This is a genomic window from Arthrobacter sp. NPDC058130 (assembly GCF_042884475.1).
GTDB lineage: Bacteria > Actinomycetota > Actinomycetes > Actinomycetales > Micrococcaceae > Arthrobacter.
Map to the genome: position 1 here is coordinate 115,343 of NZ_JBHVTV010000010.1, position 57,671 is coordinate 173,013.

At 66.6% G+C, this 57,671-nt stretch carries 45 protein-coding genes and 1 riboswitch (2 of these 46 running past the window's edge); of the genes, 30 read left to right on the forward strand and 15 right to left on the reverse strand.

What is annotated here, in order from left to right:
* The 4 genes from ACFVTM_RS16625 to ACFVTM_RS16640 form a co-directional block, all read left to right on the forward strand.
* A protein-coding gene (locus tag ACFVTM_RS16625; protein WP_390204751.1) for a glycosyltransferase crosses the window boundary here: on the forward strand, nt 1-737 show its final stretch. The gene continues 1,186 nt to the left of window position 1, outside the view; only the last 737 of its 1,923 coding nucleotides appear in the window; the start codon falls outside the window, past its left edge; it ends in the stop codon at nt 735-737.
* Between the two features lie 12 nt (nt 738-749).
* On the forward strand, nt 750-3,044 hold the full coding sequence (locus tag ACFVTM_RS16630; protein ID WP_390204752.1) for a glycosyltransferase family 2 protein: 2,295 nt from the start codon (nt 750-752) through the stop codon (nt 3,042-3,044).
* The gene (locus tag ACFVTM_RS16635) at nt 3,041-3,952 is read left to right on the forward strand and encodes a hypothetical protein (protein WP_390204754.1); all 912 of its coding nucleotides are present in this window, start codon (nt 3,041-3,043) and stop codon (nt 3,950-3,952) included. Before ACFVTM_RS16630 ends, ACFVTM_RS16635 begins: the two co-directional genes overlap by 4 nt.
* Nucleotides 3,953-4,118: 166 nt before the next feature.
* Nucleotides 4,119-7,166: a glycosyltransferase gene (locus tag ACFVTM_RS16640; protein WP_390204756.1), complete on the forward strand. Its 3,048-nt coding sequence runs from the start codon at nt 4,119-4,121 to the stop codon at nt 7,164-7,166.
* Between the two features lie 165 nt (nt 7,167-7,331).
* Here the strand turns inward: ACFVTM_RS16640 and ACFVTM_RS16645 are convergent, their stop codons facing one another.
* Nucleotides 7,332-8,768, reverse strand: a complete 1,437-nt coding sequence (locus ACFVTM_RS16645) for a hypothetical protein (protein WP_390204758.1) — start codon at nt 8,766-8,768, stop codon at nt 7,332-7,334.
* Nucleotides 8,769-9,169: 401 nt separating this feature from the next.
* Here ACFVTM_RS16645 and ACFVTM_RS16650 point away from each other — a divergent pair, with 401 nt between their 5' ends.
* Nucleotides 9,170-10,075 carry a hypothetical protein gene (locus ACFVTM_RS16650; RefSeq protein ID WP_390204760.1) on the forward strand — a complete coding sequence of 302 codons (906 nt, stop codon included), beginning with the start codon at nt 9,170-9,172 and terminating at the stop codon, nt 10,073-10,075.
* A gap of 349 nt (nt 10,076-10,424) precedes the next feature.
* Nucleotides 10,425-11,801 (forward strand): UDP-glucose dehydrogenase family protein, encoded by a 1,377-nt coding sequence (locus tag ACFVTM_RS16655; protein ID WP_390204762.1) that lies wholly within the window; start codon nt 10,425-10,427, stop codon nt 11,799-11,801.
* 187 nt (nt 11,802-11,988) lie between these two features.
* On the opposite strand, the gene ACFVTM_RS16660 is transcribed toward ACFVTM_RS16655, so the two are convergent.
* Complete coding sequence (locus ACFVTM_RS16660; RefSeq protein ID WP_390204763.1) at nt 11,989-12,861, reverse strand: glycosyl hydrolase; 873 nt, start codon at nt 12,859-12,861, stop codon at nt 11,989-11,991.
* Nucleotides 12,862-13,119: 258 nt separating this feature from the next.
* Nucleotides 13,120-14,040 (reverse strand): glycoside hydrolase family protein, encoded by a 921-nt coding sequence (locus tag ACFVTM_RS16665; protein WP_390204764.1) that lies wholly within the window; start codon nt 14,038-14,040, stop codon nt 13,120-13,122.
* Between the two features lie 347 nt (nt 14,041-14,387).
* Here ACFVTM_RS16665 and ACFVTM_RS16670 point away from each other — a divergent pair, with 347 nt between their 5' ends.
* Entirely contained in the window at nt 14,388-15,476 is a 1,089-nt protein-coding gene (locus ACFVTM_RS16670; protein ID WP_390204766.1) for an ATP-grasp fold amidoligase family protein, read from the forward strand.
* 39 nt (nt 15,477-15,515) lie between these two features.
* Here ACFVTM_RS16670 and wecB read toward each other — a convergent pair whose 3' ends face one another.
* From wecB to ACFVTM_RS16685, 3 genes are all read right to left on the reverse strand, one after another.
* A complete protein-coding gene (wecB, locus tag ACFVTM_RS16675; protein ID WP_390204768.1) occupies nt 15,516-16,661 on the reverse strand; it encodes a non-hydrolyzing UDP-N-acetylglucosamine 2-epimerase in 1,146 nt (381 codons plus the stop codon).
* A 50-nt stretch (nt 16,662-16,711) separates the two neighbouring features.
* Nucleotides 16,712-17,023: a hypothetical protein gene (locus ACFVTM_RS16680; protein WP_390204769.1), complete on the reverse strand. Its 312-nt coding sequence runs from the start codon at nt 17,021-17,023 to the stop codon at nt 16,712-16,714.
* Nucleotides 17,024-17,099: 76 nt separating this feature from the next.
* Entirely contained in the window at nt 17,100-17,675 is a 576-nt protein-coding gene (locus ACFVTM_RS16685; protein WP_390204771.1) for a YdcF family protein, read from the reverse strand.
* Between the two features lie 221 nt (nt 17,676-17,896).
* Here ACFVTM_RS16685 and ACFVTM_RS16690 point away from each other — a divergent pair, with 221 nt between their 5' ends.
* From ACFVTM_RS16690 to rsmD, 5 genes are all read left to right on the forward strand, one after another.
* Complete coding sequence (locus ACFVTM_RS16690; RefSeq protein ID WP_390204773.1) at nt 17,897-20,569, forward strand: hypothetical protein; 2,673 nt, start codon at nt 17,897-17,899, stop codon at nt 20,567-20,569.
* 148 nt (nt 20,570-20,717) lie between these two features.
* The gene (locus ACFVTM_RS16695; protein ID WP_390204774.1) at nt 20,718-21,743 is read left to right on the forward strand and encodes a thiamine-phosphate kinase; all 1,026 of its coding nucleotides are present in this window, start codon (nt 20,718-20,720) and stop codon (nt 21,741-21,743) included.
* Nucleotides 21,744-21,765: 22 nt separating this feature from the next.
* On the forward strand, nt 21,766-22,890 hold the full coding sequence (locus tag ACFVTM_RS16700; RefSeq protein WP_390204841.1) for a DAK2 domain-containing protein: 1,125 nt from the start codon (nt 21,766-21,768) through the stop codon (nt 22,888-22,890).
* Complete coding sequence (locus tag ACFVTM_RS16705; RefSeq protein ID WP_390204776.1) at nt 22,880-25,153, forward strand: ATP-dependent DNA helicase RecG; 2,274 nt, start codon at nt 22,880-22,882, stop codon at nt 25,151-25,153. The genes ACFVTM_RS16700 and ACFVTM_RS16705 overlap by 11 nt, the downstream gene beginning before the upstream one ends.
* A gap of 24 nt (nt 25,154-25,177) precedes the next feature.
* Nucleotides 25,178-25,804 carry a 16S rRNA (guanine(966)-N(2))-methyltransferase RsmD gene (gene rsmD / locus ACFVTM_RS16710; RefSeq protein WP_390204778.1) on the forward strand — a complete coding sequence of 209 codons (627 nt, stop codon included), beginning with the start codon at nt 25,178-25,180 and terminating at the stop codon, nt 25,802-25,804.
* Here rsmD and ACFVTM_RS16715 read toward each other — a convergent pair.
* Nucleotides 25,801-26,586 (reverse strand): spermidine synthase, encoded by a 786-nt coding sequence (locus ACFVTM_RS16715; protein WP_390204780.1) that lies wholly within the window; start codon nt 26,584-26,586, stop codon nt 25,801-25,803. The genes rsmD and ACFVTM_RS16715 overlap by 4 nt on opposite strands.
* A gap of 2 nt (nt 26,587-26,588) precedes the next feature.
* On the reverse strand, nt 26,589-27,800 hold the full coding sequence (locus ACFVTM_RS16720; protein WP_390204781.1) for an aminotransferase class I/II-fold pyridoxal phosphate-dependent enzyme: 1,212 nt from the start codon (nt 27,798-27,800) through the stop codon (nt 26,589-26,591).
* 48 nt (nt 27,801-27,848) lie between these two features.
* Between ACFVTM_RS16720 and coaD the strand changes: the two genes are divergently transcribed.
* The 5 genes from coaD (at nt 27,849) to mutM (ending at nt 31,029) form a co-directional block, all read left to right on the forward strand.
* Entirely contained in the window at nt 27,849-28,349 is a 501-nt protein-coding gene (gene coaD, locus ACFVTM_RS16725; protein ID WP_390204783.1) for a pantetheine-phosphate adenylyltransferase, read from the forward strand.
* Between the two features lie 173 nt (nt 28,350-28,522).
* Complete coding sequence (locus tag ACFVTM_RS16730; protein WP_390204784.1) at nt 28,523-29,047, forward strand: YceD family protein; 525 nt, start codon at nt 28,523-28,525, stop codon at nt 29,045-29,047.
* Nucleotides 29,048-29,083: 36 nt separating this feature from the next.
* Nucleotides 29,084-29,287, forward strand: a complete 204-nt coding sequence (gene rpmF / locus ACFVTM_RS16735) for a 50S ribosomal protein L32 (protein WP_056738282.1) — start codon at nt 29,084-29,086, stop codon at nt 29,285-29,287.
* Nucleotides 29,288-29,308: 21 nt separating this feature from the next.
* Nucleotides 29,309-30,031: a ribonuclease III gene (gene rnc / locus ACFVTM_RS16740; protein WP_390204785.1), complete on the forward strand. Its 723-nt coding sequence runs from the start codon at nt 29,309-29,311 to the stop codon at nt 30,029-30,031.
* Nucleotides 30,032-30,039: 8 nt separating this feature from the next.
* Entirely contained in the window at nt 30,040-31,029 is a 990-nt protein-coding gene (gene mutM, locus ACFVTM_RS16745) for a bifunctional DNA-formamidopyrimidine glycosylase/DNA-(apurinic or apyrimidinic site) lyase (protein WP_390204787.1), read from the forward strand.
* Here the strand turns inward: mutM and ACFVTM_RS16750 are convergent.
* The 3 genes from ACFVTM_RS16750 to ACFVTM_RS16760 are packed head-to-tail and all read right to left on the reverse strand — an operon-like array spanning nt 30,965 to nt 35,711.
* Nucleotides 30,965-32,017 carry an NAD-dependent epimerase/dehydratase family protein gene (locus ACFVTM_RS16750; protein WP_390204788.1) on the reverse strand — a complete coding sequence of 351 codons (1,053 nt, stop codon included), beginning with the start codon at nt 32,015-32,017 and terminating at the stop codon, nt 30,965-30,967. The genes mutM and ACFVTM_RS16750 overlap by 65 nt on opposite strands.
* Entirely contained in the window at nt 32,014-34,695 is a 2,682-nt protein-coding gene (locus ACFVTM_RS16755) for an alpha/beta fold hydrolase (protein ID WP_390204789.1), read from the reverse strand. The genes ACFVTM_RS16750 and ACFVTM_RS16755 overlap by 4 nt, the downstream gene beginning before the upstream one ends.
* Nucleotides 34,689-35,711, reverse strand: a complete 1,023-nt coding sequence (locus ACFVTM_RS16760; RefSeq protein WP_390204790.1) for a 3-oxoacyl-ACP synthase III — start codon at nt 35,709-35,711, stop codon at nt 34,689-34,691. Before ACFVTM_RS16760 ends, ACFVTM_RS16755 begins: the two co-directional genes overlap by 7 nt.
* A gap of 270 nt (nt 35,712-35,981) precedes the next feature.
* Between ACFVTM_RS16760 and smc the strand changes: the two genes are divergently transcribed.
* On the forward strand, nt 35,982-39,596 hold the full coding sequence (smc, locus tag ACFVTM_RS16765) for a chromosome segregation protein SMC (RefSeq protein ID WP_390204842.1): 3,615 nt from the start codon (nt 35,982-35,984) through the stop codon (nt 39,594-39,596).
* A 92-nt stretch (nt 39,597-39,688) separates the two neighbouring features.
* Nucleotides 39,689-40,903, forward strand: a complete 1,215-nt coding sequence (ftsY, locus tag ACFVTM_RS16770) for a signal recognition particle-docking protein FtsY (RefSeq protein WP_390204792.1) — start codon at nt 39,689-39,691, stop codon at nt 40,901-40,903.
* Between the two features lie 63 nt (nt 40,904-40,966).
* Here ftsY and ACFVTM_RS16775 read toward each other — a convergent pair whose 3' ends face one another.
* Together ACFVTM_RS16775 and ACFVTM_RS16780 are read right to left on the reverse strand one after the other, a co-directional pair.
* On the reverse strand, nt 40,967-42,631 hold the full coding sequence (locus ACFVTM_RS16775) for a hypothetical protein (RefSeq protein ID WP_390204794.1): 1,665 nt from the start codon (nt 42,629-42,631) through the stop codon (nt 40,967-40,969).
* Between the two features lie 230 nt (nt 42,632-42,861).
* The gene (locus ACFVTM_RS16780; protein WP_390204796.1) at nt 42,862-44,112 is read right to left on the reverse strand and encodes an MFS transporter; all 1,251 of its coding nucleotides are present in this window, start codon (nt 44,110-44,112) and stop codon (nt 42,862-42,864) included.
* 250 nt (nt 44,113-44,362) lie between these two features.
* Here ACFVTM_RS16780 and ACFVTM_RS16785 point away from each other — a divergent pair, with 250 nt between their 5' ends.
* Nucleotides 44,363-45,724, forward strand: coding sequence for an ammonium transporter (locus tag ACFVTM_RS16785; RefSeq protein WP_390204798.1), 1,362 nt, complete (start codon nt 44,363-44,365; stop codon nt 45,722-45,724).
* The gene (locus tag ACFVTM_RS16790; RefSeq protein WP_028276847.1) at nt 45,721-46,059 is read left to right on the forward strand and encodes a P-II family nitrogen regulator; all 339 of its coding nucleotides are present in this window, start codon (nt 45,721-45,723) and stop codon (nt 46,057-46,059) included. Before ACFVTM_RS16785 ends, ACFVTM_RS16790 begins: the two co-directional genes overlap by 4 nt.
* A 178-nt stretch (nt 46,060-46,237) precedes the next feature.
* On the opposite strand, the gene ACFVTM_RS16795 is transcribed toward ACFVTM_RS16790, so the two are convergent.
* The gene (locus tag ACFVTM_RS16795; protein WP_390204799.1) at nt 46,238-47,626 is read right to left on the reverse strand and encodes a glucose-6-phosphate dehydrogenase; all 1,389 of its coding nucleotides are present in this window, start codon (nt 47,624-47,626) and stop codon (nt 46,238-46,240) included.
* Between the two features lie 152 nt (nt 47,627-47,778).
* Between ACFVTM_RS16795 and ffh the strand changes: the two genes are divergently transcribed.
* Both ffh and ACFVTM_RS16805 read left to right on the forward strand, forming a co-directional pair.
* Nucleotides 47,779-49,365, forward strand: coding sequence for a signal recognition particle protein (gene ffh, locus ACFVTM_RS16800; protein WP_390204800.1), 1,587 nt, complete (start codon nt 47,779-47,781; stop codon nt 49,363-49,365).
* A 70-nt stretch (nt 49,366-49,435) separates the two neighbouring features.
* Nucleotides 49,436-50,170, forward strand: a complete 735-nt coding sequence (locus ACFVTM_RS16805; RefSeq protein ID WP_390204802.1) for an alpha/beta fold hydrolase — start codon at nt 49,436-49,438, stop codon at nt 50,168-50,170.
* A gap of 13 nt (nt 50,171-50,183) precedes the next feature.
* Here ACFVTM_RS16805 and thiC read toward each other — a convergent pair whose 3' ends face one another.
* Nucleotides 50,184-51,986 (reverse strand): phosphomethylpyrimidine synthase ThiC, encoded by a 1,803-nt coding sequence (gene thiC / locus ACFVTM_RS16810; protein ID WP_390204804.1) that lies wholly within the window; start codon nt 51,984-51,986, stop codon nt 50,184-50,186.
* A riboswitch (TPP riboswitch) is annotated at nt 51,982-52,089 on the reverse strand. (Overlaps the previous gene by 5 nt.)
* Before the next feature lie 80 nt (nt 52,090-52,169).
* Here thiC and ACFVTM_RS16815 point away from each other — a divergent pair.
* The 7 genes from ACFVTM_RS16815 to trmD form a co-directional block, all read left to right on the forward strand.
* Nucleotides 52,170-53,306, forward strand: a complete 1,137-nt coding sequence (locus ACFVTM_RS16815) for an amidohydrolase family protein (protein WP_390204806.1) — start codon at nt 52,170-52,172, stop codon at nt 53,304-53,306.
* A gap of 81 nt (nt 53,307-53,387) precedes the next feature.
* Nucleotides 53,388-54,263: a VOC family protein gene (locus ACFVTM_RS16820; RefSeq protein ID WP_390204807.1), complete on the forward strand. Its 876-nt coding sequence runs from the start codon at nt 53,388-53,390 to the stop codon at nt 54,261-54,263.
* 593 nt (nt 54,264-54,856) lie between these two features.
* Nucleotides 54,857-55,294, forward strand: coding sequence for a hypothetical protein (locus ACFVTM_RS16825; RefSeq protein ID WP_390204808.1), 438 nt, complete (start codon nt 54,857-54,859; stop codon nt 55,292-55,294).
* Nucleotides 55,295-55,513: 219 nt separating this feature from the next.
* On the forward strand, nt 55,514-55,939 hold the full coding sequence (gene rpsP / locus ACFVTM_RS16830; RefSeq protein ID WP_026266438.1) for a 30S ribosomal protein S16: 426 nt from the start codon (nt 55,514-55,516) through the stop codon (nt 55,937-55,939).
* Between the two features lies 1 nt (nt 55,940).
* Nucleotides 55,941-56,183, forward strand: coding sequence for an RNA-binding protein (locus ACFVTM_RS16835; protein WP_018773450.1), 243 nt, complete (start codon nt 55,941-55,943; stop codon nt 56,181-56,183).
* A 123-nt stretch (nt 56,184-56,306) separates the two neighbouring features.
* A complete protein-coding gene (gene rimM, locus ACFVTM_RS16840; protein WP_390204809.1) occupies nt 56,307-56,894 on the forward strand; it encodes a ribosome maturation factor RimM in 588 nt (195 codons plus the stop codon).
* Nucleotides 56,895-57,671 carry the 5' portion of a tRNA (guanosine(37)-N1)-methyltransferase TrmD gene (gene trmD / locus ACFVTM_RS16845; RefSeq protein ID WP_390204811.1) on the forward strand. 63 nt of this gene lie beyond the right edge of the window, so only the first 777 of its 840 coding nucleotides appear in the window; the start codon lies at nt 56,895-56,897; the stop codon falls past the right edge of the window.

Sequence of the window (57,671 nt, forward strand, 5' to 3'; positions counted from 1 at the left end):
GCCAGAGCTGGGAAGCACTGGAAGTGGTAGTGGTGCTGCACGGCTTTGACGCCGACCTGCCAGAGGTCCGGCGCGCCGTCGAGGGGTATTCCGGCGAGCTGCAGCTCCGCTCCGTTCCGGCCGACATGATTTTCGGCGATGTCCTGAACGTGGGTGTGGGCGCCGCCAGCGGCGATCTCGTTTGCAAGATGGACGACGACGACTGGTACGGCCCGCACCACCTCCGCGACCTCGTCCACGCCAAAGACTTCAGCGGTGCCACCCTGGTGGGCGCGCAGGTTGAATTCGTGTATCTGGAAAGCCTCGACATCACCACGCGCCGGCCTCCCCTCGGGGAGCAGTACTCGGACCACGTTGCGGGCGGCACTATGCTGCTCGGCCGGGACGAACTGCGCCAGCTGGGAGGATGGCGGCCCGTCCACCGCGCCGTGGACCGCTGCCTCCTGCAGGCAGTCCAGGCCGCCGGGGGACTCATCTACCGCTCCCACGGCCAGAACTACATGATGCAACGCCACTCCGGAACCGACTCGCACGGTGGCCACACCTGGAACCCGGACGACAGCATCTTCCTGCAGAGCGTGGCCGAACAGTGGGACGGGTTCCAGCCGCCGCCGCAGATCGGCGCCGTCCCGAGTTCTCCGACGGGGGAGCGGATGGATGCCATGCGCAGCCACTTCGCCCGGACGCCGATTCCAGTCCTCTCTCAGTCCGCCCCAACTCCTCACTCGCACACTTAGAAGGCTCAGGGAATGAAATTTCAACAAGCTCTCCGCAGAATTGCGCGCCTGTCCCCGAAGAAAAAGGTGGCCGCCGCCGCCTTCGCCGTCCTCCTTGCCCTGGTAGTGGTGGCCGCCTACGCACGCAACCCCTGGCTTCTGGGCCTGCTCGTGCTGGCCTTCGCGGCCGCACTGGCCGTCGGCGCGCTGTACATTGACCGGCTGCTGAAGGCATCCCGTCGGGCCACCAAGCGCGCCACCGCGGCCCATGCCAAGCTTGCCGCCGCTCCGCCTGCCCCGCGCCCGGGAGCGCTGGTCGAGTGGGGTGCCCGGTCCCGCATTCCGGACGCGCGGCTAACCCAGCGTCTGATCAAGGTGCGTTCGGTTGACGGCCGTGACGTCCTGGTCAGCTCTGCGACCATGGGCCGGTGGGGCTGGCGGGACATGTCCGTTGCCCTGGAGATGTACCGGATCGGGGGGAAGAGCCGGAACAGCGTTCAGCCCGTCCTGGACGAGACGCCCCGGACCGTGCTGCTGCATCTGGCCGATCTGTGCTTCCGGCAGAATATCCTCCAGGACGATGTCCTCAACGCGGCAACGTTGTACAAGTACGTCTTCCAGCGGCTGGGGGCCAAGCCGTTCCGCGAAAAGCGGCGCGGCGAGTTCTTCCTCGACGCCCTGGCCCGCACCGGGCAGGGCGACGAGGTCATCCGGCTCCAGCACCTCTACAAGGCCGACGAAAAGAACTCCAACGACGTCCACCTTTACCGGGCCAACGCAGCCAACCCGTTCAAGGACACTACAGCCGACGCCAGCCAATGGCTCGCGGAGATCAACGAAATCTATGAGCGGGCAGGGCTGTCCAGGCTCTCGCTGGCCGAGGGCACCGACCCCGCCTTCCTCCGTTTGCAGGCAGAAGCGCCGGCGCCGGTGAAGAGCGGGCCCCTCGTGAGCATCATCATGCCCGTCTACAAGCCGGACGCATACACAGATCTCGCGATCCAGTCAGCCTTGGACCAGAGCTACCGGAACATCGAAATCATCATCGTTGACGACGGCTCCGGCGGCGACGCCGGCGAGCGGCTCAATAAATGGCTGGCAGTGGACGGGCGCATCAAGGTTGTGCTCAACGAGCCCAACGCCGGGGCGTACACTTCACGCAACATCGGCTACTCCATGGCGCAGGGCGAGTTCATCACGATTTTCGACGGCGACGACTGGCAGCACCCGCAGAAGATCGCGCTCCTGGTCAAGGGGGCACAGAAGCAGACCAGCGGGAGGCTTGTTTCCGCTCCCTGGACCCGGGCGGACGAGGACCTCTTCTTCCACTACCGGGGATGGCGTGGAGCTTTCATCACGCCAGCGCACGTCTCCACCATGTTCCATACCTCCACCATCCGGGAGCACCTGGGCCACTGGGATACCGTCCGTAAGGCCGCCGACACGGAGTTCATTCTCCGCTACCAGGCGCTCGTGAATGCAAAGGAGCCCTTCGAAGTCTCCGAGGCGCCCCTGACGCTGTCCCTGGTTGGCACCACCAACCTGTCCATGGAAGATTTCCGCCTCGGTTACCGGTCTCCGGACCGGGTGTCCTACCGCGACTCGTACGAGCACTGGCACAAGAAGATTCAGGCCGGCGAACAGTCCGGCTACCTGGACTTCCCGCTCGCAGAACGGGCGTTCCCGGCACCGTCACGGTTCCTCCCGGCCGGCGCCAAACAGCAGGACCTCGAACTTGATATCCTGCTTGTCGGCGATTTCGGCGCTGATTCCCTGGCGGGCATGCTGATGCTGGAACATCTGGCGTCTGCAATCGAGAAAGGGCAGCGGGTTGGACTCATGCACTATCCGAGCCTCCTTCACACGGCCGCCATCGACCGGTCCTACCCGGACGAGCTCATGGAGGCCTTCCATGACGGGCGTCTCTTCCGGGTCGAGGTGACAGACCGGGTGCTGTCTGAACTGGTCAATGTCTACGATCCCACGGCATTCCAGTACAGCAGGGAACTGCGCAGCGGACATGCGGCGGACCGCGTGTCCGTGTGGACAGACGAACCGCCCTACAACTGGGAAACCGATGAACACAAGTACGAAGTCAGCACTGTGGAACGCAACCTGTTGTCCGTGTTTGGCGGCCCCGTGCAGTGGATTCCGCTCAATGAGCGGACCCTGCGAATCATCACCGAGTCCGGGCATGGACAAAAGTCCATCGGCGACCACGTGGCACAACCCGAAACGCTAACAATTCCCGATTCCCCGGCGGAAGAAGCTCCGCTGGCACTGACAGGCTCCAACGTGGGAGCTATTGACGCAGGAGAAAACCCGTGAATTTACAGAACACCACCACCGGCCTGGCCTGGGACGAACGGAACGATGTGGAGATCCGCCGCGTCGCCTCGGCCGGCGAGATCGATCACAAAGCCGCCGAGCCGGTCGAATACGTAGTGTCGGGACGTCCCGGAGGTCCGCTCGACGTCGTGGCACTGTACGCCCCCAGAGTTTCCAAGACGCTGATTGTGAGCTTCCATGGCTCGCTGGTCCGCTCCAAGTTCACGCTCCCGCGTTTCGAATGGCGCCGGACGCTCGGCAACCTGGATGCCGGCGTACTTATGATTGCTGACACCACCCTTGAACTGGGCGAGAAAGTGCAACTCGGCTGGTACATCGGCACTACCGAGCAGGACCTTGCCGAGGAGATCGCCACCGTTGTCAAACAGGTGGCGGCCGATGGCGGCTACGAACACATTGTTCTCGCCGGGTCCAGCGGTGGCGGGTATGCGGCGATGGCCATTTCACGCCGCATCCCTGGTTCGGTAGCGGTTAGTTTCTCTCCGCAGACGCGCGTGGGCGACTACACTCGCTGGGTGCACCAGGCGTTCGTGAATGCCGCGTTCCCGTCCTACGCCACTATTGATGAGGTAGAAACCGACTTTGCGGGGCGAGTCAATCTTCGTCGCCTCTATGCCGAGCCTGAAATCCCCAATTACGTGCGCTACGTCCAAAATTCGAATGACCTGGGTCATATCGAGGAGCACTACGCGCCGTTCGCCCAAGTGCGCTCCATTGATCCGGAAACGGGCGGGATTGACCCGACAGGACGGTTCCGATTCGTGCTGGAGGCGATGTCGAAAGGCCACGAGCCCCCCGCGCGGCACCGCTTCCTTCGGAATATCCAAGAGGCACACCGCGAGTTCCTCGGTGTAGAGCTCAGTGCCGTAGCCGACGGCGGAAAATGAGTTACACATAGAAGCCCCGCGATAACCGTGGTCAGCGTCAACGAGGCCGACTGACGACGGCTCCCTGACCCCGTGGGGCAGCAAGTTACAGCCAGATTGATTCTGAGAGTGCCCCATGGTCGGGGCGCGTCAGCTAAGTGCACAAAAGACTAAGGAAACTTGACTAATGACCGCCTCGGCCCAAGCCCTCGACCCAATCCCAACCCGCAGTCAGCGGCTGATCAAAACGGAAGTGTTTGACGCCGAGTACTACGCCGCAGAGTGCGGGAAGGACTTCGAATCGAAGACGGCTGCCGCACATCACTTCGTTCAATATGGCATGAAGGCCGGCCTCAGCTTCCATCCCTTGTTTGATCTTGGAATGTTTCCAGCGCCCGTTCGCGATAGGTACAAAGCCGGCGATGTCGAGTTTCTGCTAGCCTACCTGCGCAGTCCCCAGTCGCGTGAGCACACTTGGTCATGGCTCTTCGATCCCGCTGGCCTCAAAGAACCTGGCACAGAGGGGTCCTACCTCCTTTCCAAATACCGGGCCGGCAAGATACGCACCCTTCCGGTGCCGGATAAGTTGCCGGGCCACGCCCCGGCGTGGCCTGAAGTGCGGGCACTGATCATTGCGCACGCCCACGCCGCCAAGGCGTATGAATTGGGCAAGAAGCCGTTGCGCTTCACCACGTGGTCGGAGTCCGCAGAACGGAAGTGGCTCGAAGACGTCCAGAACGTGCCCCTGCCTTCAACCGGGACAGCCCCCGTCGTGAGCATCGTCATGCCTGTGTGGAACCGGGAATTGGCGATCCGGGATGCCGTCGAGTCGGTGCGCCAGCAGAGCCTGGAATCGTGGGAACTCATCGTAGTTGACGACGGCAGTACAGACGGGACGCGAGATGTGGCGCGTGGCTACGCCCGCCTAGACAGCCGTATCCGCTTAGTTGAAGCGGACCACTTGGGCGTCTGCGCCGCCCGGAACCGCGGTATCGAAGAAGCCAAGGGAGAGTTCCTGGCCTTCCTGGATTCCGATAACACTTGGCGCCCTGACTTTCTCCGGAATATGTATGCGGGACTGAATGCCAGCGGTGGCAAGGCCGCCTACTCTGCAGCTCGCATGCTGAACGCCCGGGAGGAATTCACAGGCCAGCCGATCACGGCTAGTCAACTCTTGGTAAGGAACTACGTGGACCTCAATGTTCTCGTAGTGCAGACCGCTTTTATCCGAGAGCTGGGCGGTTTCGACAGCAACCTCCGGCGATGGGTCGACTATGACCTCGCGTTGCGGATCACAGAGACTTCCAGCATCGAGTATTTCCCCTTCATTGGTTGCGATTACGTCGACGACGACAACGATGACAGGATCACGCGCAAGGAATCGTCTAACTGGGAATACGCGGTCTTGGGCAAGAATGTCCAACACAGGTTTGTGCCTGATTCCGTCAATGAACGACTGCGAGTTCCTTCCCTGTCTGTGGTCATGCGCATCACTGAAAATATCGACTTAGCGATTCGAAATCTCCGCAGGATTCACGAAACACTCGACGCCGATTTGATCGAACTGATTGTTCTCGACGAAGTCCAGGGCTTTCGTACGTCCCTTCGGCTGCGTGCCGCTCTCGCTGGCCTGCCCGGCCTGAAGTACGTCAAGCTTCCGCGGCGCTATACGGAGGCAATTGCCTACAACATCGGCTCCGTCCACGCGACCGGCTCGAATCTCCTGTTCGTAAAGGAAAGTGTTGAAGTCCGCGCCGGGACGCTGGAAAAGCTCGTGGAGCGGCTTGACGATGCATGCATAGCTGCCGCCCAGCCTCTCTTGACCGATCTCTCAGGAGTCGTCGTCTCCGCTGGCGCCGGAGGACACCGCAACAGTCTCGCCATTCCCCTGTTCAGGGGCCTGAACATCGCCGATGCCCGGCGCCACAGCGGCAGGGCGGTTGACGAGTTGGCGACAGCTGTCTTCATAGTCCGCGCGGAGGCGTTTGAGCGACTGGGACGCTTCAACGCAATCTTTGCCGGCGAAGCGGCGGTCACCGATTTCCTACGGAGACTCGGCAACGCCGGAGCGGGGGAGTTCGTCGTCGAGAGCGCCGCGGTCGCAGTGGACCATTCGGCGGATGCCTTCGCGGAGCACCCTTCCTTGGCCGCCGCAGATGTTGACTGGCTTAGCGCGTCCACGGAACCAGCCAGGCCAGTTGTTGCCCACTACAGGGATGTCGGCCTCGACATTCTTGCATTAACTGCGCCACGAAACCCAAGGCTCCAACCTGCTGTGCCGGTTGTCGCCAGGTTGAGTTCCGGCTCGGATCCAGCAGCGAGCCTGCGTTGGGCGATCAAGATCGGGGCTGAATTTAGCGTTGGCGGAGACCGGTGGGGCGACGTTCCGTATGCGGCAGACCTTGCAGAGGCCCTCGCTGCCCGGGGCCAAGAGGTCGTAGTCGACAGGGTTGACGCCCTTGCCCGTCCTTCAAACTACTTGGACGACGTAGTGTTGGTTATTCGAGGCCTGCACCGCTGCGATCCCCAGCCAGGAAAGACAAATATCCTGTGGGCAATCAGCCGTCCGGACCTAATTACTAGTGCGGAGCTAGCTGAGTTCGACCTTGTCTTCGGAGCTTCCAAGATCTGGTGCGAGCATGTTCGTAAAGAATGGGGGATCGAGGCACATTACCTGCCGCAGGCCACAAATCCCCGCCGGTTCCACCCAATGGCAGCAACTAAGGAGAGCCCGCGATACGACTTGACGTTCGTTGGGGGCCCCAGAAAACCGATTGGGCGCAAGATCGTTGCAGATTGCATCGGCCTTGGGCGGGGAGTGAATGTATGGGGTCCCCGTTGGGAGAAATTCATTCCTGAGGAGATGGTTATCGCCGATTTCATCCGCAACGATGAGCTCACTGCGGTTTACAACTCGTCGGAGGTTGTCCTGAACGACCACTTTGAAGATATGGTTCGGTGGGGGTTTGCCAACAATCGGCTCTACGACGCGGTTGCTTCAGGCGCGCGAGTGATCAGTGATGACGTCGACGGTATCGATGAGATATTTAAGGGCGCAGTTCGGACTTACACATCAACTGACCAGTTGTCAGAAATCCTCGCCGATCCGAGCGGCTTTCCCGATGATTCGGAGATGGCTTCCATCAGCCAGATGATTCGAGACGAGCACAATTTTGACCAACGCGCGGCTTCGCTGATCGACGCCGTTCGATCCCATCGGGGGATGGGCTCGTAGCCAGACCTCATGGCGAAATAAGTCGAACTATGAACTTCTCAGGGCGACTTGTCCTGCTCGGCTGAATCAAAAAATTAATTGCGAAACGCCCGGCCGGTTAGACCGACCGGGCGTTTCCGTGACTTGATTCCCCAGCAAATAAAAATGGCACACGTTTGGCGAAAGTCATCGCTTTGGAACGCGCGTAAGGAATCTTTCGACAGTTTGCGCGATGAGAACATCGGGCTTTCCTTCTCGGTCCAAATAGTCATTGTCCACTTCAGGGTCCCAGATCAAATGGAACTCGGCGAAAAATCGCGCGGACCACCAGGACAAGCTTCCAGGGTTCGAACCTTCGCCGAAGAAAGAATTCGCGAATGCGTATACTTTCTTTTGGATCAGCGCAGTCGGATTTCTCCATATACGGCGCCGTCCGATAAAGCCGGTGGCTGGATCGTGACTGAGTACCAACTCTAGATTCTTTTCCAAGAGTGCCACTTCCTCTGGTCGCGGAACCATTACCTTGGCCAAGATTGGAGTGTCAAAGAAACGATGGGACAAATCACCCAGCGATACAACCTGAGTGTCGATGTTTACGCGGCTTACTTCAGTCCCTGCACCGGGTTGCAAACGCTCGGATAAAGCTGAAAACAAATGCTGGGCACCGGTGGCTGTTAAATGAGTGTCGTTGGGTCGGTACGGCGGTTCTGATTGCTCCCACTCCGAAAGCGAGCGGAGACCGCTAAAATAGACAGGCGACTGCCCCATGAATGTTTCTATTTCTCGAAGGACCGGAGATGGTCCGTGGATTTCCAGGGGCGCCAGTTCACGTAAAACGGTGAGCTTCTCCGGAATGATCATTTGAATAAAGTCGATGCCTTCGAGGGCGCAAGAATTCGCTCTGCTTGCGATTAGAGCCGACCAGTGGTCGGCGAACTCAGCGGCACGATCTCCATGAATCTCGTAAAGATCTGCTAAATTGTTCGACCCGCCAATCAAGAACAATTGGCCGTCTCGGCCGATAGCAGCGGTCGCATCCTTCGACTGGAACCCCGTGGCTACCAGTACAGGACTCACTTTTGTTTGCTTGGGCGAAGCCGCTTTTTTGGAGGTCTCCAGGGGCTGCGGTGCGGCGATCGGTGGCGTGCCGGCGTCGTGGCCACTAGGCTGAGTCGACTCTGCAAGCGCGGAAGTCGCATGCCTCTTACCAGCATCGGTCAATCTCAGCTGAACAGAAGTAGATTCACCGGATGCCCGGACCTCGATGCGCCCGGCTAGTACATCGGAAGGCGTGATATCTTCGTCGGTCATCAAAGCGAACCCTGCTGGTACGCCTGTAATCCGCTGAAGGTCGGGTCTGATCTTTTCCGGTCTGCCAACGGCAATAGTTTTCCCCGCTAAGCTGACGGTCACTGTAGGGATCTCGGTTGAGCCTGGGATTGCCGCCCAACCAAGAATGAGTCTCTCTTTTGTGAAGACCCTTTCAACATATCCCGCAATCTTGGAAATCTCAGTAGGCGCAGAGGCGGAATCTGAGCCGCGGGCTAGGGTCCCACCTGTGTCGGTCAATCCCTGCGGTCCCCCATCCTGCTGCGTCGTTGCAGCTTCGGATGAATCAGTCATGAGTGGGTAAGCCTTTTTGGTAGTCTCGATTTTCCACCACTGTAGTATAGGCGATCGCGGCGGCGTCAAGGTCAGCGGGATTGACGCCCGAGTCTGCTCCACACGACGGGCGCTCCCAAAGCTTTTCGTCGCGCCATCACAGCGGGTGCCAAGCCAAGTCGATGGTATGCGCTGGGCATGAGACATGGTCCATGGAACACGAGGCCCTGTCAGCCCCAAGCGGAATCTGGAGCCAGTTGTGCAGTCCCGTTGGTGCTGATCGACTGAGTGCCCTCCCGTTCATCTATGCTGTTGGGAGTCTCGTCTGCGGTCCTGACTCTGAAGCGAGGACTGTAGTCGCTTGATGCGATTACGTACTACCCGCCTGAATGACAATTGGAGTTGAGCTTAGAATGTCGGAATTGCGCCTTGAGTTTTGGCCGGAGAGAACTCCTGAGGCCCCCATTGCATTCCTTACAATGGCGAGGGATGAGACCGTCCTGCTTGAAGCGTGGGTCAATAACGGACTTCGCATTTGTCCGGATGCTGCTTTTTTCGTCCTTGATCATGCCTCGAGTCCATCTCTTTCAGAGTCCTTAAGAAGCCGCGCCGACTACGGTGGGGTAAACCTCAATTTCATAAACATACCGGCAGTGCCTTTTGACGATGATTTCAAGGCGATGGCACTATCAGGGTTTGCTAAGACGCTGCTGCACTGCTACGAGATTGTGGTGTCGACGGACTGCGATGAGTTGCTGGTTGGTTTGGGGATGCGTGCCGATGACGTGATGCCGAAGTTGCAGACCCTGACAGGCATAACCGCCCCAATCGGCTTCGAAATTGTGCAACATACGGTTAAGGAATCATCATTCGATCCGTCACAGCCTATTGAACTACAACGTGGTTATGGATTTTTTGCTTCGGGGTACACGAAACCGGTTATATGGAAAAGGCGCAGTGAGTTTGGTGCTGGGCTGCACCGATCTCGGGAAGATTTTGCGTACGAGACTTCCCTTGGTTTGCTCCACCTGAGAAGCGTGGATCATCAGATGGCTCTCGAGAGAGCCGCACAGAGACGCCAGTATGAGCTTTCCGCTGGACAAATAGATCACGGGCGGGGCGGCAACTGGCTGAGGCCGCAAGAGCAGAAGGTAGATTTCTTCGCACAGTTACGTTCACTCGAGGTGATTCCCGGTTTCGAGGGTGTCTTAAAGACCTTTTACACCGATCTGATTGTGACGCACCAGAAAAATGGTGGCGGTTTCTGGGGGCACAACATCAGTAAGACCTCAGAGTATTGCGAGATAAGTAGCGTCCTCTACGTATAGCCGCGGTCGCTGTCGGGCCACGACTTCCTGATTTGTATCACGGACTTCTGCTCGTAATTGAACAGTGCCTCATACTTTCGGTGCTGGAGTAATCAGTGCTCCGGTAGGACTGCAGGCTCGCTGGCCGCGCCACCCTGAGGTCGGTCATGCTGTCGTAGCCTAAAGCACTTGTGCTGCCGCTCGGACGGTGTTGTCCTTCGCTACCGGATGGGCGGCAGCCCGGACGTCCGGCGGCGTGACACTTGCCTGCCGAGTATGGTGAACGTCACTTTCTGGTCCGGGGAGCCCGACAACCCCAGGCCACGTTATATAGTGGACCCGTTTGGTTGCGCCATCTGCGCCCATAACGATGAGAGAAACTGCGGCTACTGGGGGACTAGTGACACTACGACTAACCGTGATCGGTACGGGATACCTCGGCGCGACCCATGCGGCATGCATGGCGGAACTCGGATTTGAAGTCCTGGGTGTTGACGTCGACAAAGAAAAGATCGACAGCCTCAGCCGAGGCGAATTGCCCATCCACGAGCCTGGCCTGCCCGAACTGTTGCGCAAGCACACAGAATCCGGCCGCCTGCGCTTCACGACATCTTTCGAAGAAGCCGGCGCCTTCGGCGACGTTCACTTCATCGCCGTCGGCACCCCGCAGCGGGCCGGCGAACACGCTGCTGACATGACTTACGTTGACGCATCCGTGACGGCCATCGCCCGCGCCGCCACGAAGGATTCCCTGATCGTCGGAAAGTCCACTGTTCCGGTCGGCTCTGCGCGTCGCCTCAAGAGCCTCGTCGCCGAAGAATCGCGCGACGGCGTAACGGTCAACTTCGCCTGGAACCCCGAGTTCCTACGCGAGGGCTTCGCCGTGGAAGACACCCTGCGGCCGGACCGCTTGGTCATTGGAACCGACTCCGAGGCTGCCGAGGCCACGCTGCGCGAGGTCTACGCTGACGCCATCAGTCGTAAGACCCCGTTCATCTCAACGGACTTCGAGACGGCGGAACTGGTCAAGGTGGCGGCAAACGCCTTCCTCGCGACCAAAATCTCCTTCATCAACGCCTTCTCCGAGGTCACCGAGACCGTTGGCGGCAACATCCGTACCTTGGCTGATGCCATTGGCCTCGACGCCCGGATCGGCCGCCGTTTCCTTAACGCCGGCATCGGCTTCGGCGGCGGCTGCCTGCCCAAGGACATCCGCGCGCTCCAGGCACGCGTCTCCGAGTTGGGCCTGGACAGCACCATGCGGTTCCTGAACGAAGTTGACGAAGTCAACCTCCGCCGCCGTGACCGTGCGGTTCACGTCGCAGAGACCCTGCTTGGCACCGTGGAGGGCAAACGCATCGCCGTTCTCGGCGTCGCGTTCAAGCCCAACAGCGACGACGTGCGCGACTCACCGGCGCTGGACGTGGCGGCCAGGCTCTTCAACAGTGGAGCGGACGTCAGCGTGTACGACCCCGCGGCCAACGCCAACGCCGCCAAGCGGTACCCGCGCCTGAACTACGTCGACGGGCTAGCCACGGCCGTGGCGGATGCCGATCTGGTCATGGTGCTGACGGAATGGAGCGAGTTTGTGAATGTTGATCCCGCAGAACTCGCAGCGGCCGTGTCACACAAACGCATGTTCGACGGACGCAACGTCCTTGACCACGAGAAGTGGAACGCTGCCGGCTGGGACATCGTCTCGCTGGGCCACAAGAGCGAACTGCTGGACCTCGCTGCAGCCAACTAGAAGCAGCACCTGCCCGGAGGCTATAACCTCCCGGCAAAACAGAACCGGCCCGGTCGGATGATTTCACATCATTCGGACCGGGCCGGTTCGTTTAAGGCCCGGCAGCCACCCCATGCCCTCTCTGCCGTTAAAAGGGAGTGGCCGGACCCAAGATGGGTCCGGCCACTCCCGGAGGCCTCAGAATGCGCTACAACGACGCGTACAGCCTGCCGGTGGTGGTCAGGGTGCCGTTGGTGTGGAACAGGGCTGAGCAGCCCATTTTCGGGTCCCCGGCCGGCCGGGTCTTCCAGGCGAAGCGTTCGACGAACGGCATGGCCCGCAGGCCGGCGACGGTGGCGCGCATGAAGTCTTCGGTCTGGGCCCGGGAGTAGATGGAGGGACGTGACGGCGTCGCATCCCAGTCGGCCACCGCGTATTCGGTCACCCAGACCGGCTTGCCGTACCTCTCGTGCAGTTCCCTGACCTTGTTGAGGAAATCGTCCGCTTTGGGCCAGGCGTAGCGGTGCATGGTCATGAAATCGACCCGCAACCCCTTGTTTTTGGCCTTAGCCATGAACTCCGCGAGCCAGGGGCTCGCCGTGCCCGCGGGGGCGGGGGAGCCAAGCCGCAGCCCGGTCGCCTGCAGTCTGGGCCAGAGGCTGATTGCCTGGTCGACCGACATGTTGGCCTGGTCCTTGTGATCGGGTTCGTTGAAGCCCAGGAGGTGTTTGGTCTTCGTTTCGGGCAGCTGGCGCGTGACCCATCCGATGGCATCCTGCTCCAGCAGGGTCCTTGCGCTTTTGATCATAGGGACAAAAGGCGGGTTGGTGGTGACGTTGTAGTGCGATCCCCACGTGTAGTGCCAGTCCAGCTTCAGGCTCTTGATTTGCTGGAGGGCCAGGGCGTCCTTGCCGCCCCACCCAAAGCCCTTGAGGGTGTCAGCAGGCAGCGTGACGGCCGGGACGGTAGGGATCGCAGCGGGGGCGGTTGCCGCTTGTGCAGTTCCCGCGTTGGCGGCCAGGAGGGCACCCGGAGCTGCCATCGCGGCCAGGGGCAGGGCAAGAAACTTGCGGCGTTCCATGAGTTCCTTTCAAGGAAGATGGGCTGGAGGTCCAGGGACGCAGAGACGGAAAAGGCCAGAGCGGGGCGCACCCCCCGGTGGATCCTGCCCACGAGAAGTGGCGTCAACCGGTGACTGCTCTGGCCTGTGTGGTCTCTGATTCAGTTGTGGCTGAAGTCAACTTAGCATGGCAAACGTTCAGGAAAATCGCGGTTTTGCACAGGAAACACGCAGTATTCCGCACGGTGCGCGGCCGCCGGGCTCTTGCCGGCGGAGGAGCTACAGGGAGCGGTAGAGCTCGCCAGTGGCAGTCAGCGACCCGTTGCTCCGGAACAGGGCGGAGGCTCCCATGATGGGATCGTCATGGGCCCGCGTTTTCCAAGCGAAGCGCTCCACGAATGGCATCTCCCGCAGGCCGGCGACGGTCTCCTTCATGAAGCCCAGGATTTCCCTCTCCGTGAACCGGCTGGGTGACTTCGCCGTGGCCTTCCAGTCGGCGACGGCATACTCGGTGATCCAGATCGGCTTCCCGTAGCGGTCGTGGAGCCGCTGGACATTTTTAAGGAACGAGTCCGCGTTGGGGGGCGCGTAGGAGTGCATGGTGACAAAATCCACCCGGAGGTCCTTCGCTGCCGCCTTGTCCATGAAGCTCTTGAACCAGTCGCCCATTGGCTGAACCGGCGCAGGAGATCCCAGTTTGAGGCCTGACTGTTCCAGCTGCGGCCAGAGTTTGATGGCCGTGTTCACGGACATATCCGCCTGGCCCGGATGGTCGGGTTCGTTGAAGCCGAGGAGGTGTTGGGCGCCGGTCCATGGCACTTCGGACCGCACCTGCTCGATGGCGTTCCGTTGCAGGGAGCCGGGCCCCCAGATCATCGGCACGAATTGGGCGAACTGAGTCGACGCCGGCCGGAGGGGAGGGTAGCCCGGTCCCCAGTCGTAAAACCACTCCAGGTCCAGGGAATCCAGCTGCTCAAAGCCGAACCCATCGAACCGGGGCATGCCGATGCCCTTGCTGGCATACCCGGGCTTGGGCCGGCGGAACTTCGGTGTCGGCGGGGCTGCCGTTGGCGTGGGGGAGGCCTTGGGCGTTGCCGGTGCGGAGGTGCCGTACGGTGCGGGGGCCGTATCCGGAGTGCAGGCGGCCAAGGCGGCTGCCGCTACGGCGAGGGGAACGGTGAGGAATGTCCTGCGGTCCAAATGCACCCCCTGGCATCGTGGTCGAACTGGCCCCCATCACCCGGCGAACCGGAAAAAATCGTGAGGGCGCAGTGTTGGTCGTTCAGCGCAATGTTGGCGAAACACTGTGTTGGTCAAATACTGAGTTGGCGAAATACTGCGGCAAACCTGCGTCCTCGGCGGCTTGACCTTCATTGTTTCATGAATGCCCCCTTTGGTTAACCACGGAACGCGGCCGCCGGGCGGCGCCGTCGACCGCTGCATTTTGCCAGTGTGAGTTGCCGCCGTAAACTGGCGCCCGAGCGGCGTGTCAGGGGGTGCATTCGCAATTCCGGGGTCGTGAATTGGGAAATGGGGTTCCGCCGAAGATGTATCCGCCAGGCTTTGACCGCGCCGACGAAGACTCGCCGTTCCTAAGTTTTGTGGCGGACGAATTCGGGCAGAGGGGCACAGCCCGCCGGGGCGAACTCGCACAGAAAGTCAACTCGCATCCGTTTGTCGACGCACTCGGAATGCGCGTCCCGAAGCGCCTGGCGGTCCTGGACCGCATCGAAGAACTTCACGACGCCGCGCTGCCGGACAAGTGCGTCCTCAAGGTCGCCAACGGCTGGTCGTCCCGCGGTGTCCAGCTCCTTGAGCGTACGGGCCCCGATGAATATTTCGACCACATGACCCAGCAGACGCTGACCACGGCATCGATAGTCGAGATCCAAACGGCAGCTGCGCAGTCTTTCTCGTCCAAGGAACCCTGCTGGATCGTCGAGGAACTCATAGAACCCCTGATGGGGCTTGGCGCCATACCCTTTGACTACAAGTTCTACTGCTTCCAAGGGACAGTCGGCCTCATCGTCCAGATCGACCGCAACTCCGGACCGGTGAAAATCGCACTTTTTGACGGCGAATTCCGGCCGCTGAAACGCGGAACCGACTACCTGCTCTCCGACAGGGTCAGGCACGGTGCGCCCGTGATACCGCTGCATGCGCCCGAACTGCTGTGGTGGGCCCGGCGGCTGTCCCTCGAGGCCGATTCGCCGTTCGTCAGCGTCGATATGCTGGACAGCCCCACGGGGCCGGTCTTTGGGGAATTCACGTATTCGCCGGGCGGCACCCATAAAAGAATGTTCGTTTTTTCCCACCGTTTACTTGATCAATTTGACGAGCTCATATCGGCGACGGCTGACCACCCCGACCTGCGGGCACAGGCCTCGTTGGAAGACCTGAAATCCATGGTTCATCCGGGGCCGGTGCAGTTCAAGGCATGGGCCGGCTTCGCCTACAGCGGTGGGCCGAAGGGCGCAGACAGGCTGCACGTCTTTTACAAGAAGCTGGCGGTGGAATCCGAACCCGGCACCCTGTCCGCCGAGTGGTACGGCCGGCTCAGCGTGCTCTGGGCCGGGATTCGGAACAGGCTGCGGCCGCCGAATCGGAAGATAGTGGCTGCGGGGGCCGGCGCCTGAGCGGCCCCGGACCTTGGCAAGGATCCGCTGAAACCTCTCCTACGCCCCGCTGAACTCCGCGGTCCGGTAGCCGACGCCGAGGAGCTCCTCGATCGCTGCCACGGTGCGGGCGGCGGCCTTGCCGTCGCCATAGGGGTTCACGGCGTTGGCCATGGCGGCAAAATGCGGGGAATCGTGCAGGAGACGGGTGACTTCGGCAACGATCCGCTCTTCGTCGGTGCCGATCAGCTTCACGGTGCCGGCTTCAAGGGCCTCGGGCCGCTCGGTGTTCTCCCGCATCACAAGTACCGGCTTGCCGAGGCTGGGGGCCTCCTCCTGCACTCCGCCGGAGTCCGTCAGGACGATGTGGGCCCGGGACAGCATCCGGGTGAATTCGCCGTAGGCCAGCGGCTCCGTCACCAGCACGTTGGCCTTGCCCTCCAGCGCGGGAAGCACGGCCTCGCGCACCACCGGATTCTTGTGGGCGGGGAGCACAATCACCAGGTCCGGCTCGGCGTCGGCGATCCGGGCCAGCGCCCGCCCCACGCTGCGCATGGATTCGCCCTGGTTTTCGCGCCGGTGTGTGGTAACCAGCAGGATCTGGCGGCCACTGGCGTCCAGTTCCTCCAGGCGGGGGTCCGTGAAGGGGAGCTGCTTATCCACTGTGGTGAACAGCGCATCAATAACGGTGTTGCCGGTCACCACGATGTCCTCGGCGCTGATGCCTTCCCGCAGCAGGTTTTCCCTGCTCGTGGAGGTGGGGGCCAGGTGGAGGCGGGTGATCTGGCTGGTGATCTTGCGGTTGGCCTCCTCGGGGAACGGCGAGAGCAGGTCACCGCTGCGCAGCCCGGCTTCGACGTGCACCACCGGAATGCCGTGGTAGAACGCGGCGATGGCGGCGGCCGTTGAGGTGGTGGTGTCGCCCTGGACCACGACGGCGTCCGGACGGGTGGCGGCGAAGAGCTTTTCCAGCCCGTCGATGGTCCGCGTCATGATGGCCGACAGCGACTGCCCCTGCTGCAGGATGTTCAGGTCGTGGTCCGGAACAATGCCGAACAGTTCGTTGACCTGGTCCAGCATTTCGCGGTGCTGGCCCGTGACCGTCACGTAGCAGCGGAAGAGTGGGGACTCCTGCAGCGCGCTGACGATCGGCGCCATCTTGATGGCTTCCGGCCTGGTTCCGAAGATCGGCATGATGCTGTGCATGGTTATTCCCCAAGGGTGTTCGAGCGGTTGGAAAGGTTGGTGGCCCGGATTTAGGCGAGCAGCAAGGCCAGCACGATGAGCGGCAACGCGATGGTCACAAGGACAACGGCCAGGAGGGCCACACGCCGTTTGCGCCGGTTCAGCCTGTCACGTTCGAGCTGCTGGGACTCCTTGTCCTGGCTGGCGCTTAGGTTGGCGTCGTCGTCTGCAGGAGCCGCCGCTGGCGGTGGAACGGTGACCGGAATCGGCTCCGCGCCCGGCACCAGAAGGGTGTCCGGGATCTCCGTGTGCATGCGCCGCCTGCGCAGGTGCCGGGGGGCGGCAACCAGCGGGGGAGCGCCGTCGGGAGAGTGTTCCAGCATGTACTCCTCGCCTCGGTCAAATGCCCGAACCGGCTGACCAGTTCAACCGGATGAGGTTCAATTGTTACATTTCCGCTCACTGATTCACGCATTCCGGCCTGAGGGAAACGTCCAACAGGCCCCCGGTTTCGATCACAAACCGCCGGAACCATTGGCCCGGATCGAGGTCCGGATGTGAGGCAACCATCTGCACGTCCGCGCTTGTGCACTGCCTGATCAGCCGGCCCGCGCGGGTGACGTGGTAGCTGGAAGTGACGACCGTGACGGACTTCCAGCCGTTGGCCTTGATCAAGCGGGAGATGGCCCGGGCCTCCCCCCGCGTGTCCAGGTCCGGGGGCCGGAAACAGATGACGGCGGGGTTCGGAAAGGCAGTTGTTTTGCATGCCTCATCCGCCGCACGGTTGCCGAAGGTATCCGTGTGCGAGATCACCAGGACCGGGATGTTGTATTCAGCCTGGATTTGGCGGGCGACCGGAAGGCGCTCGCCGGCCGCGCCACCCAGCATAATGACGGCGTCCGTCCGGTGAACGCTGAGCGGATCCACGTTGACGAAGAGTTGAACAGCAATGATCAGCCACAGCATGAGGCCCCCGACGGCGAAGGCGAGCACCCTGCGGGTGGCGGTATTCACCGCGGCGACGGAAGGAGGCACGGCTAAGAGTTTGGCATGCGGTTTTCGGGTGGCGAAATGGTGCGCCGGTGGTGCGCCGCTCCTGTGCAAAAACTTGCGAAGAAAAATGCGTGATGCAGTTGTGATTCGAGGGATCAAAGTTAGTGGGGTGACAGACGTGAATTGGCGTTTATGCTATAGGCACCTTCCGTCGCTCCCACCGCCAGGTCACCACCTGAGGTCCCACCCCTAAGCGAGCAATTTTGCGAAAACTGAACATAGCGGCAACCGTGATTGCCGCCGTGATGCTGGCAGCAGCCTTGCCCCAGACCGCCGTGGCCGCCGTGCGGGTTCCGGCCGCCGCGGCGCCGGTGGTACCGGCATCGGTGGCACCGGCGTCAACGGCTGCCGCATCCCCGGCCGCTGCGTCCCTGGGGGCGGTTCCGGCAGTGTCGGACCCGAACCCCCAGGGACAGGAGGTGGATGACTTTGTCCGCCCCGCGCCGCCGGCCAACAGGGCGAGGACGGAATACACCTACGTGAGCGCGCCGCTGGCGGGCACCTTGAAGACCACCCTGGTGACGGTGCAGCTGGCCGACAAGTCGGCAGCGGAGACGGACGCGGCCGTGCCGATCGCCGCGGCGAAGGCTTCGCTCAGCGCGGCCAACCGCTACTGGGCACACGCCACCGCGGGCCGCGTGGACATTGCCCTGACCTCCACACGCGTCCTGCACAAGTCCGCCGCGAAATCCACCCAGACGCCGGCGCAGATCGTGGACACGGTCTCGCAGGAACTGGGGTGGACCCAGCGCGCCTATACCGCGCTGGTGATCTTCATCCCCGGCGCGTACCTGAGCAACGGCACCGCGGGCATGACCTACAGCAACGGGACCACCGGCGGGCGCATCCTGATGCCGCAGAACAGCCGGCTGGCAACCCCCGTGCTGACCCATGAGTTCGGGCACGCCCTGGGCATGGACCACGCCAACAGCCTGCTGTGCGGCAGCGGGGCCATGGACGTCGCCGCCGGGCCCTTCGCCGGGTTTGCCGATCCCACCTGCAGCATCAAGACGTACGGGGACAACCTGGACCTGATGGGGATCTCGCACTGGGACCTCATGCCGGAAATCAGCGCCAGCCTGTGGGAAATGGGCCGGTTCGGCAACGGCAACGAGATCACCAACCTGGGCACCGTGGCCGGACCCCGCAAGGTGACCCTCAAGCCCTGGGCCGGGGACGACGCGAACCGGGCCGTGAAGTTCACGGACCCGAAGTCCGGGGAGGTGTACTACCTCGAGCTCCGGGCTCCCGTGGGCTATGACGCCGTGATCGCGCAGGCAGGAAACCGCGGCGTGAAGATCACGCAGCAGGGCGGCGGCAACTCCTCGATCCTGCTGCCGCCCAACACCCGCGCATCCGCCTTCAACGGCTACTACTCCAACACCCAGGCCTGGCAGGCCGGGCAGACATTTACCACCCACGCCGGCACCAAGGTGAGCATCGATTCGGTCAGCAACACCGCGGCCACCGTCACCATCCGTCCGCCCGGTGCGCCCGCCAAGGGCTACGTCGAGTCGATGGCCATCAACCGGTCCGGCACCAAGGCCAGCCTGGACGTCTCCGGCTGGGCGTACGACTCCGCCAATTCCTCAGCATCGTCCACCGTCCACATCTACGTGACCCCGCCCGGTGGCACCTCAACGGGCTACGCAGTGGCGGCCAACCAGGCCCGCGCGGACGTCAACAAAATCATGCAGGTGACCGGCAACCACGGGTTCACCCGCTCGTTCAACCTGACCCAGGCCGGGGTATATAAGGTCTGCGTGTACGCCCTGGGCAGCGTCGAGACCGCGGACCTGGGCTGCCGGTCCCTGACCCTGGCAGGGTCGGCTCCGACGGCCGGATATCTCGAGTCGCTGGTACTGACCCGGGCCAGCGGGGTGACGGTGCTGCGGGCGACAGGCTGGAGCTATGATCCCGGGACTCCCGCAGCGTCCATCCCGGTCCACCTGTACGTGACGGACCCGGCGGGCAAGACGACGTCGAAGGCCATCTCCGCCAATAAGAGCCGCAGCGACGTCAACAAGGTGATGTCCGTGACCGGGAACCACGGCTTCACCGGGGACATGCCCGTGACCATGAGCGGCACGTACAAGGTGTGCGCCTACGGCATCGCCGTCACTGCGTTCAGCCAGGGCAACAGCCTCCTGGGCTGCACATCCGTGACGCCGAAGGCAACCCCGGCGCCGTCCGGCTTCCTGGAGAGCGCCGTGGTCAAGACGGACGCGCCGACGGCAACCGTCACGGTCACGGGGTGGACCCTGGACAGTGGAACCCCGGCCGCGTCCATCCCGGTGCACTTCTACGTCACCGACCCCAAGGGAGTGACCAAGAGCTCCGCCTATACCGCCAACCAGTCCCGCGCGGACGTCAACCAGGTCATGGGAACCACGGGCAACCACGGCTACCGGGCGGCGCTGCCGGTCAGCATTCCGGGCAACTACAAGATCTGCGCCTACGGCATCGCGGTCAGCGTCTTCCCGCTGGGCAACAGCCTCCTGGGCTGCACGACAGTGAGTGTTGCGTCCACCCCGGCGCCGGTCGGGTACCTGGAGTCCGTCAAGGTCCAGCTCGGCGGCACGGGATCCGCGCTGGTGGCCAGCGGCTGGGCCCTGGACCCGGGAATGACCCGAGCGAACGTTCCCGTCCACCTTTACGTCACGTCACCTGACGGCACCACCAAAGGCACGGCCTACGTGGCCAGCCGGTATCGGGCCGACGTCAACTCGATCTTCCAGGTCTCCGGCAACCACGGCTACCGGATAGTCATTCCGGTGACGAAGCGCGGCGTGTACACCGTGTGCGCGTGGGGGCTGGGCGTCGCGGGGATGTCGTCCGGCAACACCCAGCTCGGCTGCCTCAAAGCGACCTTCTAGCCCGCCGCGGCCGGGGTCCTTGCCGGGCGCACCGCCGTTCGGCAGCGTCGGTCCCTCGCGGTAGCGTAGGGCTGTGCCTGAAACTCCTGTGCCTGAGACCCCCGTGCCTGAGACCACTGATCGCGAATCCCGTGTAGCGGATGCAACAGTGCCGGAGGCTTCCTTGACCGTCGCGGAACTCTCGGAGTCCCAGCTGCTGGAGCGCATCTTCCCGCGGCTCACCGGCCGGCCGGGGTCGGCGGGGCACCTGCTGCTGGGCCCGGGGGACGACGCCGCGATTGTCGCAGCGCCGGACGGCCGGACCGTGCTGAGCATCGACACCCAAGTGGTGGACCAGGACTTCCGGCTCGAATGGAACAACGGCTACCGGTCCAGCGGGTACGACGTCGGCTGGAAGGCCGCCGCCCAGAACCTCAGCGACATCAATGCCATGGGCGCCCGGGCCACGTCCCTTGTGGTGAGCCTGACCATGCCGCCGGAAACCCTCGTCTCCTGGGTGGAAGACTTCGCCGACGGCCTCATGGCCGGGATCACGGGGCTGGGCGCTGACGCCTGCGCGGTGGCCGGGGGAGACCTTGGCCGCGGCCGCGAACTGGCCGTCAGCGTCGCGATCCTGGGGACCCTGGAGGGCCGGGAACCCGTGCTGCGGTCCGGAGCCCGGCCCGGTGACACAGTGGCCCTGGCCGGAACAGTGGGCCGGGCCGCCGCCGGGCTGGCGCTGCTGGAATCCGATGTCCCCGTCGCGGACCTGACCGCTGGGCAGCGCGCCCTCATGGACATCCAGTGCAGGCCCCAGCCGCCGCTCGCGGCCGGACCCCTGGCGCGTGAGGCCGGCGCCTCGGCCATGATGGACATCTCGGACGGCCTGGTCCGGGACGGAAACCGCCTGGCGGCCGCCAGCCACACAGTACTGAATCTGGACGCCGCTGCCCTGAAGGAACTCGCCGTCGCGCTGCTGCCGGCGTCGGAGCTGCTGGGAGCAGACCCGCTGTCCTGGGTCCTCGGCGGCGGCGAAGACCACGGACTGCTGGCCACATTCCCCCCGGAGGTTCAGCTCCCTCCCGGTTTCACTGCGATAGGCTCGGTAGAGGCCCCTGCACCAACCGGAAGCACGGGAGTAACGATCGCGGGCAGTCCCGCTGACGCTCTGGGATGGGATCACTTTGCAGACTAAGATTGCCGCCAACGCGCAAGCGATGAAGCGGTGGTTGGGCAAGGCGGAGACAACGCTCGGGAACCACAGCGACCGTCTCAACGCCATCAATATCTTTCCCGTGGCAGACGGTGACACCGGCACCAACCTCTACCTGACCGTCCGTGCCGCGGCCCACGCCGCGGCCGCCGTCGTCGAGGGCGGCACGGCCGCGGTCCCGGCCCAGCCCACCCACACTGCCCAGCCCACCCAGACTGCCCAGCCCACCCACACTGCACCGGACCCGTCCCTGCACGACGTCGGCGCCGTCCTGGCGCGGGCTGGCCAGATTGCGATGGAACAGGCCCGCGGCAACTCGGGAACACTCTTTGCAGTGTTCCTTTGCGCCGCCGCCGAGCCGCTGGCCGGGCACACCCGGATCAGCTCGCCGCTGCTGGCCGCGGCCCTGAACCGTGCCCAGATCCGGGCCTGGTCCGCGCTGAGCGATCCGGTGCCCGGCACCATGCTCTCGGTCATGGAAGCTGCCGCCCGGGCCGCGGCCGCCGTGGATTCCGCGCATAACGGCGACGACAGCAACCAGACCCTCGGCCTGGCCCTGGATGCCGCCGTCGAGGCAGCCCTGGCCGCCGTGGTGCAGACGGAGGACCAGCTCGATGCCCTCCATGCAGCCCACGTGGTGGACGCCGGCGGCGTGGGCATGCTCCTGATCCTGGACTGCCTCCGCTCCGCCGTGCTGGGCGAGGAACTCCAGAGCGAACTGCTGGACGGCCTGCACGGCTATGACGTCCAGGACCCGCACATCCACGTCGGCATGCCGCGGGACGAGGGCGTCGAAGTCATGTGCACCATCTCCCTGTCGCCGCTGGACGCCGCCATGATGCGCCAGCGGCTCGATGAAATGGGCGACTCGGTGATCATGAGCCAGGTCGGCGGCCCCGCGGATGAAGCCGGACACTACCGCTGGCGCGTCCACGTCCACGTCCTGGATGCCGAACCCGCCGTCGCACTGATCCGCTCCCTGGGCGAGCCCACGGACATTTCCGTGAGCGAACTCGCAGTGCCGCGCGATCCGCAGGCAGAGCCCGCCGCCGTTGCCTCCGCCGTTGCCGCCACCGTTGCCCCGGCGGTCCCCGCCGAAACCCGAAACCCCGACGGACATGCACGCTGAACTTGAACTGGGCCTGGAACGCCGCATCGGCAAACGCTCCGCGGCCGTCATCGAAAAACACCTTGGCATCACCACCGTCGGCGGGCTCCTGAACTACTTCCCGCGCCGCTACCTCAGCCGCGGCGAGCTCACGCCCATCAGCGAGGTCCCGCTGGATGAGGAAGTGACCCTGATCGCCCGGGTGGTCTCCAACAGCACCCGGCAAATGAGGGCCCGGCGGGGCTCGCTCACCGACGTCGTGATCTCCGACGACGCCGGGAGCCCCGGAACCGGGACGAGCAGAGCCGCTTCCGGGCGGGCCGGCGGAGCGCTTCCGGGCACGCTCAAAGTCAGCTTTTTCAACGGGTTCCGGGCCAAGGCCGAACTCCAGCCGGGCCGGCGCGCCATGTTCTCCGGCAAGGTCACCCGCTACGGCGGATCCCTGGGCCTGACCAACCCCGATTTCCTGCTGCTCGACGAGGACCCCGATACCCCGGGCATGGACCCGGAAAAGCTCGCCGCCATGCCGATCCCGGTCTACCCGGCCACGGCGAAACTCACCAGCTGGTCCATCCAGAAGGTCATCTCGACGCTGCTGGACACCGTGGAGCTGGAGACTCTCGGCGATCCGCTGCCCGCGGAGGTCGCGGCGCGGGAGAAGTTCCTGCCGGTTGCGGACGCCTACCGGCTGATCCACGCCCCGCAAACTGCGGCGGACTTCCAGCGCGCCCGCGACCGGTTCCGCTACCAGGAAGCCCTGGTGCTGCAGGCGGCCCTGGCCCGCCGCCGCGCGCAACTGGCCGCAGAAGAGGCAACGGCCCGCCGCCCGGCACCGGACGGGCTACTGCCCGCCTTCGACCGCCAGCTGCCCTTCACGCTGACCGCCGGCCAGGCCGCCGTCGGCAAGACACTTTCCGAGGAGCTCGCCCAGGATTCGCCCATGAACCGGCTGCTCCAGGGCGAGGTGGGCTCCGGCAAGACGATCGTGGCCCTGCGCGCCATGCTGCAGGTGGTGGACGCCGGGGGACAGGCTGCCCTGCTGGCCCCCACGGAAGTCCTCGCGGCCCAGCACTATGAATCCATCCGGCGCACGCTCGGGCCCCTCTCCCGGGACGGGCTGCTGGGCGGGTTCGGCGGGGACGCGGTGGAGGTCACCCTCCTCACCGGCTCCATGCCCACCGCGGCGCGGAAGCAGGCCATGCTGGACGCGGCCTCCGGGACGGCGGGAATCGTGATCGGCACCCACGCCCTGCTGAGCGAGAACGTGTCCTTCTATGACCTCGGGCTGATCGTGGTGGACGAGCAGCACCGCTTCGGCGTGGAGCAGCGCGACGCCCTCCGTGCCAAGGCGAGCAAACCGCCGCACCTGCTGGTCATGACCGCCACCCCGATTCCCCGGACCGTGGCCATGACCGTGTTCGGAGACCTCGAAACCTCCGTCCTGGACGAGCTCCCCGCCGGCCGCGCCCCGATCTCCACCCACGTGGTGGGGCTCGCCGAACACCCGGCGTGGGCCACCCGGATCTGGTCCCGCTCGCGGGAGGAGATCGAGGCCGGACACCAGGTCTACGTGGTCTGCCCCAAGATCGGCACGGACGACGACGGCGATTTCACCCCGGGCGAGGCCGAACCGTCCGCGGCGGACCTGGAGGGCGAGAACGGCTCGCGGGAACTCGCCTCCGTCACCGGCGTCGTGGAACACCTCCGGGATGAACCCGCCCTCGCAGGGGTGAGCGTGGCGCCGCTGCACGGCCGGCAGGACCCGGTGCTGAAATCCGAAACCATGGCCTCCTTCACGGCCAATCAGACCAAGCTGCTGGTCTCCACCACGGTCATTGAAGTCGGCGTGGACGTGCACAACGCCACGCTCATGGTGATCCTGGACGCGGACCGCTTTGGCATCTCCCAGCTCCACCAGCTGCGCGGCCGGGTGGGCCGCGGCGGGCTGCCCGGGACCTGCCTGCTGGTCACCACGCTGGAGCCGGGCCATCCGAGCCGGCGCCGGCTCGATGCCGTGGCAGCCACCACGGACGGCTTCGAACTCTCCCAGGAGGACCTCAAGCTCCGCCGGGAGGGCGACATCCTGGGCGCCTCGCAGTCCGGCGGCCGGTCCACGCTGAAGCTGCTGCGCGTGCTCGAACACGAGGACGTGATCGCCCGGGCCCGGCAGGATGCCCAGCGGCTCGTGGCGGCCGATCCCTCGCTGGCGGCACAGCCCCGGCTCGCCGCGGCAATCGATGAATACCTGAACCCCGAGAAGGAGGCGTTCCTTGAACGCGGCTAGGACCACACATCAGGGGCACCGGCCATGAGCCGGATCATTGCCGGCGCCGCCGGCGGCAGCCCCCTGGCCAACGTCCCCGGGAACCTGACCCGGCCCACGACGGACCGGGTCAAGGAGGCGCTGTTCTCCCGGCTGGACGCCTTCAACATCATTGCCGGCGCCCGGGTCCTGGATCTGTACGCGGGCTCCGGCTCGCTCGGGGTGGAGAGCGGCAGCCGCGGCGCCGACTCCGTGGACCTGGTCGAATTCGATGCCAAGGCCAGCGCCGTCTGCCAGCGGAACGCGGACCTTCTCAACACCGTCACGGGCCGCAAGGTGGTTTCCGTGCACCGGTCGAAGGTTGAATCCTTCCTGGACCGGACCGAGGACGCCGCGCGCTGGGACCTGGTGTTCCTGGACCCGCCGTACCCCCTGGACGAGCCGGCCCTCGGAGCTGTCCTGGCCAAGCTGGCGCCGCACCTGTCCGAGGCGGCCGTCGTGGTGGTGGAGCGTTCATCCCGGTCTCCCGAGCCCGGATGGCCCGAGGGCATGGAACGGTTTGCCGAGAAGAAGTACGGCGAAACCCGGCTCTGGTTCGCCGAACCCGGCGTGGAGGCCGCGGCGGGCGTGGACGCCCTGGATGGCGTGGAAGCCGCGGCCGAAGAGGACTAACCGGCCAGCACGTCCAGCTCGACGCCGGCGAGCAGCCTGGCCGGATGCGGACCGCGGGCCGTAAGAGCCGCCGTCCAGACCTCCGGCCACGGCCCCTGCGTCCCGGTCAGGATGATGTTCCCGGGGTACCGGCCGGTGAACATCCCGGCCTCCGCGAAGGCCGAGACGTCGGCCATGGCCCGGCGCATCGCCGTGACCTGGCTGCGGACCAGGGTCAGCCCGGGTTCGTCGCCCACGTTGACAACCAGGACCCCGCGCGGCGTCAGCCGTGCCGCTGCCTCCTGGTAAAACTCAGTGCACGCGATGTGTTCCGGCGCCTCCGGCCCGGAGAAGATGTCCAGGATCACGACGTCGAAGCGCAGTTCCGCCGGAAGCCCGGCAAGGGCGTCGCGGGCATCGCCGATCACCGGGTGCAGCAGCGTTCCCTCCGGCAGGGGCAGCTGGGCCAGCACGAAGTCCAGCAGTTCCCGCTCCAGCTCCACGGCATACTGGACCGAGCCGGGCCGCGTCGCCTGGATGTAGCGGGCCAGCGTCAGGGCCCCTGCGCCCAGGTGCAGCGCCGTGATCGGTTCGCCCCACGGAGCGGCGAGGTCCACCACATGCCCGATCCTGCGCAGGTATTCGTAGAAGATGTCCGCAGGGTCGGCCAGGTTGACGTGGGACTGCTCCGCGCCGCCAATGCTCAGCACGAAGCCGCCGTCGGTAAAGGGATCCGGTTCGATGGTGGCGTGCTGCCCCGTGGTCCGCAGGAACCGCGACGACCCGGGGTGCTGCTCCGGCATGCTCACAGCCTGTCGTGGAGGGTCGCCAGCCGCTCGGCCGCCTCCTCCAGCACATGCAGCTGCTTGCAGAAAGCAAAGCGGAGCAGGCTGCGGGTGCGCTCCGCGCCGTCGGCGTGGCAGAAAACGGGTACAGGAATCGCGGCGACGCCCACGAGGGAAGGGAGACGGCGGGCCAGCTCCACGGAGTCCGTGATTCCCAGCGGCGAGGTGTCCACGTTGACGAAATACGTTCCCTGCGGGGTCAGGACGTCGAGGCCGGCCGCCCGGAGTCCCTCGCTGAGGATGTCGCGCTTATACCGGAGGGTGTCGGCAATGCCGGCGTAGAACTCGTCCGGGAGGCCCAGCCCCACCGCGATCGCGGCCTGGAACGGCGTGCCGGAACTGTAGCTCAGGAACTGCTTGACCGTCCGGGCGGCCGCCACCAGGTGCTCCGGGCCGGAAAGCCAGCCGATTTTCCAGCCGGTGAAGGAGAAGGTCTTGCCGGCCGAGGAGATGGTCAGGGTGCGTTCCGCCGCGCCGGGCAGGGAGGCCACCGGGATGTGCCGCACGCCGAAGGTCAGGTGCTCGTACACTTCGTCGGTGACGATCACGGTGTCGTGCCGCGCGGCCAGCTCGACGACGCGCTGCAGCACCTCGCGGGGGAAGACTGCGCCGGTGGGGTTGTGCGGATTGTTGACCAGCACCACCTTGGTGCGCGGGCTGAAGGCGGCCTCGAGCGCCGCCAGGTCCGGCATGAAGTCCGGGGCCAGGAGCGGGGCGGTGACGTGCGTGGCGCCGGAAAGCCCGATGATGGCGCCGTAAGAGTCGTAGAACGGCTCGAACGTGAGCACCTCATCACCCGGGCCCACCAGCGCCAGCAGCGAGGCGGCGATCGCCTCGGTGGCGCCGGTGGTGACGATGATCTCGGTGTCGGGGTCCGGTGCCAGCCCGTAGAACCGCTGCTGGTGGACGGCGATGGCCTCCCGCAGCGGCAGGATGCCCTTGCCGGGCGCATACTGGTTGACTCCGGCGGCGATGGCGGCCTGGGCGGCCTCCTTGATCTCCACGGGCCCGTCCTCATCCGGGAAGCCCTGGCCGAGGTTGATGGCGCCCGTGCTGAGGGCCAGGGTGGTCATCTCCTCGAAGATCGTGACGCCCAGGGAACCGTCGGGGGAGAGCAGGTTGGCGCCGGTCGCGGCGCGCTGCCACGGGAACTGGGGAGGGAGCTGTGACATTCAGCCATGTTATCCCGGCCCGCGGCGCCGATACGGTAGGTTCGGAGCATGAGACGCGCTGTATGCCCTGGCTCCTTCGACCCCATTCACAATGGACACCTGGAAGTCATCGCCCGTGCCGCGGGCCTCTTCGACGAGGTGATCGTGGCCGTGTCCACGAATTACGCCAAGAAATACCGCTTCAGCCTTGAGGAGCGGATCGACATGGCCAAGGAGACGTTCGCATCCTTGCGCGGCATCGTGGTGGAACCCGTGGGGGAGGGGCTCCTGGCCGAATACTGCCGGCAGCGCGGTGTGTCCGCGATCGTCAAGGGCCTGCGCTCGTCCTCGGACTTTGACTACGAGCTGCCGATGGCCACGATGAACCGGCAGCTGACCGGCGTCGAGACGGTGTTCCTGCCGGCGGAAAGCCACTACCTGCACCTGTCCTCCACCCTCATCAAGGAAGTCTTCGCCCTGGGCGGGGACATCTCCGACTTTGTGCCCCGTTCGGTGCTGAAACGGCTGGCCCCGGGCGAGCCGGTCCAGAACCGGGCGCGCAAAGTGTAAGCTTGACCGGTACTCGGCGGCCTGCTGCCGGTTGCGTGGCCCGAATCCTGGGCCGCTTGTGGTGGGAACCGCAGGCGTGCCCCGGTTTGAGTCCGTCCGGAAGTTCAGGCTAAGATAGTACGTCGGTCATATGTTCAACAGGAGTTCTCATTAAACGAGATGCTAGTTCGCCCTTGGCGTTCGACGTCAAGGACCTCGGACGCAGTCCGGGAAGCATGCGAACGCTGACGGAACATGTACCCGCGCCAAGTGATCTTGGTGTGGCGCTCATCGGCGTGCAGGAAGGCTCGGATGTCGAGCTGGACCTGCGGCTTGAGGCCGTACACGAAGGAATTCTGGTATCAGGAACCGCGCTCGTTGAAGTAACTGGCGAATGCGGCCGATGCCTGGATCCCCTTGCGTATGACCAAGAGGTTGATGTGCAAGAACTTTTCTTCTACGAGGACGCTGTGTTCTCCGACGAGGAAGACGAAGAAGAGCAACGTCGAGTCGAGCACGATCTAATCGATCTTGAGCCGGTGTTGCGGGACGCAGTTGTCACCATACTGCCGTTCCAGCCGGTGTGCCGGGAAGACTGCCAGGGCCTTTGCTCCGAATGTGGAGTACGCCTGGAAGACGAGCCGGGGCATCACCACGAGGTCGTAGATCCTCGTTGGTCCGCCCTGGCTGACTTGGCTAAGCCTGACCGGCAAAACTGATTTGTAAGTGTTGGACTAGAGAGAAATGAGTTAGCCGTGGCTGTTCCCAAGCGGAAAATGTCTCGCTCGAATACCCGCGCCCGCCGCTCCCAGTGGAAGGCAACTGCCCCCCACCTGGTGAAGACCGTAGAGAACGGCCAGGTTGTGTACAGCCTGCCGCACCAGGCAAAGGTCGTTACCGACTCGGCTGGCACTGCGCTGTTCCTTGAGTACAAGGGCCGCAAGGTCGCAGACGTCTAATCCGCCAACAGGCTGAATAAGATGTCTTCAACTGAAGAGCTTCTGAAGCGTCTCGGTGTCACTATTGACGCCGGGACGCTTCGTCTTGCGCTCACACACCGTTCCTACGCCTATGAAAACGGCGGCATTCCCACCAACGAACGCCTCGAGTTCCTCGGCGACTCCATCCTGGGGTTTTCCGTCACTGACGCGCTGTACCGTGACAACCCGACGCTGCCCGAAGGGGACCTGGCCAAGCGCCGCTCCGCCGTCGTCAGCACCCGGGCGTTGGCCGGCATCGGCCGCAGCATCGGGCTGGGCGACTACATCTACCTTGGGCAGGGCGAGAAGCTCACCGAAGGCAAGAACAAGGCCTCCATCCTGGCGGACACCATGGAGGCGCTGATCGGTGCCACGTACCTCTCGAACGATATCGAGACGGCCCGGCAGCTGGTCATGCGGCTTGTCGGCCCGCTGTTGAAAGACGCGGCGGCCCTCGGCGCGGGAACCGACTGGAAAACCAGCATCCAGGAGCTGGCGGCCAGCCGGCAGCTCGGAACCATCAACTACGCGGTGGACGGCTCCGGACCGGACCATGCCCGCACGTTCGAGGCCGTGCTGCGGATCGGCGGCACTGATTACGGCACCGGCACCGGCAACTCCAAGAAGGAAGCAGAGCAGGAAGCTGCCGCCGATGCCTGGCGCCGGCTCACCGCACCGTCCGCGCCCGATGCGCAGCAGCTCCAGCCCCACAACGGGAGCTAGGCAGCGCCTTGCCTGAACTGCCCGAGGTCGAGGTGGTCCGGCGCGGCCTGGTGAGCTGGGTGCGGGGCCGGACCATCACCTCCGTTGACGTGCTGGATCCGCGCTCCCTGCGCCGGCATGCGCTGGGGCCGGAAGACTTCGCCGGCAACCTTGAAGGCGCGCGGGTGCTGGATGTGGTGCGCCGCGGCAAATTCCTCTGGATGCCGCTGGCGGACACGCCCGCCCCGTCCGGAACGGATCTCCCGTCCGGAATGGATCTCCCGTCCGCAGAGCCTGCCCCCGTCGTCGCCCTCATGGCCCACCTTGGCATGTCCGGGCAGCTGCTCATGCAGGACCCCGGCGTCCCGGACGAAAAACACCTAAAGGTCAGGCTGCGGCTCAGCCCCTCCGAGGGCATGCCCGAGCAACTCCGGTTCGTGGACCAGCGCATCTTCGGCGGCCTGTTCCTGACCTCGCTGGTCCCCACGGACGACGGCGGTCCTGGCGGCCTCGCCGAAACGCCGCTGCCTCTCATCGCCGAGGAAGCCTCGCACATTGCCCGGGACCCGCTGGATCCGCATTTCTCCTTCGACGTGTTCTACCGGCGCCTGCGGGCACGCAAGACCGGGCTCAAACGGGCGTTGCTGGACCAGGGCCTGGTCTCCGGGATCGGCAACATCTACGCGGACGAGGCGCTCTGGAAGGCGCAGCTGCACTATGCCCGGCCCACGGACACCCTGCGCCGGGCCGACGCGCTGCGGGTCCTTGACGCAGCCCGCGAGGTCATGACCGATGCCCTCGCCGCCGGCGGAACGAGCTTCGATTCGCTCTACGTCAACGTCAACGGAGCCTCCGGGTACTTCGACCGCTCGCTGAACGCCTACGGCCGGGAAGGCCTCGAGTGCAAGCGCTGCGCCGCCGCCGGCCGGGTCAGCCTGCTCAAGCGCGAGCAGTTCATGAACCGCTCGTCCTACACCTGCCCTGTCTGCCAGCCGCGGCCGCGGAACGGGCGCTGGTAGGGGAGTCCGGGCGCCCAAGAACCGGACCGTAGTGCTCGGCCAGCCTCGCCAGGCCCTCGTCCAGCGAAACGGCGGGCGCCCAGTTGAGGAGCTCACGGGTCTCGCGCTGGTCGAACCAGTGCGCGGTGGACAGCTGCTCGGCGAGGAACCTGGTCATCGGCGGCTCCCCGGCCTTGCCGGCCCGGGACCAGAGCTTCTCCACCACCGATCCCGCCGCCCGCGCGAGCCCGCCCGGCACCGTCCACGACGGCGCAGGGACGCCGGCCGCGGCGCAGATGCCCGCCAGCAGTTCGCCGACAGGGCGGGGTTCGCCGTTGCTGACCACCAGCGCCCGGCCGTGGATGTGCTCCATGCGGTGCAGCGCGGCGACGATGGCCGAGGCGGCGTTGTCGACGTAGGTGGTGTCGATCAGGGCCGCCCCGGCATCAAGCAGCGGCAGGCGGCCGCGGCCGGCACGTTCCAGCACCCGTTCCACCAGCTGCGTGTCGCCGGGGCCCCAGACGATGTGCGGGCGGACCGCAGCGACCCGGAAATCCGGCGAGTCCGCGGCCAGCGCCAGCAGTTCGGCCTCTGCCTTGGTGCGGGAGTAGTGGCCGTGCGCGCGGTCCGGGTCCGCCGGCTCGGCGCCCAGTCCGGCGATGGCGGCGCCGGAGTTGGCCACGGACGGGGACGAGACGAACACCAGATCCCGCACGCCGGCTTCGCGGGCCGCGCGGAGCAGGCGGCGCGTGCCTTCGACATTCACCTCGTCGAAATCAGCGGCGCGGCCGGTGAAGGAGACCTTCGCGGCCAGGTGGATGACACCCTCGGCGCCGGCGACGGCGCGACGGACGGCGTCGTCGTCCGCAACGGACCCCAAGACGTCCGCGGCGCCGTCAACGCCCGAGGGGCGGCGCTGGAACGTGGTGACGTCGTGGCCCTGCCGCACCAGCAGCCGGGCCACTTCCCCTCCGAGCAGGCCGCTCGCGCCGGTGACCAGAACCCTCACGGCGTGCCCGGACGGCCGCCGGCCAGCACCGCCGAAGCCCAGCGTGACAGGCGGGTCCTGTCGATCTTGGCGTTGTGGCGGATATCGGTCGGCTGGGACGGGACGGCGAGCACGGCGGAGACACTGACGCCGGCCTGGCGGGCAGCGTCCCGTACCCGCCCGGCGAGCAGCGGCGCGGCGGGCCCGGCCCGGCGGGCGGGCGGAACGGTCTCGACGACGGCGACGACGGCCTGGGTCCCGGAGGGGCCGACCCCGACGACGGCGGTCAGTCCGACGTCGTCCAGGCGTTCGATGGCCTGCTCGGCGCCTACGGGCGTGACCACAGTCCCCGGCGCCGTCACGATGTGCGCGAGGCGTCCTTCCACCCAGAGCCGCCCGGCGGCGTCGAAGTGCCCGACGTCGCCGGTGCGGTGCCACCCGGCCGTGCGGGCGCTCTCGCGTTGGGTCAGCCAGAGCCTGTCGTAGGCTTCCTTCACGTGCGGGGCGCTGACGAGGATCTCGCCGGTCACGCCCGGCTCCGTGACGGGACAGTTCCCGGGGGCGGTGCCGTCCGCGGCGAGCGGGACGACGGCCACGCGGGCGCCGTGCACCGGCCGGCCCACGCACACGCCGTTGCCGGACCCTGCCACGGTCCCGGCGGCGGCGTCGGCCTCCGCGGCGCGGATCTGTTCGAGGCTGATGTCGGTGACAGGGAGCGCCTCGGTCATCCCGTACGGGGTGTGCAACGAGGCGCGGGGCAGCAGCCTTTGCACTTCTGCGAGGAGGGGTTCGGGGACTGGGGCGCCGGCGGAGAGCAGCAGCTCGACGCGTTCCAGGGCCTCGCGCCCGGCCCGGCTCAGGCCGTCCCGGGTTGCCAGGACGTTGCGCAGCGCCGCGGGCGAGGCGAAGATCACCGTGGCGTCGATGGCTGCGGCGGCGTCCGCCAGGGCGCGGGCCGTCAGGGTCCGGGGCACGGTGACGTCCATGGCTGGTGTCACCGAGACGGCGCCGAGCGCCGGTCCCAGCAGGGCGAACGGGGCGAAGCCCGCCACCAGGCGTGCGCCCGGGCGGATCCCCAGCGTTGCGGACACGGTATCCCGCATCGCCGCCAGCTGCCGGTGCGTGTAGAGCACGCCCTTGGCGGGACCGGTGGAACCGGAGGTGAACAGCACGGCGGCATCGGCGTCCGGGTCCGGAGCCGGGGCCGGACCCCGGCCCGGGAGTTCCGGGGTGAGGTTGGCTCCGCGGCGGCCGAGGGCGGAGAGGGAGGTTTCGACGCCGAGGAGGCGGCGGCGGGCGGCCGGCAGGTCCCGCACACTGATGCGCCGTCCCGACCAGCCGAGAACCGAGGCAGCCGCCAGCGCCCTGTCGATTCCAATGAGGTAATCCGGGGTGGCGCCCTTCACGGCGCGGCTCAGGCCGCGGGTGCCCAGGCCGGCGTCGGCCACGACCACCACCGCGCCAAGCCGCAGGCAGGCGTAGAGGACCACGGTCAGGTCCACACCGGGCGGAACCATCAGGCTCACCCGGGTGCCGTGCCCCACACCGGCTTCCTGCAGGCCTGCCGCGAGGGCGGTGATGTTCTGTTCCAGCTCCCGCCAGCTGAGCGAGCGGGCGATGCTGCCGTCAGCGGCCATTTCCGCGATGGCGGTGTCCCCGCCGGAGGGTCCCGCCGCTAGCGCGGTGAGCGGCGCCCAAAGGGGCGGGTCATCATTGCCCGGGCCACCGGTGCCGTGCCGCGGGAGCTCGGGTTTGCTGTCCTCCAGCTCCGGGCCGAGCTCGGCAAGCCACTCGAAGACAGGCGCGGCGATGTCCCGGTCTTCGGCGACCAGGTGGCCGGCACCCTCGAAGCGGTGCACCTTCGCGTGCGGCAGCCGGCCGATGAGGTCCTTGAGGTACCGGTCGGAAAAGATCGGATCCCGCGGACCCCAGAGCATCAGGGCCGGAACGCTGAGCCCGCGCAGCCCTTCGGCGACGCGGGAGAGCGCCGGGAAGCTGGGGTGGGACGCATCGGCGGGAATGTCCGCGACGAAGTTCCCCACACCGGCGCGGCGGCCGGCTCCGCGGTACGGGGCCATGAAGGCCTGGCGGACGTCCGTGGCCAGCGGCGGGTGGGCAAGGGAATGCGTCACCCGCAGGAAGGTGTCCGACGTCGTCGTTCCCCAGCGGTGCACGGCGGGGTGCAGGGCAAGGCGCAGCGCCGGCGGGATGCGGGTGCCGGCGGGCTGGTGGACGGCGGTGTTGGTCAGCACGACGCCTGCCAGCTGCTGCTGATGCGCCAAGGCCCAGCCCAGGCTGATCGCCCCGCCCCAGTCGTGGCCGACGGTGACCACCGGCCCGGCCAGGCCGAGGGCAGTGGTGAGGTCACCGAGGTCGTTGATCCGGTCCTCGAGCCGCCGGAACGTGCCGGTGCGCTCGGAATACCCCATGTCCAGCTGGTCCACGGCGACGACGCGCCACGGATGCGTCGGGTCCGAGCCGGCGGCCAGCAGGGTGCGCCACAAAAAGGACCACGTCGGGTTGCCGTGCACGCACAGCAGGGTGCCGGCAGGAGCCAGGCCGCGGCGCGAGAGCTGGGCTCCGTTGTCGAGCACGTGCCAGCGGCGCACCGTTCCGGGCTCATCCGCGGCGGAGGTGGAGGCCACCTCGATTTCGCGCGACCACTCGGGGTCGACGCCGGGCCAGTCGGCGGCTACCAAGCGATTTCCACCATGGCAGTGTTCAGCCCGGAACCAACGCCCATGCACAGCACGCGGTCCCCGGTTACGAGAGTCTGCGCCTCGGCCGCGAGGGTCATGGGGAGGGACGCCGGGCCCACATTGCCCCAGTGCGGGAACGTGATCGGCACCTTGTCCGGGTCCAGGCCAATGGCGTCGATGATGGCCTGGGTGTACGCATTGCTCACCTGGTGCGTGACGTAGCGGTCCATCTGGGCCCAGTTCCACTCCGGCTGGGCCTCGTGCCAGGCGTCGACCACGAGCTGCAGGCCACCGTCCAGCAGGCCCTTGGTGTCGGTGGCCATGCCGTCGATGCCGCCCACACACAGCTCATGGTGCTCGGTGCCGGCCCGCATCACGCCGCCGAGGATCCGGTGCGCCCCTGGATGCTGGTCCGCCGGGCCCAGGACGGCCGCAGCGGCTCCGGAGCCGAGGGTGAGGGTGGCGAACTCGCGGTTGAAGTCCTCGCGGGTGGTCTCCGGCCGCTGCAGCCGGGCCAGGGTGGCCTCCTGCGTCGCCTGGGCGTCCTCGCCGTTGACGATCATCGCGTACTTGATCTGGCCGGAGTCGATCATGTTGGCCGCCAGCGTCATGCCGTTGACGAATCCGAGGCACGCGTTGGCCAGATCGAAGTTCATGGCCGACGACGGCAGGCTTAGTCCGTGGTGGATCTTCACCGCGACGGACGGTTCGAGGTTGCGCCGCGTGACGGAGGTGTTGATCAGCAGGCCAATCTCGGACGCCTCGATGCCGGACTCGGCCAGGGCCTTGGCGCCCGCCTCGATGGCTGCGTCGTCGAACGATGTCCCCGGGGCCCACCAGCGCCGGTGCGTGATGCCGGCGACCCGTTCGAGCAGTTTCGGGGGGACCCTCAGCCGCCGCAGGGTCGAAGCCAGCCTGTGGTCGAAATCCGTGGAACTGACGATCGTCGGAGCTTCGACGCTGCTCACCGAGAGCAAGGCGGTGTTGCTGTGCCGGAATGTTGCGTTCCCTACCAAATCAGGCCCCTGTTCGTGTCCGTACTGCGCTCCCGCGGCTGGCCGCACAAGCAAGCACAAGCCCAAGAGCTTAACTATGCCCCGTGCAGGCCAGTTCCCGCATTTTTCGGCCGCCAACTGCGGCGGTTTCGCGAGGGTTCTGCACGGAATGACCGCCGCCGCGCAGTAGATTGTAAGTATCAGGGGCCACCCCGAACACCCGCGTCCGTGTCGAATCATGCTTTCGTCGAACAGCGGGCCCAGTCCGCCGAGCAGGAGACCCGAAGCACCTTGCACCTCAAAAGCCTGACCGTCCGGGGATTCAAGTCGTTCGCCTCAGCGACGACCTTCGAATTCGAACCGGGCGTCACCGCCGTGGTGGGCCCCAACGGTTCGGGCAAGTCGAATGTGGTGGACGCGCTGGCCTGGGTCATGGGCGAACAGGGAGCCAAAACCCTTCGCGGCGGCAAGATGGAGGACGTGATCTTCGCGGGCACCTCCGGCCGGCCGCCCTTGGGCCGCGCCCACGTCTCGCTGACCATCGACAACAGCGACGGCGCCCTCCCGATCGAATACAGCGAGGTGACGATCTCGCGCACCCTGTTCCGGACCGGCGGCTCGGAGTACGCCATCAACGGCGCCGGCTGCCGGCTGCTCGACATCCAGGAGCTGCTCTCCGATTCGGGCCTGGGCCGCGAGATGCACGTGATCGTCGGCCAGGGCCAGCTGGACAAGGTCCTGCACGCCACCCCCGAGGACCGGCGCGGCTTCATCGAAGAGGCCGCCGGCATCCTCAAACACCGCCGCCGCAAGGAAAAAACGGTCCGCAAGCTCGAGGCCATGCAGGCCAACCTGTCCCGGCTCAATGACCTCACCGGCGAAATCCGGCGGCAGCTGACGCCGCTGGGCAAGCAGGCGGAAGTGGCCCGGCGTGCCCAGAGCGTCCAGTTCGAGGTCCGCGACGCCCGCTCCCGCCTCCTGGCCGACGACCTCGTCCAGTTGCAGTCCGCGCTGGCGCAGGACGTCGCGGATGAGTCCGCGCTCAAGGCGCGCCGCGCCGTCGTCGAACGCGAGCTTGACGCCGGACGGCAGCGCCAGGCGGCCCTGGAACGGCTCGCGGCCGAGGCCACGCCCGCGCTGAACGCCGCGCGGGAAAACTGGTATTCACTCTCCACCGGGCGCGAACGGCTCCGCTCGCTCGGCTCGCTCGCCGAGGAACGCCGGCGGCTGCTTGGCGCCGCGGACGTGGTTCCGGACACCGGCCGGGATCCGGACCAGCTGGAGAAGCAGGCCGCCCGTGTCCGTGACGAACAGGCCGGGCTGGAACAGGAGATCCTGGACCGGACGGGGGCCCTGGACGGCGCGACAGCCGCCAAGCAGGACGCCGAACAGGCCGCCGCCGCCGAGGATAAGCGTCTCGCGGCCCTGCTGAGGGCCGCCGCGGACCGGCGCGAAGGCCTGGCCAAGCTCGCCGGACAGGTCGGCGCGGCACGGTCCCGCGTCGAATCTGCCCAGTCCGAGCTCGGCCGGCTCCGCGAATCCCAAAAGGCGGGCGAGGAACGCCGCCGGCAGGCGCACAGCGAGTTCACCGCCCTGGAAACGCAGGTGGCGGGGGTCGAGGACGGCGAGGAATCGCTCGACGCCGATTACGAGGCCGCCAGCACTGACCTGGACGCAGTCCTCGCCCGGATCGCCGAGCTGGAAGCGGCCGAGCGTGAGGGCGAACGGGAACGCGGCGCCCTCGTGGCCCGCCGCGATGCCCTCCAGCTCGGCCTGAACCGCAAAGACGGCTCCGGACACGTGCTCGGCGCGGCCTCCGGGGAACTGGGCTCCGGCGTCCTGGGATCCCTGGCGGCCATGATCACGGTGGAGGCCGGATTCGAGGCAGCCGTCGCTGCCGCCCTCGGCAGCGCCTCCGACGCCGTGGTGGTCCGGGACCAGGAGACGGCCGCCGCGGCCGTGCGGTTACTGCGAGACGACGACGCCGGCCGCGCCGCACTGCTGCTCGCCGACGACCCGGCCGGGTCTTCGCCGCGCGGCGCGGCAACGCTTCCACCCACTCTTCCTGCCGGCGCGCGCTGGGCCGCCGAGCTGGTTTCCGCGGCAGATCCGGACGCCGCCGGCCTGCCGATGGCCGCCCTGCTGGCGGGCATCGCCGTCGTCGATGATCTGGACGCGGCGGCGCAGCTGATCGCCGCGCATCCGGAGCTCACCGCTGTGACGCGGGCCGGGGACGTCTTGACGGCCCTCACCGTGACCGGCGGCTCAGCCTCGGCGCCGTCGCTGCTGGAAGTCCAGGCCGCCGTCGACGACGCCGCCGCGAAGCTGGCCGCGGTCACCGCCGGACTCGAACGCAACCGCTTCGCCCTCGCCACCGCGCGGGCCCGGCGCGCCGAAGCCCAGGACCGTGCGGACGCGGCCCTCGCGAAACTTCACGACTCCGACGCGAAACTCGCCGCCGTCGCCGAACGCCTGGGCCACCTGAACGCGGTGCTGCGCAGTGCGGTCGGGGAGAGCGACCGCCTGGCCGCGTCACTGGCCAGGGCCGAGGCCCAGATTGTCAGCGAACAGGCCGCACTGGAAGCCGTGACGGCACGGCTTGCTGCGGCCACCGACGCCCCCGAGGAGCAGGAACCTTCCCCGGAGCACCGCGACGCCCTGGCCCTGGCCGCCTCGCTGGCCCGCACGGCCGAAATGGAGGCCAGGCTCGCCCTGCGCAGCGCCGAGGAACAACTCACGGCCACCCGGAACCGGGCGGCTTCACTGGAACGGGCCGCCGCCACCGAGCGCCGCGCCCGTGAGGAAGCTGCGGAACGGGCCCGCCGCCGCCGGCTCCAGGCCGGGCGCGCCGCCGCCGTCGCCGCCGCCGTGCAGCAGGTGATCGGGTTCATCGACGTGTCCGTGGAACTGGCCCGGCGCGAACGGGACAGCGCAGAAGAACACCGGGAAGTGATGGAGCGTGACCTTGCCGGGGTCCGCAGCGGCAACGACGCCCTGGCCCGCGAGCTGGCCGAACTCACCGACTCCGTGCACCGCGACGAACTCGCCCGCACGCAGCAGCGGCTGCGGATCGAGGCGCTGGAACTGAAGAGCGTGGAGGAGCTCGGGCTCACCGCCGAGCAGCTCGTGGCCGACTACGGCCCGGACCGGCCCGTCCCGGTGCCGGCCGACGATTCGGCAGACAAATGGGCCGCCCTGCGCGCCCCGGTGGACGAGGACGGCCGCGAGATCGCCGAGGGCAAGCCGTTCGTGCGGGAGGAGCAGGAAAAACGGCTCAAACGCGCCGAACGCGACCTCGCAGCCCTTGGCAAGGTCAACCCGCTGGCGCTCGAGGAGTTCGCAGCGCTCGAGGAGCGCCATCAGTTCCTCAGCACCCAGCTCGAAGACCTGAAATCCAGCCGCAAGGACCTGCTGGACATCATCAAGGAAGTCGACGACCGCGTCCAGAAAGTCTTTGCCGAAGCGTTCGAGGACACCTCCCGGCAGTTTGTCCGCGTCTTCGCCCGGCTGTTCCCCGGCGGCGAGGGCCGGCTGGTCCTGACCGACCCCTCCGACATGCTCACCACCGGCATCGAAGTGGAAGCCCGTCCGGCCGGCAAGAAAATCAAGCGGCTCTCGCTGCTCTCCGGCGGCGAGCGTTCCCTGACTGCCGTGGCGCTGCTGGTGGCCATCTTCAAGGCGCGGCCCTCGCCCTTCTACGTCATGGACGAGGTCGAGGCCGCCCTCGATGACACCAACCTGGGCCGGCTCATCACGATCTTCGAAGAGCTCCGCGAATCCAGCCAGCTGATCGTCATCACGCACCAGAAGCGCACCATGGAAGTCGCCGACGCGCTCTATGGCGTCACAATGCGCGGCGACGGCGTCTCCACGGTGATCAGCCAGCGGCTCAGTGTGGAGGTCTAGCCGCTGAAGTACAGGGCGAGCCTCCGGCGTAGAGGCTCAACGCACGAAATCGCTGGCCACGGCCCATTTGGGGTTTGTGAGAAGCTAGGGGAGTGAACGACATCCTCCCCATTATTCTGCCCATTCTCGCTGTCCTGGTGGTCCTCGGCCTGCTGATCCCGGTGCTGATGAAGACCCGGAAGACCACCAAAAAGTATCTCGGCACGCGGGACGAAAACGACCCCGTGCAGGCTCCGGGCGCCGGAACCCTGGTGGAGGACCGTCCCGCGACTGCGCCGGCACCGGCACGGACCGCGCCGGACGCCGTCGGGCTCGAAGAAACCGAAACCGTCGAGGTTCCGGACGACGTCGCCGGGCTCGAAACCGTTCCCGTGGAGACCCCGCTGCCGGTGGCCGGACGCCTCGCCCGGCTCCGCGAGCGGCTGGTCAAGTCCAACAACGTCCTGGGCAAGGGACTGCTGGCCCTACTGTCGGCGGACAAGATCGACGAAAACGTCTGGGATGAGGTCGAGGAAACCCTCCTGCTGGCGGACCTCGGCACCGAGCCGACCATGCAGCTCGTGGACGCGCTCCGCGAACGCGTCAAGGTGATCGGAACGCGGGACCCGGAGCACGTCAAGGCCCTGCTCCGCGAGGAACTGATCAAGATCGTAGACCCCACCATGGACCGGAGCCTGAACGTCGAGCGGCATGACGACAAGCCCGCCGTCATGATGGTGGTGGGCGTCAACGGCGTCGGCAAGACCACCACCGTGGGCAAGCTCGCCCGCGTGCTGGTAGCCGAGGACAAGGACGTCCTGCTGGGCGCCGCCGACACCTTCCGCGCCGCCGCCTCCGAGCAGCTGGCCACATGGGGCTCGCGCGTCGGGGTGCCCACTGTGAAGTCGGACATCGCCGGCGCAGACCCGGCGTCGGTGGCCTACGAGGCCGTCAAGGCCGGCATCGACCAGGAAGTCGACGTCGTCATGATCGACACCGCCGGGCGGCTGCAAAACAAGGTGGGCCTCATGGACGAGCTCAGCAAGGTCAAGCGCGTCATCGAAAAGCTTGCCGAAGTGGACGAGGTGCTCCTGGTCCTGGACGCCACCACCGGCCAGAACGGGCTCAACCAGGCCCGGGTGTTCTCCGAGGTCGTGAACATCACCGGGATCGTCCTGACCAAGCTGGACGGCACCGCCAAGGGCGGCATCGTCGTCGCCATCCAGAAGGCCCTCGGCGTTCCGGTGAAGCTGATCGGCCTGGGCGAAGGCGCCGATGACCTGGCGCCGTTCGAGGCCGAAGGCTTCGTGGATGCGCTGCTGAACTAGCCTGCACCGCAAACAAAGAATGCCCCGGTCCATCAAGGACCGGGGCATTCTCTGTTGTGGCTGCTAGTACTTGAAGTTCAGGACCGTCACTGTACCGGCGGTCAGCTTGAACTGCTGCGTCTGGGACTTGTACGCGAACCCGGGGACCGTGGCGCGCTTGGCGAGCGGCGTCGGCTCGGTCTTGGCGCCGTCGATCACGGTCTGGTCCTCGGCGGTGTAGCTGGGACCGCTGAGCTGGGTCATGGTCCCGGTCACCGGCTTGCCCGGCAGATTCAGCGTGACGTCGGTCTGCGCGGCCTTTTCGGGGTCGCTTTCGTTGACGATCACCACACTGGTGCTGCCGTCGGCGTTCTGCAGCGCGTAGCTGAACGCCAGGCCGCCTCCGGAACTGTTCAGTTTCATGAACTTGCCGGCCTCGAGCTCGGCCACCATGGAGATGCCGAAGAAGTTGGCGCGGCCGGACATCTGGCCGTTGCCGAACGGGTAGGCGCCGGCACTGCAGATGGCGGACAGGGGCGGGCCGCCCTTGCACGTGAGCAGGGAGCTGTGGAAGCCGATCCGGGTAATCCCCAGCTGGGCGGCATTGAGGGAATAGTCAGCCGCCCACAGGGCCGAGGCGTGGGTGCGGGAGGTCTCGTTGGAGCCGGGGCAGGCTGCGATCCCGGTTTCCGGGAGCCAGGTCTCCAGGCCGGCGGCCTGTCCTACCTTGATGGCCGCCTGCTGGTAATCGGCGGCGCGGTCGTGCATCAGCTGGCTCATCAGGTTGGCCATGGTCGGAGAGCCCTTGGGGTCACTGCCGTCACAGCTGTAGAGCGGGTAGTTGTGGAACGACAGGATCTTCTTCTGCGGGATGTCCGCATCGATGAACGGCTGCCACCACTTCTGGTCATAGGCGCCGGGGCCGGAGATCGGCACGTTCGGAGCCACGGCATAGATGGCATTGGCGTAGTCCTTGAGTTCCCGGACGTACTGCTCCAGGCTGTAGCCGCTGCCGGTCTTGACGTCGTTGAAGACGAAGCCGTTGGGCTCGTTGCCCACCGTGATGCTGAGCAGCCGGTCGCCGAAGATCTCCGAGGCGTTCTTGACCATGTCCGCGGCCCGGGCCGGGTTGTAGTGGCCAAGGTCCACCGTGAGGCTGACCTTGGCGTCGCCGGCCTCCAGCAGGGTCTTGAGCCGGGCCAGGTCTGCCGGGCCCACGGCCTTGACCGGGTGCGTCTTGTCGCCCTTGTAGTCGCCGGGGACAGCCTCGCCGGTGGAGGTCCAGAAGAAGCGCCGGTCGACGGCGTTGCCGCCGAAGCGCAGGACGGGCTGGTCGATCTCCTTGAGGAGCTTGACCATCGAGGCGTTGTCGCTGCTGAGGTCCGGGTCAGCCAGGTCAGTGGCCTCCAGGGAGATGCCGGTCAGGCCCTTGTTCAGGGAGGTGCCCACGAGGTCGTTGGAGACGTCGACCTTCAGGGGCTCAACCTTTTCCAGAGGCGACCCGGCCGGCGGACCCGGCTGCTGGTAATAGGTGACCGGAGGCCCCGCCTCGGCGGGGGTGGACGCCGGTTCGGACGCCGGTTCGGATGCGGCCGGCGGGGCCGGGGCCGGGTTGCCGAGTGCGATCGGTACCAGCACCGCCGTCGCGGCGACGACGGTGATGATTCCGGCGCCGGCGATCAGCCGTGCGCGCTTCCTTTTTCCTGCGTTTTTTCCTGTGGTTTTCCCAGCGGGTTTACCCGCGGGCATTCCCTCATTCGCGGGATCGGCGGGGTCGGGGCTATCGGCTTTCCCGGGGGAAGAGTCGAATCTGGCCATGGGGGATTACCTCCGGAAGTTTGTGGCACGTGCCCCCAGCTTAGCCAAGGGAGTCGGCCCCCGCTGACCGGAACGTCCTGGTCATCGTCGTGGACAAGGTTCCCGACGCCGGTCACGGACGCGGCCCGGCGCACGCCAGCCGGTGGCGGCAACGCCGCAGGTCAGGCGCGTTCCGCGGCGGGCCGGCCGAATGTTTCGCGGGCGGGCAACCACACGGCGGCGGCAGCCAACAGCATGCCGCCGGTGACCCCGAAGGCCCATCCGTAGCCCAGCCGGTCCGCCAGCAGCCCGGCCACCACGGGCCCCACAATCGCGCCGCTGTCGGAGGCCATCTGGAAAACCGCCAGGACGCGGCCGCCGGAGCGCTCATTGCCGATCACGTCCGCGATGGCGGCCTGCTGGGCCGGACCCAGCAGCCCGGAGCCGATCCCGGCGCACGCGGAGGCGAGCAGGAACCAAGGCAGCTGGTGCGTGAACCCGATCGCCGCCGTGGCGGTGCCGGTGACCAGCAGCCCGGCCAGCAGGAGCGGCTTGCGGCCGAGGGTGTCCGCGAGCCGGCCGGAGAACGTCAGCGCCACCGCGTTTCCGCCCGCGAACACGGCCAGGGCCCAGCCGGCCGATTCAGGGCCCGCCCCCAGCGCCGCGACTGCGAAGAGCGGCACCGTGGCCATCCGCACCCCGAAGGTGGCCCAGCCGTTGGCGAAACTTGAGAACAGGCCGGCGCGGTAGGCGCTGTCCCGCAGCGCGTCCTTCAGTTCCATCGCCGGGGCCTTCGCGCCGGACTGGCGTGAAGCGGCCGGGACATGGCTGAGCTGGGTCTGCACCACGAGGGCCGCCAGCACCAGGGCCGCCGCGTAGGCAAGGAACGGCACCCGCAGGCCGAAGCTGGCGAGCAGCCCGCCCACGATGGGGCCGCAGACGTTGCCGATCAGGAACGCCGAGGCGTAGGCACCGGAGACCCGGCCGCGGCTTTCCGGCGGCGCGAGCCGGACCACGAGCGCCATTGACGCCACAGTGAACATCACCGAACCCGCCCCGCCCAGTCCGCGGAAGACCAGCAACTGCCAGTAGTCCTGGGCGAACGCGCAGGCCGCCGTCGACGCCGCCACGATCAGCAGGCCCGCCACGTAGACGGGCCGTTCGCCCAGCTTCACGATCAGGGCGCCGCCGGCCGGGGCGAAGACGAGCCGCATGAACGCGAAGATGCTCACGATGACGGCGGCCGCCGTCGCGCCGACGTCGAACGTGGTGGCGAACTGCGGAAGGACCGGTGCAACGAGGCCAAATCCGATGGCGATCAGGAAGGCCGCTACCAGCATCACCTTGATGTCCCGGGGCAGCCGGGACCGCCCCGGAGCCGGTGGGGGCACCTTGGCTGCGGCTTCGCCGGCGGGGCGGGAGGTGTTGCTCATGTTGCGTTCGTCCTTGGGCTGTTGCGGGGCCGGCTGGCGGCGGGTCTTTCAAGCGCGGAAATTAAACCGATGAAACATAACCGTAACAAGTGTGAGATGCACCATTTACGTCCGGGAGGTTCTTGTAACAACCCGGCAATCTAAATCCTCAGCCAGCGAAACACAGCCCCGCGAAACTCGTTGTAGAACGCAAATAATGCGTTGGGACCGGCGGACTCGTCCGCACCTATTGCAAGAGAGGACGTAGACCATGGAACTCACCGCAGGTCTCGTTTGGCTCCTGGTCGCCGCGGCACTCGTGCTGTTCATGACCCCGGGCCTGGCATTCTTCTACGGCGGCATGACTCGCGCCAAGTCGGCTTTGAACATGATGATGATGAGCTTCGTCGCCATTGGAACCGTGGGCATCATGTGGGTCCTGTGGGGCGCTTCGATGGCTACGAGCAACGAGGACAACTTCTTCCAGATCTTCGCCAACCCGTTCAGCCACTTCGGCCTGCACGGGTTCACCGAGCCTGCTGATCTGCTCAAGGTTGGCTACGCAGCCACCTTCGCCATCATCACGGTGGCCCTGATCTCCGGCGCAGTCGCTGACCGCGCCAAGTTCTCCGCCTGGGTGGTCTTCACCCCCATCTGGGCCACCCTCGTCTACGCACCTCTCGCGTTCATGGTCTGGGGCGGCGGGCTGTTCTCCGCTGACGGCTGGTTCGGCCAGACGTTCGCGCCGGTCATCGACTTCGCCGGTGGCACCGTGGTCCACATCAACGCCGGCGTCGCGGGCCTGATCCTGGTCCTGATCATTGGTAACCGCAAGGGCTTCGGCAAGGACCCGAACCACCGCCCGCACAACATTCCGTTCGTCATGCTCGGCGCCGCAATCCTGTGGTTCGGCTGGTTCGGCTTCAACGCCGGTGCCGCCGCGACCGTGGAGCAGGCCGGCCTGATCTGGATCAACACCCTGGCCGCCCCGGCCGCCGCCATGCTCGGCTGGCTCGCCGTGGAACGCTTCCGTGACGGTCACCCGACCTCGCTCGGTGCCGCCTCCGGCGTGGTCGCCGGCCTCGTCGCCATCACCCCTGCCTGCGCCAACGTGTCCCCGCTCGGCGCGATCGCCCTCGGCGTCGTGGCCGGTCTGGCCTCCGCGCTCGCCGTCGGCCTGAAGTTCAAGTTCGGCTACGACGACTCACTCGACGTCGTCGGCGTCCACCTCGTCGCCGGTGTTATCGGCACCGTGGCCATCGGCTTCCTCGCCACCCCGACCCAGGGCGCTGCGGGCCTGTTCTACGGCGGCGGCACCACCCAGTTGGTCGCCCAGACCCTCGCGGCCCTGATGGCCATCGCGTTCACCGCCGTGATGACCTTCATCATCGCCTTCCCGATCCACAAGCTCATGGGCTTCCGGGTCTCCCAGGAACAGGAAGTCGTCGGTGTGGACCTGAGCCTGCACGCAGAGACCGCCTACGAGTTCGGCGTCGGCGGGCACGGCGGCAGCTTCCAGCCGCTGCACGAACTGATCACCGGCAAGCCGCAGGGCGAAGAGACCGTTTCACCCGTGGATGTTTCGTCCAACGGCAAGCAGAACGCAACGGGTAAGGAAAGTGTGGGGGCATGAAACTGATCACGGCAATCGTCCGTCCGGAAAAGCTTGAGGCAATTCGCGAAGGCCTGGAAGCCTACGGTGTGCAGGGCCTCACCGTCAGTGCAGCCAGCGGCTACGGCCGGCAGCGCGGCTATACCGAGGTGTACCGCGGGGCCGAGTACAACGTGGACCTCCTGCCCAAGATCCGGGTCGAAGTCCTGGCCACCGACGAACAGGCGGACGACATCCTCGATGTCATCATCGCCAGTTCGAACACCGGCCGGGCCGGCGACGGCAAGGTCTGGACGATGGATGTGTTCGAGGCTGTCAGGGTCCGCACCGGAGAGCGCGGTTCGGCAGCGATCTAGCTGCTCCCCGCTCCGCCCCGGAACTGGGAACAGATAACGCGGCGCTGACACTGCGGGCCGGACGCCTGAAATGGCATCCGGCCCGCTTTGTCGTGTCTGCTGTTGAAAGACTCTGCCGTTGAAACACTCCGCTGTTGAAAGACTCCGCTGTTGAAAGACTCCGGCGCTGGTTCCGGGGCTACGCCGGCCAGCCGTCCGGGCCCGAGGTCCCGGCCGGATATTCCTCCAGCGGGACATGCCCGGCGGTCCAGGACTTCAACACCGGCGCCAGGATGCGCCAGCAGTCCTCGGCGGTATCGGCCCGCACCGAGAGCAGCGGATCACCGGTCAGGACGCCCTCCAGCACTTCACCGTAGGGGAGGAGCCCGGAGGCGCTCAGTTCGGCCTGCAGCGTGGCCCGGTCCAGGCTCAGGACATCGCCCGGGCCGTTCACGTCGACGTCGAACTGCAGAGTGTCGGGGCCAAAACCGATCCGCAGCTGGTTGGGGGCGTCCACGCCGGTGAAGCCCTTCGGCAGGTGCGGCACCGGCCGGAAGGTCACCACGGCCTCCTTGCGTTTCTTGCCCAGCGCCTTGCCCGAGCGCAGGATGAACGGCACGCCCTGCCAGCGCCAGTTCTCGATCTGCACCTGGACCTCGGCCAGCGTCTCGGTGCCCCGGGACGCGTCCACGCCGTCCTCCTTGGCGTAGTCCGGAATTTTCCGGCTGTCGATCGAACCCGCGGTGTACCGTGCCCGGCGGGTGCTTTGGCGGTACGGGGCCTGGATGCTGCTGGCCCGCAGCACGGTGGCCACGGCGTCGCGGAGGTCGCGTTCGTCCACTGAGGCCGGCGGCTCGATAGCCATGAGGGCCATGATCTGCAGCAGATGGCTCTGGATCATGTCGCGGAGCGCGCCGGCGCCGTCGTAGTAGCGGGCGCGGCCTTCGAGGGCGAGGTCCTCGTCGAAGATGATCTCGATCTTTTCGATGTGCTGCCGGTTCCACACCGGCTCCAGGAACGTGTTCGCGAAGCGCAGGCCCAGGATGTTCAGGACGGTCGCCTTGCCGAGGAAGTGGTCCACCCGGTGGATGTGGTCCTCCGGGACCAGCGCGGCCAGCGTCCTGTTCAGGTGCCGTGCCGACTGCTCGTCCGAGCCGAACGGTTTCTCCATGACCAGCCGGGTGCCCGCGGGCACGTCCCCCAGCGAGAGCGCCTCGCACGCGAGCTGGCTGACGCGCGGCGGCAGGGCGAAGTAGACCGCCACGGGGCCCTCCAGCCGGGCGAGCAGCCCGGCAAGCTGGCCCTCGGCCGTGACATCGAGCTGGTGGTAGGTGCTGTCCTGGCGGATCCGCTTGAGCTCCCGCTTGCCGTGGGCATCGGCCTGGGCGTCCTCGTCCGCGAAGGAGTCCTCGAGGCGGCCCAGCCACTGCTCCGGCGTCCAGGCGTCCGATCCCGCCCCGGCCAGGGTGAGGCCGTCGGCGCGGCCCCGGGCCACCAGGCGGGCCAGCCCCGGCAACAGGAGCCTGCCGGTAAGATCGCCGGAGGCGCCCAGGATGAGCAGGGTTTTTACAGTTGTTTGGCTGGTCACCTAAGCCAGCATGCCATCTTGAAGGCGCATCTTGGTACCCTAGATAGTCGAGTCCTGTTGTCGCGGCGGTTCGCCCAGGCGAACACCGGCCGCGACGCTGGCGTGCCGCACCGGCCGCCACCTGTACATCCACTGAAAGAAGTGCACGGCGCGTGTTCAATTCACTCTCTGACCGGTTGACAGCAACCTTCAAGAATCTGCGTGGCAAGGGCCGCCTGACCGAGGCGGACGTTGACGCCACAGTCCGCGAGATCCGGCGTGCCCTCCTGGACGCCGATGTCGCCGTGCCCGTGGTCCGGGAGTTCACCGGCCGCGTGCGCGAGCGTGCCCTCGGCGCCGAGGTCTCCGGTGCGCTGAACCCGAGCCAGCAGATCGTGAAGATCGTCAACGAGGAACTCGTGGAGATCCTCGGCGGCGAGACCCGCCGGATCCGCCTCGCCAAGACCGGGCCTACCATCATCATGCTCGCCGGCCTCCAGGGTGCCGGCAAGACCACGCTGGCCGGCAAGCTGTCCAAGTGGCTCAAGTCCCAGGGGCACAGCCCCATGCTGGTGGCCTGCGACCTCCAGCGCCCCAACGCCGTCACCCAGCTGCAGGTGGTCGGCCAGCGCGCCGGCGTGCCCGTGTTCGCCCCGCACCCGGGCGCCACGTCCACCGAGCTGGACCACCCCGCCGGTGACCCGGTCGCCGTCGCCCGTGCCGGCGTCGAGGAAGCCAAGCGCACCCTCCACGACGTCGTGATCGTGGACACCGCCGGCCGTCTCGGCGTCGACGCAGACATGATGGAGCAGGCGCGCCAGATCCGCCGCGCGATCGTCCCGAACGAAGTCCTCTTCGTGATCGACTCCATGATCGGCCAGGACGCCGTCAACACGGCCCTGGCCTTCGATGAGGGCGTCAACTTCACCGGCATAGTGCTGTCCAAGCTCGACGGCGACGCCCGCGGCGGTGCCGCGCTCTCCGTCGCGTCGGTAACCGGCAAGCCGGTCATGTTCGCGTCCACCGGCGAAAGCGTGGACGACTTCGAGCTCTTCCACCCGGACCGGATGGCCTCGCGCATCCTCGACATGGGTGACGTCCTCACCCTGATCGAGCAAGCCGAGAAGTCCTGGGACAAGGATGAAGCCGCCAGGATGGCGAAGAAGTTCGCCGACCAGGAAGACTTCACGCTCGATGACTTCCTCGCCCAGATGCAGCAGATCCGCAACATGGGCTCCATGAAGAAAATGCTCATGATGATGCCGGGTGCGCAAAACATCCGGCAGCAGCTTGAGCAGTTCGACGAGCGCGAGATCGACCGGGTCGAGGCCATTGTCCGCTCGATGACCCCGCACGAACGTGTGGCTCCGAAGATCATCAACGGCTCCCGCCGGGCCCGCATCGCCCGCGGTTCCGGCGTGCACGTCTCCGAGGTCAACGGACTGCTGGAGCGCTTCGCCCAGGCCCAGAAGATGATGAAGAAGATGGCGGCCGGCGGCGGCATGCCCGGAATGCCGGGGATGCCCGGCATGGGCGGCGGCGGGGCCCGCAAGGGAGCCAAGACGGCGCCGAAGAAGAAGGCCCGCTCCGGCAACCCGGCCAAGGCCGCGCAGGAACTGCGTGACGCCGAGGCCCGGCGTGCGGCCGGCGCCAAGGCGCTGCCCACGGGAGCGTCGTTCGGCCAGCAGGGCGGCGACTTCGATCCGTCCCAGCTGAACCTGCCCAAGGGCTTCGACAAGTTCCTCGGCGGCAGCAAGTAGCCGCAGCTGCTGATGCCGCCGGGACTGTGTCGCCGGCGGCATCGGCTCTCGATTGCCATAGGGTTAGACCATGTTCAAGCAGCGCGTAGTCTTCGTCCACGGGGATGGCAGCTTCGGCGCTGCAGCGTGGCCCAAGCAGCACGGAATGGCGCTGGACTACGACGCGCTGTTCCTGCGTCGGCACGGCTTTGACGCCGTCGCGGAACCGCTGGAAACCGACTTCGCCGCCGACGCCGCAATCGTGCTCGCGTCGCTGGCGGACGATGGCCGCGGCGAGGCCGGCGGCCATGTGGTGGCCCACTCGCAGGGCGCCATCGCCGCCATGATGGCCGCCGTCGAGCGGCCCGACCTCGTCCAGTCGCTGACCCTGGTGGAGCCGGCCTGCCTGTCGCTGACCGCCGAGCTCCCGGCCACCGCCGCGCACCGGGCGCTCATGCAGCCGCTCTTCGACGTCCGGCACAACCTCAGCGACGACGACTTCCAGCGCGAGTTCATCCGCCGCGCGTTTGCGGCGGATGCCCCGGGGGCCACGACGCCGGAGGCGCTACGGGCGGCGCGCCGGCTCCGGCTGCAGGCGCCGCCGTGGGAGGCCCCGCTGCAGATCGTGCCGGGCGTGCCGACGCTGGTGCTGACCGGCGGCTGGGAACCGCTGTATGAGGAAATCGCCGGGTACCTGCGCGAGACCGGCGCCCTGCACCGCACGGCCGCGGGCGGGCACCGGCCCCAGGATTCAGCCGACGGCGACCGGATCATCCGGTCGTTCATCGCCGAGGTCAGCCGGCACCAGCACGCCCGGGCCTCGTAGGACGCTGCGGGTCCTAAAGCGCCGCGGGTTCCCCCACGGAAGGCTGCGGCAGGTAGACCTTGCCGCCGGAGGCAAGGAACTCGTTGCTCTTCGCCTGCATGTCTGCCGCCAGCTGCGCCAGTGCCGCCTGCGAATCCGCTGAACCGTACTCATCCCGGATGTCCTGGCTGATCCGCATGGAGCAGAACTTCGGCCCGCACATCGAACAGAAGTGCGCGGTCTTGGCTGGCTCGGCCGGAAGCGTCTCGTCGTGGAATGTCTCCGCCGTCACAGGGTCCAGCGACAGCGCGAACTGGTCCCGCCAGCGGAACTCAAACCGTGCCTTGGACAGGGCGTCGTCGCGTTCGTGCGCGCCGGGGTGGCCCTTGGCGAGGTCCGCGGCATGGGCGGCAATCTTGTAGGTGATCACGCCGGTCTTCACGTCGTCCTTGTTCGGCAGCCCGAGGTGTTCCTTGGGCGTGACGTAGCAGAGCATGGCGGTGCCGTAGCGGGCAATCTCGGTGGCGCCGATCGCCGAGGTGATGTGGTCATAGCCCGGCGCAATGTCGGTCACCAGCGGACCGAGCGTATAGAAGGGCGCGCCCTTGCAGAGTTCCTGCTGGCGTTCCACGTTTTCCCGGACCAGGTGGAACGGCACATGCCCGGGGCCCTCCACCATGACCTGCACATCGAACTCCCAGGCCCTTTGCGTGAGCTCGGCCAGGGTGTCCAGCTCGGCGAACTGCGCCGCGTCGTTGGCATCCGCCGTGGCGCCGGGCCGCAGCCCGTCACCCAGGGAGAACGCGACGTCGTACTTCGCGAAGATTTCGCACAGCTCGTCGAAGTGGGTGTAGAGGAAGTTCTCCTGGTGGTGCGCCAGGCACCAGCCGGCCATGATGGAGCCGCCGCGGGAGACGATGCCTGTGACCCGGTTGGCCGTCAGGGGCACATAGCGCAGCAGCACCCCGGCGTGGATGGTCATGTAGTCCACGCCTTGCTCGCACTGTTCGATCACGGTGTCCCGGAAGATCTCCCAGGTCAGGGCGTTCGCCTCGCCGTTGACCTTCTCCAGGGCCTGGTAGATCGGGACGGTGCCGATGGGGACGGGGGAGTTGCGGATGATCCACTCCCGCGTGGTGTGGATGTCATCGCCGGTGGAGAGGTCCATCACCGTGTCCGCGCCCCACTGCGTGGCCCACTGGAGTTTGTCGACCTCCTCGGCGATGGAGCTGGTCACAGCCGAGTTGCCGATGTTGGCGTTGATCTTCACCAGGAAGGCCTTGCCGATGATCATCGGCTCCGATTCGGGGTGGTTGACGTTGTTGGGAATGATCGCCCGGCCCGCGGCCACCTCGCTGCGCACCAGCTCCACATCGCAGTTCTCGCGCAGCGCGACGAACCGCATTTCCTGGGTGATGACGCCGTCGCGCGCATAGCGCATCTGTGTGACGGTCCGGCCCTCGACGGCGCGGCGCGGCACCGGGCGTCCGCCCTGCCATTCGGCCGATGCCGCACCCCGGCGGACCGCCGACTTGCCGTCGTCGAGCAGCTCCCGTTCCCGGCCGGCGTAGGGTTCGGTGTCCGCCCTCGCCTCGATCCAGGGCGCCCGGAACGGCTCCAGTCCGCGGACCGGATCGCTGCCGGGACCGGCCGTGCGGTAAACCCGGAACGGGGCGTTCGCGACGCCGCCGGGGGAGGGCTGCAGGGCAATCTCGGTCACCGGGACGCGGATGCCATGCTCCGGGTCCGTGGTGAAGGCCAGCGAGTGGGACTTCAGCGACTGGGTGGGGGCTGCTTCATTCTGGGCAGGGCTGTGCTGTGTTTCTGTGGTGCTCAAAGGATTACTCACTTCCTTCGCCGGCATTACCCGGACAGGTTCAACGGTCGCAGGCTGCGCTAGCCCGATCTCAGCCCCTGCAAGGGCACCCGTGTGGTCGTAAACGAAGCTACCACAGGCCGTCGCGAACCCTGCCGAGTGTGACGTGGCCGCCGGATCGTCATGCGGATTAGGCTTGAGGCCATGACCAGCATCATCGAGTTCACCGGCCCGATCCTCACCGCGGCGGACCAGGAGCGCCGCGGGCTCTGGTCGGTGGACGGCCTGCTGACCTTCGACCGTCCCGCTGGCGCGCCGGACCTCGTGCTGGACGGCTGGGTCATTCCCGGGCTCGTGGACGCACACTGCCACATCGGCCTCGGCCCGGGCGGGGACGTCTCCGAGGCCACCGCGGAATCCCAGGCGCTGGCGGACCGCGACGCCGGGACGCTGCTGGTCCGCGATGCCGGCGCCGTCCACGACACCCGCTGGCTCCAGCAGCGAGCGGACCTTCCCCGGATCATCCGCTCCGGCCGGCACATCGCCAGGGCCCGGCGCTACCTGCGGGGCCTGGCCGTCGAGGTCGAGCCCGATGATCTCGTCGAGGCCGTCCGGAAGCAGGCCCGTGCCGGCGACGGCTGGGTCAAGCTCGTGGGGGACTGGATCGACCGCGACGCCGGCGACCTCGCCGCCAGCTTTCCGGCCCGGACGGTCAAGGACGCCGTCCAGGCCGCCCACGATGAAGGGGCCCGCGTCACCGCGCACTGCTTCGCCGAAGACACCCTGGATGACATGCTCGACGCCGGGATCGACTGCATCGAGCACGCCACCGGCCTGTTGCCGCGGCACCTGCCGCGCTTCCTCGAACAGGGCGTCCCGATCGTGCCCACCCTGATCAACATCGCCACGTTCCCGGACATCGCGGCGCGGGCGGAGGCCAAGTTCCCCCGCTATGCCGCCCACATGCGCTCGCTGTGGGAGCGGCGCGCCGAGCGGGTCCTCGAAGCCCACGAGGCCGGGCTGGCCATCTATGCCGGGACCGACGCCGGAAGCGTGATCAGCCACGGCCGGATTGTGGACGAGATCCAGGCCCTGCACGCCGCAGGCCTTCCCGCCGCGGCAGCCCTCGACGCCGCGAACTGGTCCGCGAGGGCGTGGCTTGGCGCGGAATCCATCGTCGAAGCGGCAAACGCCGATGTCCTGGTCACCGCCGAGGATCCGCGGAGCAATCCGGCCACGCTCCGGCAACTCAAGCACATTGTGCTGCGCGGGCGGGAGGTGCGCCGGGACGTGTCCCCGGCAGCGGGCCCGGGCCCTGCCTGGACCCCAGCCGGCCACTAGGAATAAATTGAAGCTTCAAGTATTTTAACCTTATGCGGAGTCACCGAGAGCCGGTGGCCCTAGAACCCCCGGAGCGTTTCAATGACCGCAGAAGCCAGCACCCAGGACCTCCTGCCTGCCGAACTCACCATGGGCACTGTGATGCTCAAGGTCGGCGACATGAAGCTCATGACTGATTACTACCAGCGTGCCGTTGGCCTGGAGATCGTGGCCGACCAGGACGGCGGGCTCTACCTTGGACGCAAGCGAAAGCCGCTGGTCCACCTGGCGCCCGCCCCCGGCCTGAATCTTCCCTCCCGCGGCGAGGCCGGTTTGTTCCACACCGCCCTGCTCTTCGAGGACCAGCACTCCCTGGCGGCCACCGTTGCCACCGCGGCCCAGTACGAGCCCCAGTCCTTCACGGGCAGCGCCGACCACCTCGTCAGTGAGGCCTTCTACTTCAACGACCCCGAGGGCAACGGCATCGAGCTGTACTGGGACCGGCCGCGGGAGGCCTGGTCCTGGGAGGGCAAGAACGTTGTCATGGACAGCCTCGCCCTGCCGCCGCAGCGCTACCTGCAGCAGTACCTGACCGAGGCGTCCGTGACCGGCCAGCGCGAGTCGGCCGCCGGCGTCGGGCACGTCCACCTCCAGGTGGGCGACGTGCAGTCGGCGCAGGAGTTCTATGTCGGCACGCTCGGCTTCGAGAAGACCGCCGGCTGGCACGGCCAGGCGCTGTTCGTCTCGGCCGGCGGCTACCACCACCACATGGCCATGAACGTGTGGAACAGCCGCGGTGCCGGCCCCCGGCGCGACACGCTGGGCCTGGGCGAGGTGCTCATCGAAGTGCCGTCCGGCGACGACGTCGGGGCCCTGGCGGACCGGCTCAAGGCCGGCGGCGTCGACTCGCACCACACCGGCGCCGAGCTGCGCTTCGAGGACCCGTGGCGCAACCGGATCCGGGTCGCGGTTCGTTAGGGGGCGCAGCCGCTGGGCCGGGGTTCGCTAGGGGGCGCAGCCGCTGACGGTGCCGGCTGGCTCCGGAGGACATGCCCAGTCCCGGGGCCCAGCAATGGACATAGTGGCATTATGTCCGTTGGTCGCGGCCAGGAAGGGGCGCGCCCCGTGATCGCAGCCAAGCCAGATTGTTTCGGCGGGACATGTCCAGTGGTCGCACCCTGAAAATGGACATGTCCACCGGGGGCCGGGCGAACCACTGAGCATGCGCATTTTTCAGGTCCGGGACTGGGCAAAGTGGCGTCATGTCCAGTGGCCGCGGGCAAGGGGGCGCATGTCCAGTGGTTCCGGTCAAAGGGGGAGGACATGTCCGGACACGGTAGTTGGGGGCGAGCGCGGTGGCCTGGCCAGGATTGGACATGTCCAGGGGGGCCAAGTGTGACCGCTGGGCATGTCCATATTTCAGGTCCGGGACTGGGCATGACGGCGTCATGTCCAGTGGCCGCGGGCAAGGGCGGGCATGTCCACGACGGCGGGGCGCGCCGAAGACGCTAGGCTGAAGCGACGTGCGAAAACAGCGGGCCGCGTACCGCCGAACCCTAAGGACGAGCTGCATGGGATTCACCGAGATCTTTGTGTCCACCCACGAAGGAGCCCTCAAGCGCGCCGGCGCACTCGAAGGCGGCGGCCCGGCCGCGCCGGAGGCCGTCCGCATCCAGGACATCAGTGACTTTGAGGTGGAGCGGCTGGGCGACCTCGCCGGCGTCGCGGTGCACGCCCCCGGCGCGGACTACGAACTGGCCATGGTTGACGTGGCCAGCGACTCGCTGCTCGGCGTGCCCTCCGCGATGGTCCGCACGCTGGCGGAGCTGCTCAGCTATGAAACCGAAGGGGAGGGCGACGTCCTCGAGGACGTCGCGGCCAACTGGGCCGCCGAGGAGGACATGCCCTTCGGTCCGGACGAGGCCCGCGGCTATGTCCGCCGGATCGCCGAGCTCGCCGCCGGAGTGGACCCCGCCACCAGGTCCGGCCTCTACGTCTGGACCTCCTGACCGGCCGCGGATCGCCCCATCCAGGACCCGTTCCTGCAGGACCGGCCCGTGTCAAGTCGAAATCCCGCCGGTGATCTGGCACAATGAACAGGTACTCGATCTGCGTGGCCCCTCTCTCCGCGTCCGGATCTTGTCCTTTAGAACCCCCAAGTACGGCCCGCCCCACGGGTGCAGAACGCCGGGCTCGACCCCGTTTCAGAAACAGGAGTGACCACAAAAGTGGCCGTAAAGATTCGCCTTAAGCGCTTCGGTAAGATGCGCGCACCGTACTACCGCATCGTCGTCATGGACTCACGCTCCAAGCGTGATGGCCGTGCCATCGAAGAGATCGGCAAGTACCACCCGACCGAAGAGCCCTCGTACATCGAGGTCGACACGGACCGTGCCCAGTACTGGCTCGGCGTCGGCGCACAGCCGTCCGAGCAGGTTGCCGCGATCCTCAAGATCACTGGTGACTGGCAGAAGTTCAAGGGTCTCCCCGGCCAGGAGGGAACCTTGAAGACCAAGGCTCCCAAGGCTGCCTTCGTTACCCCGGAAAAGGGCTCCGTGATCATCCCGGAAGCCATCACCAAGAAGGCCAAGAAGGACGAAGCTGCCGAGGCCCCCGCCGACGCCGCTGAAGCAGAGACCACCGAGGCTGAGTAAATTGCTGGCAGAAGCGCTCGAACACCTGGTCCGCGGGATTGTTGACAGCCCCGAGGACGTCAAGGTCAGTGCGAAGAACAACCGCCGAGGGGAAACCCTTGAGGTGCGCGTTCATCAGGACGACCTCGGACGGGTGATCGGCCGGCAGGGCCGGACCGCACGCGCATTGCGCACTGTGGTTGCGGCGCTGGCGGACGGCGAGCCGGTCAGGGTCGACGTCGTCGACACCGACCGCCGCCGGTAACGCGTTCAGCACTACTTGTCTTAAGTCCGGCCCCTTCACCAGATAACGGTGGAGGGGCCGGACTGTTTTCCCCGTTTTTAGGCACCAGTCCCACAGAATCACCAACCCCGAACAGAGGAACAGATGCAGCTCCAGGTGGCACGAATCGGCAAGCCCCACGGCATCCGCGGCGAAGTGACCGTCCAGGTGCTCACCGACGCGCCCGGCGACCGCTTTGTCCCCGGCACGAAGTTCATCGTGGAGCCTGCCTCGGCCGGGCCGCTGACGGTGTTCAGCGCCCGCTGGAACAAAGACATCCTGCTGCTGGCCTTCGATGAGATCGAGACCCGCAACGACGCCGAAGGCCTGCGCGGCGCGAAGCTGTTCATCGAAACCGAAGAAATCGGCGCCGACGAAGACGACGAGGGCTGGTACGAGCACGAGCTCGTGGGCCTGGAGGTCCGTGTGGGCAGCAGCGTCGTCGGCAAGGTCTCCGCACTGCACACCATGCCGGTCCAGGACCTGCTGGTGGTCACCACCGCCGAGGGCGCGGAAGTCCTGATCCCGTTCGTCGAGCAGATTGTGCCCGAGGTCAACGTGGGCGAAAAGTACGTCCTCGTCACCCCGCCGCCCGGACTGTTCGAGGTCAACACCGACGAGGCGCCCGGGCAGCAAGACCCCGAGCAGCAAGACCCCGAAGCGCGGAAACCTGAAGAGCAGGGCAACGCGTAGATGAGAATCGACGTCGTCAGTATCTTTCCGGAGTACCTGGCCCCGCTGGAACTGTCGCTGATCGGCAAGGCCCGCCAGGATGGCCTGCTGGACCTGAGGGTCCATGACCTGCGCTCGTTCACCACGGACCGTCACCGAACGGTGGATGACACCCCCTATGGCGGCGGAGCCGGCATGGTCATGAAGCCCGAACCGTGGGCGCAGGCCCTCACCGCCGTGGCAGGTGGGAGTGCCGTGGCTGCTGGGGACGCCGAAGGCACCGAACGTGCCGACGATGCCGGAGCCGCCGGCAAGCCGGTGCTCATTGTCCCGTCGCCGGCGGGGGAGCGGTTCACCCAGGCCACCGCCCACCAGCTCGCCGAAGAGGAGCAGCTGGTCTTCGCGTGCGGCCGGTACGAGGGCATCGACGAGCGGGTCCTGGAATGGGCCGCGGAGCACTTCACAGTCCGGCCCATGAGCCTCGGGGACTATGTCCTCAACGGCGGCGAGGTCGCCGTGCTGGCCATGGTCGAGGCCATCGGGCGGCTGCTGCCCGGCGTCGTCGGGAACCCCGAATCCCTCGTGGAGGAGTCACACTCGGACGGGCTGCTGGAGTACCCCGTTTACACCAAGCCCTCCAGCTGGCGGGACCGCGACGTCCCGGCGGTGCTGCTCAGCGGCAACCACGGCAAAATCGCCCAGTGGCGCCGGCACGAACAGTACCGGCGCACCGCCGAACGCCGCCCCGACCTGCTCGCGGAGTTCGACGCCGGCAAGCTGCCCCGCGCGGACCGCACG

What these genes read in the sequence shown, in the direction of transcription:
- rnc (WP_390204785.1), top strand. Translation starts at nt 29,309, where the DNA reads ATGTCTTCAACTGAAGAGCTTCTGAAGCGTCTCGGTGTCACTATTGAC.
- ACFVTM_RS16720 (WP_390204781.1), bottom strand. Translation starts at nt 27,800, where the DNA reads ATGTCACAGCTCCCTCCCCAGTTCCCGTGGCAGCGCGCCGCGACCGGC.
- ACFVTM_RS16640 (WP_390204756.1), top strand. Translation starts at nt 4,119, where the DNA reads ATGACCGCCTCGGCCCAAGCCCTCGACCCAATCCCAACCCGCAGTCAG.
- ACFVTM_RS16785 (WP_390204798.1), top strand. Translation starts at nt 44,363, where the DNA reads ATGGAACTCACCGCAGGTCTCGTTTGGCTCCTGGTCGCCGCGGCACTC.
- ACFVTM_RS16790 (WP_028276847.1), top strand. Translation starts at nt 45,721, where the DNA reads ATGAAACTGATCACGGCAATCGTCCGTCCGGAAAAGCTTGAGGCAATT.
- ACFVTM_RS16775 (WP_390204794.1), bottom strand. Translation starts at nt 42,631, where the DNA reads ATGCCCGCGGGTAAACCCGCTGGGAAAACCACAGGAAAAAACGCAGGA.
- ACFVTM_RS16705 (WP_390204776.1), top strand. Translation starts at nt 22,880, where the DNA reads ATGCACGCTGAACTTGAACTGGGCCTGGAACGCCGCATCGGCAAACGC.
- ACFVTM_RS16815 (WP_390204806.1), top strand. Translation starts at nt 52,170, where the DNA reads ATGACCAGCATCATCGAGTTCACCGGCCCGATCCTCACCGCGGCGGAC.
- ACFVTM_RS16825 (WP_390204808.1), top strand. Translation starts at nt 54,857, where the DNA reads ATGGGATTCACCGAGATCTTTGTGTCCACCCACGAAGGAGCCCTCAAG.
- ACFVTM_RS16670 (WP_390204766.1), top strand. Translation starts at nt 14,388, where the DNA reads ATGTATCCGCCAGGCTTTGACCGCGCCGACGAAGACTCGCCGTTCCTA.
- ACFVTM_RS16780 (WP_390204796.1), bottom strand. Translation starts at nt 44,112, where the DNA reads ATGAGCAACACCTCCCGCCCCGCCGGCGAAGCCGCAGCCAAGGTGCCC.
- ACFVTM_RS16820 (WP_390204807.1), top strand. Translation starts at nt 53,388, where the DNA reads ATGACCGCAGAAGCCAGCACCCAGGACCTCCTGCCTGCCGAACTCACC.
- ACFVTM_RS16645 (WP_390204758.1), bottom strand. Translation starts at nt 8,768, where the DNA reads ATGACTGATTCATCCGAAGCTGCAACGACGCAGCAGGATGGGGGACCG.
- ACFVTM_RS16715 (WP_390204780.1), bottom strand. Translation starts at nt 26,586, where the DNA reads ATGCCGGAGCAGCACCCCGGGTCGTCGCGGTTCCTGCGGACCACGGGG.
- ACFVTM_RS16660 (WP_390204763.1), bottom strand. Translation starts at nt 12,861, where the DNA reads ATGGAACGCCGCAAGTTTCTTGCCCTGCCCCTGGCCGCGATGGCAGCT.
- ACFVTM_RS16805 (WP_390204802.1), top strand. Translation starts at nt 49,436, where the DNA reads ATGTTCAAGCAGCGCGTAGTCTTCGTCCACGGGGATGGCAGCTTCGGC.
- wecB (WP_390204768.1), bottom strand. Translation starts at nt 16,661, where the DNA reads ATGCACAGCATCATGCCGATCTTCGGAACCAGGCCGGAAGCCATCAAG.
- ACFVTM_RS16630 (WP_390204752.1), top strand. Translation starts at nt 750, where the DNA reads ATGAAATTTCAACAAGCTCTCCGCAGAATTGCGCGCCTGTCCCCGAAG.
- coaD (WP_390204783.1), top strand. Translation starts at nt 27,849, where the DNA reads ATGAGACGCGCTGTATGCCCTGGCTCCTTCGACCCCATTCACAATGGA.
- ACFVTM_RS16700 (WP_390204841.1), top strand. Translation starts at nt 21,766, where the DNA reads ATGAAGCGGTGGTTGGGCAAGGCGGAGACAACGCTCGGGAACCACAGC.
- rimM (WP_390204809.1), top strand. Translation starts at nt 56,307, where the DNA reads ATGCAGCTCCAGGTGGCACGAATCGGCAAGCCCCACGGCATCCGCGGC.
- rsmD (WP_390204778.1), top strand. Translation starts at nt 25,178, where the DNA reads ATGAGCCGGATCATTGCCGGCGCCGCCGGCGGCAGCCCCCTGGCCAAC.
- ACFVTM_RS16655 (WP_390204762.1), top strand. Translation starts at nt 10,425, where the DNA reads ATGAGAGAAACTGCGGCTACTGGGGGACTAGTGACACTACGACTAACC.
- ACFVTM_RS16680 (WP_390204769.1), bottom strand. Translation starts at nt 17,023, where the DNA reads ATGCTGGAACACTCTCCCGACGGCGCTCCCCCGCTGGTTGCCGCCCCC.